Here is a 43,305-nt window from a genome sequence, read left to right as displayed (position 1 = left end):
TGATAAATTGTTAAAGAGCGTACGCTGCGAGAATTAACTCAGCAACGTGGGAGGCAGATAATACTCTTTCTCCCTGAAGAGTCAACCATTTTCTTTTACAAGATGCGGTGTTTTCACCGGGTTGATTCTTCCTGACTGGGCGACTTGGTTCTTGTTAGAGGAGTCGTTGTTCCCGGTCAGTGGAGGCGCATTATAGGGAGTTCTCAGAAGGCCGCAACCCCTAATTTCAAAAAACTTTCTGAATGCTTTCTTTTTGGCCTGAACGTCTATTAAGCCCGCATTATTGCGATTTTTTATACGATATTTGCCCAAAATCTTCAGCGAATTTGGCCACCTGCTGCCAGTCGGTATATTCCACTTCTTTACGGGTATCTGTTTCACCACCTGTCATCCGCATAATCAGTTGGATCATGACCTTATCGAACCAGCGATATCGCGGATAACGTAATGCGCCAGCAAAGACACCGCACATTGCCGGTTCCCACGGGGATGCCAGCAGGAATTTACGTACATAGGCATTAGTCTGTGGCGTACGTTTTTCGGGTTTGCGCGCTGTCAGGTTGACGCCGAAAAAAGCCGACGGCATGTGATTCAAGGTTTCGGCGTGTTTTTTAACGAACTTATCCAGCACCGGGTTAAAGTGACCGTAACGTATAGAAGCGCCGATCATCACCTGGTCATAGCTTTTCAAATCGACATGTTCCGCATGTACCAGATCAACAACATCGCAGTTGCACTTTTCTTTCAGCTCACTTGCTATATAAGAAGCGATAGCATGTGTCTGCCCGTCACGACTTGAATAGAGTATCAACGCTTTCATACTTGTTTTCCTTTCTTAAAACTCATTCCCGCCAGAACGTCGGCGTGAACAGCACTAATAATGTGAAGACTTCCAGACGACCAAACAACATGGTGACGATCAGGATCCATTTCGCCACGGAATTCATCGAAGCAAAGTTATCAGCCACCACCCCCAGCCCCGGGCCAAGGTTATTGAGTGTGGCGGTAACCGCAGCAAAGGCGGAGAAGTTATCCACACCGGTGGCAACAATCGCCAGCATGCTGACAATAAACACCAGTGCGTAAGCAGAGAAGAAACCCCATACCGCTTCTATGATACGTTCAGGCAAAGCTCGGTTACCCAATTTGATGGTGTAAACCGCATTCGGGTGAACCAGCCTTTTCAGCTCGCGTGAACCCTGTAAATAAAGCAGAAGAATACGGATCACTTTAAGACCGCCGCCCGTTGAACCGGCACAACCACCAATAAAAGCAGAGCACAATAATAGAAGCGGCAGGAACAGCGGCCATTTGGAAATACTGTCAGTGGTATAGCCTGCGGTGGTGGCCATTGATACCACCTGGAAGAATGCCTGATTGAGCGTTTCCAGCGGCGAGCCGTAGGTATTGTGGATCCACAGAATCACCGTGCAGATGACGACCAGCGTGAACTGCACGCCGATAAACATGCGAAATTCCGGATCACGCCAGTATACCTTGAGGTTTCGCCCGCTCAGCACCGCAAAGTGCAGGCCGTAGTTACAGCCGGAGATCAACAGGAATACCGCCACAATGGTATTAATCGTTCCGCTATGGAAATAGCCGATGCTGGCATCATGCGTCGAGAAGCCACCGATAGCGATAGTCGAGAAACTGTGGCTGATGGCATCAAAGACCGGCATACCGGCGCCCCATAATGCCAGCGCACAGGCGATGGTCAGCAGCACATAGATAAGCCACAGCGTTTTTGCTGTTTCGGCGATACGCGGGCGCATCTTGTTATCTTTCAGCGGCCCCGGCATTTCGGCGCGATACAACTGCATTCCGCCGACCCCCAATATCGGCAGAATGGCTACCGCGAGCACAATGATCCCCATACCACCAAACCATTGCAGCATCTGCCGGTAGAAGAGAATCGCTTTCGGCAAAGAATCCAGCCCGACCAGCGTGGTCGCGCCCGTCGTCGTCAGGCCGGAGAAAGATTCAAAGAAAGCATCGGTAAGGGAAAGATTCGGCCGCTCGGAGAACAGAAAAGGCAATGCCCCGACGCTGCCCAGCACCGTCCAGAACAGCACCACAATCAGGAAACCTTCCCGTGGCTTCAGCTCACTTTTCTGCTTCCGGTTTGGCAGCCAGAGAAATAACCCAATCGCCAGGGCGACAAAGAAGGTCTGACTGAACGCACGCCCCGCACCATCGCGGTAAATTAAAGCGACCAGACCGGGAATAATCATCGTTCCCGAGAAAAGGATGACGAGCACCCCCACAATGCGTGTTATGGCACGAAAATGCATGCTGGTGCGTTCCTCAGCGAATTAACCATAGAAAAATTTAAGAAACCGGACGCAGGATTAGCGTGCCACGGCTGATATCGAACAAATGGCTGACGGTTGCCGGTGCATCTGCGGCAGGCAACGCCAGAACGAGATCCACCGCCGCGCCGTATTCACTGCGTAAAATATGGCCGCCAACCTGCAAAAGCAGCGTTTCCACCAGCTGTAACTGGCTGTAATCACACTGCACCGCGAACTCCGCCAGCGGAACCTTTTGCTGCACGATAAGTTGTTTTAATGCCTGCTGAACACCGCCGCCGTAGGCTTTCACTAACCCGCCAGTACCCAGCATTATGCCACCGTAATAACGCACCACGACGGCGGTGATCTCCCCGACTCCGCTTCCCATCAGCTGACTTAAGATCGGTTTACCGGCTGTGCCCGCCGGTTCGCCATCATCAGAAAAGCCCAGTTGCTGAGAATCAGCAGGCGCGCCAGCTACAAACGCCCAGCAGTGATGACGCGCTGCCGGATGCTGGTTTCTGACCTCCTGAATAAAAGCCTTTGCCACTTCAACTCCCTCAGTTCTCGCCAGCAGGGTGATGAAGCGACTCTTCTTTATTTCTTCGCTGAAACTGACAGGCTCAGCGGGGACGGGATAAGGCTGCATCAGGCCAGCTTCAGATCACGTGTCATATTTTCGATACGATTATCGTGGATGACAATGTTGTCTTCGATACGAATGCCGCCAAATGACTTCATGGCATTGATGCGATCCCAGGCAAAGTGTTTGCTAAACTGCCCTTCGCGCCACGGTAACAGCAACGAATCGATGAAATACAAACCCGGCTCGATAGTCAGCACCATGCCTGGCTCAATCACACGGGTACAACGCAGGTAGGGATATTGCGAAGGCGCGGCCAGATGCGTGCCGGTATCATCCTGCATAAACCCGGCGACATCGTGAACCTGTAACCCCAGCGGATGCCCCAGACCATGCGGCAGGAAAGGCCCGGTCAGGTTCTGTTCCACCATGGCGTCTTCACTAATATCCACCACCAGCTTATGCGCTTTCAACAATTTGGCGATACGGTGATGCATCTGAACATGATAGTCGGTATAGCGCACACCGGCTTTAATCGTATCAATTAACGCAAGTTCTTCCGTATTGAGATCTTTCACGAGTGCTGCAAAATCACTGTCCGGTTTTGCGGCATAGGTACGCGTCAGATCGGCGGCATAACCGTTATATTCTGCACCGGCATCAAGCAGGAAGCTGTGCATTTCGGCAGGCGGCTGATTATCGAGCGTAGTGTAATGCAGTACGGAAGCGTGTTCATTGAGCGCGACAATGTTGCTGTAAGGCACATCGGTATCACGATGGCCGGTAGCAGTGAGATACGCCAGATTGATATCAAATTCGCTCATGCCGGAAAGGAATGCTTCTTTCGCCGCGCGATGGCCACTGACCGCGACTTTCTGCGCTTCACGCATACAGGCCAGTTCATAGTCTGTTTTGTAAGCGCGATGATAATGCAGGAAATCCAGTACCACTTTCGGATTCACGTTCGCCGCAGGGATACCCATGCTGATCGCACGTTCCTGACTGTAACCGATGTAACCCACACGTTTGAGATCAACCGGCAACTGGCCTTTGATATCGTCAGCGTTGGCCAGCGGCGTCAGGGAAATCTCTTTCGTCCAGAAGGACTCCGGCAGCGGCTCATGGCTGTGCCAGTAATCCACCGGAGAATAGAACCACAGCTTCGGCGCATTCACGCCATCCACCCACAACCAGCAGTTCGGCACTTTGGTGACCGGCACCCAGGCTTTGAACTGCGGATTGACTTTGAAGGGATAACTGTGGTCATCAAGGAAGGTCGTCAGCAACTCACCGGAGTGAATCAGTAACGCATCAAGCTGAGAACGTTGCAGAATTTCACGGGCACGCGTCTGCAGCGTGGCGATATGTTCTTTATAAAGCGTAGTAAGCGATTCCATCCAACTGTCCTTTTTTCACCTGAATGACGATGCAGCATCTTACCACAGCCTCACCGCGACCATAGTCCCGGAAGGTTTGTGATCTTGCCTGCAAATAAAACACATCTCATTTGCAAATTATTAACATAAAAACCACACTCCAAAACATCTGGTCATACCAGATCATCCCAGATGATTCAGGAGAGACACATGCTCTACCAAGGCGAAACACTACACCTGCACTGGCTCGACGGCGGTATCGCGGAGCTGGTGTTTGATGCTCCAGGCTCGGTTAACAAGCTCGACACCCAAACTGTCGCCAGCCTGGGCGAAGCCATTGCAGTACTTGAAAAACAGTCTGACCTGAAAGGTCTGCTGCTCAGTTCGGCCAAACCAGCGTTTATCGTGGGCGCGGATATCACCGAATTTTTATCCCTGTTCAACGCGCCAGCCGAAAAACTGCATGAATGGCTGGATTTCGCCAACAGCATTTTTAACCGGCTGGAAGACCTGCCGGTACCGACACTTTCTGCCATCAGCGGTTATGCGCTGGGCGGCGGTTGCGAATGCGTGCTGGCGACAGATTTTCGTATCAGCACTGCCGATGCCCGGATTGGCCTGCCGGAAACCAGTTTAGGAATTATGCCGGGCTTCGGCGGTTCCGTACGTCTGCCACGTCTGATTGGGACCGATAGTGCGCTGGAAATTATCGCCGCCGGTAAAAATATCAGCGGAAAAGAGGCCCTGAAAGTCGGGCTGGTCGATGCAGTGGTTGAAGCCGATAAACTGCGCGACGCTGGCATCAGCATGCTGAGAAACGCCGTTGACGGCAAACTGGAATGGCATAACCGTCGTGATCCTAAACGTCTGCCGTTGAAACTCAGCCAGATTGAAGCGGCGATGAGCTTCAGCGTCGCCAAAAGTATGGTCATGCAAAATGCCGGTAAACACTATCCGGCGCCCATGAGCGCGGTGAAAACCATAGAAGCCGCGGCCCGTCTGGGTCGTGATGAAGCGTTGCAGCTGGAAACCGCCAGCTTTGTGCCGCTCGCACAATCAAAAGAAGCCCGCGCACTGGTCAGTATTTTCCTTAACGATCAGTTTGTGAAAAGCAAAGCCAAAAAACTGGCGCAAGACAGCGAAAAACCAAAACAGGCCGCCGTATTGGGCGCGGGCATTATGGGCGGCGGGATCGCCTACCAGTCTGCGCTGAAAGGCGTGCCGGTTGTGATGAAAGATATCAACGACCAGTCCCTGACGCTCGGCATGAACGAGGCTGCCAAGTTGCTGAACAAGCAACTGGAGCGCGGTAAACTCGACGGTCTGAAAATGGCTAAAGTGCTGTCGACCATTCATCCGACGCTGGATTACAGCGGCATCGAACGTGCCTCTGTGGTCGTTGAAGCCGTGGTCGAGAATCCTAAAGTGAAGGCCGCGGTGCTGGCGGAAGCGGAATCTCTGCTCGGCACCGATACCGTTCTGGCCTCGAATACCTCGACCATTCCTATCGATCTGTTGGCGTCTTCGCTCAAACGCCCGGAAAACTTCTGTGGTATGCACTTCTTCAACCCGGTGCATCGTATGCCGCTGGTCGAAATCGTGCGTGGTGAGAAAACCTCAGACAAAACGATTTCGCGCATCGTTTCTTACGCACTGGCGATGGGTAAAACGCCTATCGTGGTCAACGACTGCCCGGGATTCTTCGTCAACCGCGTACTGTTCCCGTATTTCTCCGGTTTCAGTCTGTTACTGCGTGATGGCGCTGATTTCCGCCAGATCGACAAAGTGATGGAAAAACAGTTCGGCTGGCCGATGGGTCCGGCTTATCTGCTGGATGTGGTCGGCATCGACACCGCGCATCACGCCCAGGCCGTGATGGCCGCCGGTTTCCCTGAGCGCATGGCACGGGATTACCGTGACGCTGTTGATGTGCTGTTTGATAACCGTCGTTTTGGGCAGAAAAATCAACTCGGTTTCTACCGTTACAGCGAAGACAGCAAAGGCAAGCCGCGCAAGGAAGTTGACGAACAGGCGATCAGTCTGCTGGCCGACAACCTGAAACCAGCACACACTGACTTCTCACCGCAGGACATCATCGCCCGCATGATGATTCCGATGATTAACGAAGTGGTGCGCTGCTTTGAGGAAGGCATTATTGCCAGCCCGGCCGAAGCCGACATGGCGCTGGTCTACGGCATCGGATTCCCTCCTTTCCACGGCGGCCCGTTCCGTTATCTCGATACCCTCGGTACCACTGAGTATCTGAAAATGACTGAACAGTATGCACATCTGGGGCCGATGTATCAGGCACCGGAAGGGCTACGCGCTAAAGCGCAAACCAATGAAAGTTACTATCCGGTTGCCGCTCCGCTGGAAAACTTCAGCACCGGTAATCAGGCATAAGGACCGAAATCATGGAAAACGTAGTCATTGTTGACGCAGTCCGCACGCCAATGGGCCGTTCAAAAGGCGGCGCATTCCGCCATGTCAGGGCTGAAGATCTCTCCGCGCATCTGATGCGTGCCGTACTGGCCCGTAATCCGGCGCTGAACGCCAAAGATATTGATGATATTTACTGGGGCTGCGTCCAGCAGACGCTGGAACAAGGCTTCAACATTGCCCGTAACGCGGCGCTGCTGGCGGAAATACCGCACAGTGTTCCCGCGACTACGGTCAACCGTCTGTGCGGCTCTTCCATGCAGGCACTGCACGACGCGGCCCGCGCCATTATGGTCGGTGACGCACAGGTCAGCCTGATCGGCGGTGTGGAACATATGGGTCATGTGCCGATGAATCACGGTGTGGATTTCCATCCGGGACTGAGCAAAACAGTAGCGAAAGCCGCAGGGATGATGGGACTGACGGCGGAAATGCTGGCAAAAATGCACCAGATCAGCCGTGAAATGCAGGATGAATTTGCCGCACGTTCACATCAGCGTGCTCATGCAGCCACCGTAGACGGGCATTTCGCTAACGAAATTGTGCCGACCGAAGGCCATAACGCCGATGGCGTTCTGATCCGTTATGATTTCGACGAAGTGATCCGCCCGGAAACGACGGTCGCCACACTGGCAGCTTTACGCCCGGCGTTCGATCCGGTGAATGGCACTGTCACGGCGGGAACTTCTTCTGCCCTCTCCGACGGCGCATCGGCAATGTTGCTGATGAGTGAATCCCGTGCCAAATCTTTAGGTCTGAAAGCCCGTGCCCGCATCCGCGCCATGGCGGTGGTGGGCTGCGACCCGTCCATTATGGGTTATGGCCCGGTGCCGGCAACGCGTCTGGCTCTGAAACGCGCCGGACTGAGCGTGCAGGACATCGGTCTGTTCGAACTGAACGAAGCCTTCGCCGCACAAGCCTTGCCGTGTGTGAAAGATTTGGGACTGCTGGAAACTATGGAGGATCGCGTCAACCTGAACGGCGGTGCCATTGCGCTCGGTCACCCGCTCGGCTGCTCCGGCTCACGTATTTCCACCACACTGCTGAACCTGATGGAGCGCCGCGACGTCCAGTTTGGCGTTGCGACCATGTGTATCGGTTTAGGTCAGGGCATTGCGACCGTTTTCGAACGCATCTGATTCTCTCTTTGTGCAAAAGCAAAAAAGCGGGCATTTAGCCCGCTTTCATCAATGTGTTCTGCCTGTTTTAGTTGCCGTTTTCCCGCCTGTCAGGGGCGGGCTTTTTCATTGTTCAATCAGATGAAAGAGAAAGCATCACCAAACAGACGGTCTTCCTGCGCACCGCGCTCGGCGACAAAACGTTCACGGGCGATTTTAGCCATCTCAAAACGACCGGCGATATAAATGTCGTACTCAGCCAGTGAAGAGAAATCCTGTAAAACCGCGCTCAGCACGGTACCGCTTCTGCCCTGCCAGCCCTCTTCCGGCTGTTCAACTACCGGGATCACCTTCAGGTTCGGATGATTAATGCTCATCGCTTCCAGCTCACCAAGATCGTACAGATGCTTCAGTTCACGCCCGCCCCAGTAAATGGAGATATCGCGGTGCGGTTGCTGCTCAAGTGCTGTGATCAGAATGGAACGCACGTAAGAGAAGCCCGTTCCGCCCGCAATCAATACCAGCGGACGCTCGCCATCTTCGCGCAACCAGGCATCGCCGTGCGGAATATCAACGGTGATTGCCTGTTCTTTCAAAATGCGATCCATCACGGCCATCGCGTACAAATTCAGTTCAGACGCGCCGATGTGCAGCTCAATCACATTGTGTTGAGCCGGCGTCGAGGCCAGCGAGAACGGGCGCTTGTCACGCTCATCCATTACCACCATAAGATACTGACCCGCGCGGAACGAGAAAGGCGCTTCCGGAACCAAGCGGACGCGATACACCGTATCCGTTATCGCCTCAACCGAGGTCACTTTACAGCTCAATGTTGTCATGCGTTCCCTCTGTGGGTCATCAAAGCAAAGCGTAGGACAAAGATTCGATTATTTTTTCGCATCGTCTTTATCATTAAGAATAGCGAGTTCATCCCAAATAGCATCGATACGCGCGGTGACTTCCGGATCTTTCACAATCGGACGTCCCCATTCACGCTGCGTTTCACCCGGCCATTTGTTGGTCGCATCCATCCCCATTTTTGAGCCAAGCCCCGAAACCGGAGAGGCAAAATCGAGATAATCAATCGGGGTATTTTCCACCAGAACCGTATCCCGCGCGGGATCCATCCGGGTGGTGATCGCCCAAATAACGTCGTTCCAGTCGCGGGCATTCACATCGTCGTCGCACACAATCACAAACTTGGTGTACATAAACTGACGCAGGAATGACCAGACCCCCATCATCACGCGTTTAGCATGACCGGCGTATTGCTTCTTCATGGTAACGACAGCCAGACGGTAGGAGCAACCCTCAGGCGGCAGATAGAAATCAACAATTTCCGGAAACTGTTTTTTCAGGATTGGCACAAACACTTCATTCAACGCCACACCCAGAACCGCAGGTTCATCCGGCGGACGGCCGGTGTAGGTCGAATGATAGATGGCATCTTTTCGCTGCGTCATGTGCGTAATGGTAAACACCGGGAAGCTATCCACTTCATTATAGTAGCCGGTGTGGTCGCCATAAGGGCCTTCCGGTGCCATTTCACCCGGCTCGATATACCCTTCAAGCACAATCTCGGCGCTGGCAGGCACTTCCAGATCGTTGGAAATACATTTCACCACTTCCGTTTTGTTACCACGCAACAACCCGGCAAAGGCATATTCAGACAGCGTATCGGGCACCGGCGTCACAGCGCCAAGAATCGTTGCCGGATCGGCACCCAGCGCCACGGAAACCGGAAAACGCTGGCCCGGATTCTGCTGGCACCATTCCTGGAAATCGAGCGCGCCGCCCCGATGGGACAACCAGCGCATGATCACTTTATTTTTACCCAACACCTGCTGACGATAAATGCCCAGATTTTGACGCGGCTTGTTCGGGCCACGAGTCACAGTCAGGCCCCAGGTGATGAGCGGCGCGGCATCTTCCGGCCAGCACTGCATCACCGGAATTTTGGTGATATCGACCGCATCACCTTCCCAAATCTGCTGCTGACAAGGTGCCGAATGCAGCATTTTGGTCGGCATGTTCAGCACTTGTTTAAACTTCGGCGCTTTGTCGTATAAATCACGCAAACCGCGTGGCGGCTCAGGTTCTTTCAGAAACGCCAGTAATTCACCGACTTCCCGCAACGCACTGACATCTTCTTTGCCCATGCCCATCGCCACACGCTGAGGTGTGCCGAATAAATTGCACAAAACCGGCATGTCGTAGCCTTTAGGATTTTCGAACAAAAGCGCCGGACCACCTGCACGCAGGGTACGATCGGCAATTTCGGTCATTTCCAGATAAGGGTCAACTGACTGGCTAATGCGTTTCAGTTGGCCTCTCTTTTCGAGTAACGAGAGGAAGTCACGTAAATCACGGTATTTCATGCTGATTCTGAGTCGCCAGGTTGAAGGAGAGCATTATAGAGCCTCTCCGGAGTTGTTGCTGCTTTTTTGTTATCAGCAAGTTTGTTATCAGTAAATTTCTTATTGGTAAGTAAAGTCTGATAACGAAAAAGCAGTATAACCGTCAGGCCGGGTATTTTTGGTCTGACGGTGCGGAAGTTATATCGCGACGACAATCACACGCAGTTAAAAGACACCAGAGGCTGGAGCGCCTGAGTATCCTGATATTCCTGTGTGTCTTGCCCGTGGCGGAAAACCTTAAACCCCTGATTTTTAGCACTGAAGTAACTCAGATCATTGCCGGACACCTGCAACAGGCTGCCTTCACGCAACGCAATCACTGATTCAGACGGGTTAACCGCGCAGAATTCCGCAATGCGCTCATCACGGGTTTCGCCCATATGACCGCTTAAATGGGCATCGATGTAATGCGGATTGATTTGCACCGGGAACAGGCCGAGAGCAGGCAGAACCACAGAGTTGCGAACAGGCATATCATTGGTGGTGCGGATGCTTGGCGTGGCGACATTACAACCCGCACTCCAGCCAACATAAGGCACATTGCGCTCACGCACTGCCCGCTGAATCGGTACGATCAGGCTATGTTCATGCAGCATCTGATTAAGCATCCAGGTATTCCCGCCGCTGATCAAAATGCATTGTGCGCCGGCAATAGCTTCAGCAGGATTTTCTGCATGATGAATGCTACTGACGCGAATGCCCAACGTATCAGAAAGTTCCAAGGCGCGGGCATCGTAATCACTGCGGATCAGGGCGTAGGGGACCAGCACGGCAGAGGTGATATTGTGTGCCTCAAACATAGTCTGGATGCGCGTTTTAGCGTAACCCAGTAACTCAGATTCACCTGAAAGCTTGCCGTTACTCAGTAAAAACAGCTCCATGAGATTTCTCCTGATAAAATAGGATTAATAGAGGGGATAAGAACGCGCTTTTCTCCGATAATAAAAGATAACGGGCCGACAATCAGCAAACGTCTGCATAGACTTGCACTGTCTGTATCTCATGAGCGGCTTTTGGTATGCTGCCCCGCTCAACGCTTTTATGTGGGAAACTATGGAATCCTGGTATTTACTCTATTGCAAACGTGGTCAGCTTCTTCGCGCAAAAGAACATCTTGAACGCCAGAACGTTAACTGCCTGACGCCGATGATCACACTGGAAAAACTGGTGCGCGGACGCCGCACTGCGGTCAGCGAGCCACTGTTTCCAAATTACATGTTCATCGAGTTCGACCCTGAGCGGATCCATACCACGACGATCAACGCAACGCGTGGCGTCAGCCACTTCATCCGCTTTGGTGCGAAACTGGCCACCGTCCAGCCTGATGTCATCAAACAGTTGATGGAGCCACCAACAATTGAAATCCGTGATCCTGATACGCCATATGAAGGCGATCAGGTGGTGATTACCGACGGGATTTTTGCCGGTATCGAAGCGATTTATACTGAACCGGACGGCGAAGCACGTTCACTGCTGATGCTTAACCTCATCAACCAGCCGGTTCGTCAGAGCATCGAAAATACGCACTTCCAAAAAATCTGACCGGCATCTCCGCCCAGTACAAATGATAAAGGCACCGTTAAAGGTGCCTTTATCATTGGGTTCAGCGGCGCGCGGACAATGCAAAAAGTTTACGTGTATTGTCATCCGTGATATCTGCCAGCCACTGAGGATCTTCCCCGCGCCACAGCGCGACCTGTTTAACAATATGCGGCAGGAAAGCCGGTTCATTGCGGCGGTTTTTCGGCTTGTTTTCCATATCACGCGGCAGTAAATACGGTGCATCGGTTTCAAGCATTAACCTGTCCGCAGGGATCAGCGGCAGCATGTCACGTAATTCCAGCCCGCGACGCTCATCGCACACCCAACCGGTAATACCAATCGACAGTCCGAGAGATAAATACAACTCAAGCTCCTGACGGGTGCCGGTGAAACAATGAACCACGCCGCCCGGCAAATCGGATAGCCAGGGTTTCAGCAACGCGGCGAAGCGCTCACCAGCATCGCGACAATGCAGAAACACCGGCAACTGTAATTCTTTCGCCAGCGCCAGCTGTGCCGTGAAAGCCGCTTCCTGTCGATCTGCCGGAGAAAAGTTGCGATTGAAATCCAGCCCGCACTCACCGATAGCCACAACATTGGGTAACACTGCAAGCTCACGGATACCGGCTTCAACCTGCGCATTCCAGTCACTTGCCTGATGCGGATGCACGCCCGCCGTCGACCAGCAAAAATCAGGATGCTCATCCGCCATTTTCTGCGCTTCGACACTTTCCTGCGCTGACGTTCCGGTGATCAACATGCCGCTCAGACCGGCAGTTCTGGCTCTTTCCACTACCTGCAGCCGATCTTTATCAAACTGACTGCTGGTGAGATTTATACCGATTTCAAACATGGGGAGTCCTGAAACAGAAACCGCCCAACAGGGCGGTTTCTATGTATAACGAAAGAAACTTTAAGCAGGCTGATCCGGATCGGTCTCGTTGTCGACGTCCGACCGGCGACGGCCTCCGACATAGAAACGGGCAAAGAACACGCCGATTTCAAACAACAGGTACATTGGAATGGCCAGCAATGTTTGCGAGAACACATCCGGCGGTGTTAACAACATCCCGACCACAAAAGCCCCGACCAGCACATACGGACGTTTCTTTTTCAAGTCTTCGGGTGTCGTTACACCACTCCAGCAAAGCAACACAATCGCGATAGGCACTTCGAAGGAGACGCCAAACGCCATAAACAACGCCATCACGAAATCGAGATAGTTGTTAATGTCGGTGGCTATCTGCACGCCAGCCGGTGCAGTTTTCGCAAAGAAAGCAAACGCCAGCGGAAACACGACGAAATAAGCAAACGCCACACCGAGATAAAATAACGCGGAGCTTGAAAACAGCAGCGGCATCATGAGACGGCGTTCGTGTTTGTAGAGCGCCGGAGCCACAAATGCCCAGACCTGATACAAAATGAACGGTGCAGAGACAAACACCGAGACAATCATGGTCAGTTTGATAGGCGTAAAGAACGGCGACGCGACGTCAGTCGCAATCATGCTCGCGCCCAGCGGCATTTGTTTGATCAGCGGTGAAGCCACCAACTGATAGATGTCATTTGCGAAATAAACCAGCGCTAAAAACACCACAATAATGCAGATAATGGCATTTAACAGGCGCTTACGCAGCTCAATCAGATGACTGATAAGGGGTTGTGTATCTTCAACTGCCATGTTTAACGCTCGCCTGTCGTTTGAGTTGATGAAGCCGGTTTAGCCGGTGCTGCGGGTTCAGCCACAGGGGCTTCAGCAGCAGTTTTCACAACCGGTGAAACGTCAACAGAAGCGTCAGCCGCGTGTTCCGCCGAGGCCGTCAGCTTTTCAGCCGCAACATGCGCCGTTTTATTTGAGGCCAGAGCGGCATCAACAGCACTTTGTGGTGCCGTTGCCGGTGCAGAAACCACATTGTCGGCAGCAGCAGGAGACACACCCGCATCATGGTGCGCTTCAGCTTCATCCAGAACAGGGTTGTGGATGGTGTTGCCTTCCGCTTTGGCTTCTTCCACAGCTTTCTCTGCAGGATTCAATCCTGAATTGATCGACTGCTTCATAGATTCTGCGGCTTCTTTCAACTCGTCCATAGACGCTTTGATTTCTGGCGTGAGATTCTTCAGACCGGCTTCTTCCGCTTTCTTCAGGCTATCCTGCAATTCCTGGAGTTTCAGTTCCTGCGACAATTCGCTTTGAACTGAAGCAGCCATGGCACGAAGCGTACGGATCCAGCCTGCTACTGTTCTGACTGCTACAGGTAAACGCTCGGGCCCGAGGACAACCAGGCCAATCACCAATACCAGCAGCAGTTCACTAAATCCAATATCGAACACGGCTTATACCTGCTCTTTGTTTTGGCTCTTGGTGTCTTCTGCTTTCGCTTCTGGCTTGCTTTCAACAGATTTTGCTACGAAATCAGCATCAGTGGGAGAAACGTCAGCGTCTTTAGTTTTTGACTGGCTGTCGTCGTCACTCATGGCTTTTTTGAAGCCTTTGATGGAAGCACCCAGATCAGACCCCAGACCACGCAGTTTCTTCGTACCGAACAGCAGTACCACAAGAACAACGAGGATCAGGATTTTTGTAATACTAATACCACCCATTATTTTCACCTCAAACAGGAAGGAACGACATTTATTGCCGTCCGCAAACGGCATTCGATTTAAAACAATTTGCTCAGCTGGCGCGCTTCCATCCGATTAACCAGGAAACAACACCGGCTGCCATCAGGCAGGCGGGGTAAACCTTAACGCCACCCAACAGTAAGAGGGTTCCGCTCAGTAACAGCGTCGCACCCATTCCCAACAAATAACGAGACTGCCCCTGACGGGAACTCTGGTTATGGATCTGGGAGGAAAGCTTCTCAATGTTGTATTGCAACAGCTTGTGCTGATGCAGGCTCTGATAAACCAAATCTGGCAGTTCAGGCATTTTCTCAATCCAGAACGGCGCACGCTCTTTCAGTGCGCGGATCATCGCCGGCAGACCCACCTGATCACGAACCCAGCTTTCGAGGAAAGGTTTCGCCGTTGTCCACAAATCCAGTTGAGGATAAAGCTGACGCCCGAGGCCTTCGACATACAACAGTGTCTTTTGCAGCAACACCAACTGAGGCTGGACTTCCATATTAAAACGGCGAGCCGTATTAAACAGATTTAACAATACGTTACCGAAGGAAATATCCGCCAGCGGTTTCTCAAAAATCGGTTCACACACTGTCCGAATTGCAAATTCGAATTCTTCAACGTTGGTATCTCGCGGGACCCAGCCGGAATCGACATGCAATTCAGCTACTTTGCGGTAATCACGGTTAAAGAACGCGATGAAATTCTCCGCCAGATAGCGCTTGTCTTCCTTATTGAGCGAACCAACTATGCCGCAATCAATGCCTATGTAGCAAGGATCTTCAGGCGTTTCGTAGCTCACAAAAATATTGCCCGGATGCATATCCGCATGGAAGAAACTGTCGCGAAAAACCTGAGTGAAGAAGACCTGTACACCGCGCTCCGCCAGCAATTTCATATTGGTGCCCTGTTTTTTCAGCGCCTCAATATCAGAAACAGGGATCCCGTAAATACGTTCCATCACCATCAATTGTTCGCTGCAATAGTCCGGGTACACTTCCGGCACATACAGCATCGGGCTACCTTCAAAGTTACGGCGAAGCTGAATGGCATTCGCGGCTTCACGTAACAGATTCAGTTCATCAAGCAGCGTTTTCTCATACTCACGTACCACTTCACGCGGACGCAAACGGCGACCATCCGGTAACAAAATCGGTAGCCAGCCAGCAAGACGCGACATCAAACGGATATCAGCAACAATGGTCGGTAAAATATCCGGACGGATAACTTTGAGCACCACCGGTTTGCCGTTTTCTTTCAGGATCGCCGTGTGCACCTGAGCAATCGACGCAGACGCCAGCGGCGTCTGATCGAACTCATCAAACCAGGTTTCCAGCGGGCCACCCAGCGCGGCATCAATTTGCTGACGGGCTTTCGCACCATCAAACGGCGGAACATGGTCCTGAAGCAAAGCCAGCTGATCGGCTATGTGCGGGGGGAAAAGATCGCGGCGTGTAGACATCATCTGACCGAACTTGATCCAAACCGGCCCAAGCTGTTCCAGTGCCAGGCGCATGCGCTCACCTAACGGCTTTTCTTTATGACGATTTGGTAACCAGAAAAAAAGATAACGACCAATTCTCAGTGGTAACGTTAAGCGGATTTTAGGGATCAGTTCGTCAAGGCCGTAGATCAGAAACATGCGGATAATCAGATATAAACGTCGCATTTCCCTAGGCGTCACGGTTTGTCCTCCAGTTTTTTGATACGTTTATCCAGCGCATCCAGCTCACACACCAGTGCGGAAACCTCATCACTAAACCAGACAACTTCCAGCGGACCGGGTGCCATTTTCCACTCTTCAGTCAGCGTTTGCGCCACATAGCTCTGCTGGTGTTTCAACCCTTTTTGCAAAAAGCTGAAAACGCCCTGCACGGTCTGACTCAGCCCCTGTGCCGCAATGTCACCGATATAGGGTGCCAGAAATTCCGCAGGCTCAATTTCCGCCATATCCAGCAATGCAGAGAACTGCTGAACCAGGGCGATATCGCCATCAACTACCAGCTCGCCACTGCGCATCATGGGCGACAACTGCTGGCGATCACGTAACTTATGCAGCACTGACAGTTTCGAGGTGACGGTGCAATCTGCCGCGCCGTCCCATTGCCCGAGCACATCAATTTTCTGTTCACTGAACACAAACGTCAGTGGTGTACTCAGTTCCTGCAATTCAACACGCAGAACTTTACCGGCCAGACGTGTCCGCGCCGCCTTCATGCTGCGATCTCTGAAAAGCAGGTAATTAAGCGGCGTCTCGATAGCGGCAGTCAGTAACGGCGTTAACAACATCGGCATACTCATATCAGAATTTGAAACCCCGATGTAACGCCACAATGCCGCCAGTCAGGTTGTGATAAGTCACATTTTCAAAACCTGCGTCCGCCATCATTCCTTTCAGGGTTTCCTGATCCGGATGCATACGGATTGATTCAGCCAGATACCGGTAGCTTTCAGCATCGTGCGCAACCAGCTCACCAATACGCGGTAAAATATGGAAGGAATAGGTGTCGTAAGCTTTGCTCAGCGGCTTCAGCACCGGTTTGGAGAATTCCAGTACCAGCAGACGCCCGCCCGGCTTGAGTACGCGGAACATGGAACGCAGCGCCTTCTCTTTTTCAGTCACGTTACGCAGACCGAAAGAGATGGTGATACAGTCAAAATAGTTGTCCGGGAACGGCAGAGCCTCGGCATTCGCCTGAACGTAGCTGACGTTGCCGACGATGCCAAGATTGCGCAGCTTTTCGCGGCCCATCTTCAGCATGGAATCATTGATATCCGCCAGCACGACTTCGCCTTTCTCACCCACCAGACGGGAGAATTTTGCGGTCAGATCGCCCGTACCACCGGCCAGATCCAGCACACGTTGTCCCTGACGGACACCGCTGCAATCAATAGTGAAGCGTTTCCAGATGCGATGAATACCGAAAGACATCAGATCATTCATCAAATCATATTTTGCCGCAACGGAATGGAAGACTTCTGCCACCATTTCCTGTTTTTCATCTTTGGCTACTGTACGAAAACCAAAATGGGTGGTTTCCGGCGTCTGCTTTTCCATTATTTATGCCTGCTTTTTCAGTCGAACTCTTGGGGAGAAGTGTATCAGAACCCGTTCGAAAGCCCCATCACCGATGGTGATTCAACATATTGCAAAAATTCATGCATTGAATCACAAATACAGTGCAGGCCCTCTGACCCGCTATGTCTGCTGGTGGGGAGTTAACTCACCCGGGTTCAGCGTCTGTTCTTCTTCCGCATCAGAGGTATCGGGCAGAGATGCGGTGTCTTCAGGTTCATTTTCCGCTTTCGCTATTTCAGCCAGAGACGGACTGATAGGCCGTTTAACTTCAACACCCAGCGCGCGGAAACTTTCCACCTGTCCGATAAGATTACCACGGCCTTGCGAGAGTTTATTCATCGCGGATCGATAACTTCCCTGCGCTTTGTCGAGACTTTGTCCCATCGACTCCATGTCATCCACAAACAGCCGCAGTTTGTCGTAAAGACGTGCCGCGCGGTCGGCGATACGTTTGGCGTTCTGACTCTGATGCTCATAGCGCCACAAGTTACTGATCGTTCGCAGCGCCACCAGCAGGGTCGTCGGGCTGACCAGCATAATATTGTGCCGGAGCGCTTCGCTAATCAATTCTGGCTCACGGTCGATAGCCAGCAGAAAAGCGGGCTCAACAGGGATAAACATCAGCACATAATCGAGGCTGCGCAGACCGGGAAGTTGCTGGTAATCTTTGCGCCCGAGCAGGCGGATATGTCCGCGCACCGAGGCAATATGTTCATTGAGTGCCGCTTCCCGCTCGCTGTCATCCTCGCTGTTGAAATAGCGCTCATACGCGACCAGGGTCATTTTGGCATCAATCACTACGTCTTTATTCTGCGGTAACCTGACGACCACATCGGGTTGCATCCGGCTGTTGCTGTCAACCTGCACGCTGACCTGAGTCTGGTACTCATGCCCTTCACGTAAACCGGAAGCCTCGAGCACGCGGCTCAGCACCACTTCCCCCCAGTTGCCCTGCGTTTTGTTGTCACCTTTCAGTGCCTTGGTCAGGTTGACGGCTTCACGGGCCATCTCCACATTCAGTTGCTGCAGATTGCGGATCTCATGCGCCAGCGTATGGCGTTCACGGGCTTCCTGCCCAAAGCTGTCCTGCACCTGACGACGGAAACCATCCAGTTGCTCGCGCAACGGCAACAGTAACTTGTCGAGACTTTGCTTGTTCTGTTCGTCGGCACGGCGGCCATTTTGTTCGAAAATCCGGTTAGCCAGATTTTCAAACTGGCTGCTCAGGCGCTGTTCGCTGTTAATCAGCAGACGCTGCTTTTCTTCAGCCGCCATGCGGGTTTCATCCAGACGGGTTGAAACCTCACGCAACTCTGCTTCCTGCGCGCTGTTGATTTCCCGCTGCGCACGCAGTTCCTGATTCAGTTGCTCACACTCGTTTTGCCAGTGGGCAAGCAGTTGTAATTTTTCCTGACTGGCCGCCTGCAGGCTATGCAGTTTGCGCAGCTCAAGTTCAGCCTCGCGCAGTTGCTGCTGCCCTGATTGCCGCTCGCTTTTGTGCGTATCATTTTCCGCTTTAGCCTGTTCCAGCGATTGTTCCAGCAAACGGCGCTGCGTTTCATACTCCGTCTGCTGTTGCTGTTGGCGCAGGCTGGCGATAAGCCAACCTACGAGTAAGCCCACTAACCCCGCCCCCAGGGCTGTCAGGATGCTGATATCCACGCGATTTCCCTCTTAAAGTCTCTTGCGGCCAAGGTAATGTCAGGCTGTATGGATGTCCAGTCTATTTTCTGTTGCATTGAGCCTTTGCGAGACGTCTTCCAAAAAGGAATTTCTCTGTATTTTCCCCCTTGCGATAGCCAGCCACAGAGAGCAGCATTCAAAACCAGCGGCTCAGCCACTGAATGCCGAAAGCACCTGGCGCCAGGATGCCGAAAGCCCAGATGAGTGCAGACGTCACATTCGCAATCTGGAAATATTTTTGCGGCATACCGCAGATACCGGCAACCAGTGGCACAACGGCACGAAGCGGGCCAAAGAAGCGGCCAATGAAAGCCCCGGGCATGCCCCATTTTTCAAAGAAAGCATGTCCACGAACCAGCATTTGCGGATGGCGGGAGAAAGGCCAGAAATTGCTAACCCGATCCTGATAACGGGCACCAATCCAGTAAGAAAGCCAGTCTCCCAGGAAAGCGCCTGCGGCGGCGGCGGCCCAGATGGGCCAGAACGGAATACCGGTTTCGCCAATCAGCGCGCCGAGTCCCAGCAAGATAAACGTTGCCGGGAGCAGCAGGGAAAGGAATGCCAGAGACTCACCAAAAGCCAGAAAGAAAACGATCGGTGCAGCCCACACCTGATGGGCACGGATGAAGGTGGTTGTGTACTCAAGAAGGTCGTGAACAGTCAAAAATGCAGTTCCTTTTGTCAGAGATCCGGGAGGAGGTTCATCAATTATTCCAGATGGATTACTAACATGACCTTAACAGATCTGCTTAGCAGGGCAAAAAAATGGGCCGCCAGAGGCAGCCCATTGATGTGATGATGTGATGTGGTTGTTTTAGTTTTATAGGGACTAAATAAGCCTGCGGGCTGCTTCTACAACAATCTTCACCGCATGACTTTCAGTCTTTTTCATGGTTTCCGCATTAGGGATTTCCTGCTGCGTGCGGTTCACGATAACACCCGCCACCATCCCCGCGCGCAGACCCTGGCTTGCACACATGGTCAGCAGAGTCGCGGATTCCATTTCGTAGTTCATGACGCCCATTTCCTGCCACTCTTTCATCGATTCTTTGAAGCGACGGACAACACGGCCAGAGTAAGTGTCATAACGTTCCTGACCCGGATAGAAGGTGTCAGAAGAGGCGGTAACGCCAATGTGCGTCGCGGCACCCACGGCTTCTGCCGCCGCAACCAGCGCGGTGGTGCAGGCAAAATCGGCTACTGCAGGGAATTCCATCGGCGCAAAGTGCAGGCTCGCGCCATCAAGGCGAACGGCAGCGGTCGTGACCAGAACGTCACCGACATTGATGTGTGGCTGGATAGCGCCAGTTGTACCGACTCGCAGGAAAGTACGGATCCCCAGTTGTGCCAGTTCTTCAACCGCAATAGAGGTCGAAGGGCCACCAATACCGGTTGAGCAAACAATCACAGATTTGCCATCAAGCTCAGCACGCCATGAGGTAAATTCGCGGTGGGAAGCCAGACGAACCGGGTTCTCCATCAATTTGGCAATTTTTTCCACGCGCTCAGGGTCGCCGGGAACAATCGCCAGCGTCGCGCCGTTTAAATCTTTTTTGGCCAGGCCAAGATGGAAAACTTCAGGCTGAGACATAACAAACTCCTCTGTGTGTAAGGTCATTTATTGGCAGGAGGAACACCCGGCAACTGTACTGAACATTGTGACGTTATTTCGTGACGGTCGTCACTATGATGTAACAACAGGAATTTCACATACATTTATTTTGTGATTCAAGTCACAAAATAAGGAGGGGTGAGGGAATTTTAAACAGGCAATCTCCGCTGCCGGGGATTGCCTGTTTATCAGTTACAGTTAATCAGGCAGGAACGGCATCTGCCGCCGCACTGCGCGACCAGATCCGGTGTTTGAGCATGTCTTTCAGAAACGCCTTCAGCAACGCTCCTTCTGCTTTTTCACCTTCCACAACGCCCTCTTCCGGCACATCATCCGTCAGCCCCAGCAGCGATTTGAAGCGGCGTGCATCGCCACTTAGCCCCACCACTTTCAGGTGTTTGTAGGCTTCGAGCACATAATGCCGTGCATCGCCATTCATCAGCAGTGCGTCGATATGCCCATGCGGAACAATCACTGCATCAACGGTGATGGAAGGCGATCCGGCAAACGTAGCATCAACCGGCAACGTAGAACCATCATCGGCAGTCACACTCCCTAAGTGACTGGCCAGCAGCTTAGGGTGAACGCCAGCGGCCTGAAGTGCCTGTAAGGTTTCCAGAACATCCGCCGCATTCACACCTTCACCCAGCAATATCGCCACCTGCCGCCCTTTGATCGTGCCTTTACCGCTGGCATACAAACTCAGCGACGGATCATTTTTCAGCCCATTCACGGGCTTCGGCGGCTTGATCTTCAGGGTGTCAGCGGAAAGGGTAATACCCAGATTTTTCGCCACTTTCTGCGCCAGCGTCTGATCAACATGCGCTAACAGATCCACGACCCGCTCGCGGATATACGGCCGCGCCACCTTCGATAATTCAAATGAGAAAGCGCCGATAATATGATCCTGCTCCGCTGTTGTCTGGCTCAGCCAGAACAGGCGCGGATGGGCATAATATTCGGCAAATGACGGACTGCGCTGACGGATTTTTTCTGCATCAACCCGTTCAGGATAACTTTCAAAGCCACCACCGGACGCTGCCGGAGGTGTTTCCCTCGGCCAGTTATTGTTGATGGAATTCGGCTCGTAGTTCGCCGGATTCGTATCAATGTCCTGACGGTGCATGCCGTCACGCTGGAAGTTATGGAAAGGGCACGTCGGCCGGTTAATCGGAATTTCATGGAAATTAGGCCCGCCCAGACGACTGATTTGCGTGTCGGTGTAAGAGAACAGTCGCCCCTGCAACAGCGGATCATTGGTGAAATCTATGCCCGGCACAATGTGCCCCGGGTGGAACGCGGCTTGCTCGGTTTCAGCAAAGAAATTATCGGGGTTACGGTTGAGCACCATTTTGCCGATCAGTTCTACCGGCACCAGTTTTTCAGGGATGAGTTTGGTCGGGTCGAGCAGGTCGAAATCAAATTTGAATTCATCTTCTTCAGGGATCAACTGCACACCCAGTTCGTATTCCGGATAATCTCCGGCTTCGATGGCTTCCCACAAATCACGGCGGTGGAAATCGGCATCTTTCCCGGCCAGTTTCTGCGCTTCATCCCATAACAAAGAGGCTTTTCCGGCCAGCGGTTTCCAGTGGAAACGCACAAAAGTGGCTTTGCCTTTCGCATTCACGAAACGGAAAGTATGGATGCCAAAACCTTCCATCGTGCGGTAACTGCGCGGAATGCCCCGGTCAGACATCGCCCAGAACACGTTATGCAGGGTTTCCGGTTGCAGGGACACGTAATCCCAGAAGGAATCGTGCGCACTCGCCCCCTGCGGGATTTCGTTATGCGGTTCGGGTTTTACCGCATGCACAAAATCAGGGAATTTATGGGCATCCTGAATAAAGAACACCGGTGTATTGTTACCGACCAGGTCGTAAATGCCTTCATCGGTATAAAACTTGGTCGCCCAGCCGCGGATATCACGTACGGTATCTGCCGAACCGCGGGAACCCTGAACGGTAGAGAAACGCACAAATACCGGCGTTTTCTTTTTAGGATCAGAGAGGAAGCTGGCTTTGGTCACTGCCTTCATACTGCGATAGGGCTGGAAATAACCGTGCGCCGCAGCGCCCCGCGCATGAACGATACGTTCGGGAATCCGCTCATGGTCGAAGTGAGTAATTTTTTCACGGAGAATGAAATCTTCAAGCAGTGTCGGGCCACGGTTTCCGGCTTTCAGCGAGTTCTGATCATCAGAGATTTTGGTGCCCTGATTGGTGGTCAGCGGCTGTTTTTCACCATTTTTGCGGTGGCGTTCTAATGCATCGAGTTTGGCATTGGTATTTTTCGGACTCTTCGCACTGCCGGACGCTGTCGGTTCTTTTCCTGGCGGTGTCGGTTGTGGTGAAGGCTGATAAATACGATCGCCGGGCGCAAGATCCCCCAGGCGTGGCTGTGAAGATTCAATGCCCGTGGCGGGGGCGCGGCTTACCGATTTTGACTCGCTTTTCTTGGTCACTTTAGAGGGTGATTTTGACATTGAACATAGCTCCTCGACAAAGGTTTCGGGTGTTCTGTGGACGTTCTGTAAATCTTCCATGATGACTTTCCTGATTAACTTTTAACTATAGAACATCTCTTGCGCCTTGCTGTTCATGCTTTCCGGCTATAGTTTTAATCCATAGCCACAGATTTTCGTATGGACACTTGCCTGGAGACCCCAATGAAAAAAGAAGAATTGCTTACCCTGAAACAGGCTCCGACCAGCTTTGCCCCTGCCGTCACTCCCGTCGCCAGCACCACTATCCATACCGATACCGACGGGCTGCACGCAGGCCAGACCACCATACCCTCGCAGGGCGAAGATATGCCCGCCTACCTCGCCCGTCCGGAACAGTTCACCGGTAAATTGCCGATCGTGCTGGTGGTGCAGGAAATTTTTGGTGTACACGAACACATTCAGGATATCTGCCGCCGTCTGGCGAAACAGGGTAATATGGCCATCGCGCCGGAGTTGTATTTCCGGCAGGGTGACCCGCGTGACTACACTGAAATCAGTGAGCTTTTTGCTAAACTGGTCAGTAAAGTGCCGGATCAGCAGGTGCTTGCAGATCTCGATCACACTGCACACTGGGCATCACAACATGGCGGGGACATTTCTAAATTAGGCATCACAGGTTTCTGCTGGGGCGGGCGCATCACCTGGCTGTACGCGGCGCACAATCCGCAGCTGAAAGCGGGCGTGGCGTGGTACGGCAAACTGGTCGGCGATAAAACGCTGACCAGCCCGTCAAATCCGGTTGACCGCGCCGCCGCGCTGGATGCACCGGTTCTGGGTTTATACGGCGCAGAAGATTCCAGCATTCCTCTGGATACCATTGAAACCATGCGTCAGGCCATTCGCGCAGCCAATGCTACGGCGGAAATCGTGGTATATCCGGAAGCGGGCCACGCGTTTAACGCCGATTATCGCCCGAGTTACCACGCTGAAGCCGCCGCCGACGGCTGGCAACGGATGCTGGATTTCTTTGCGCAGTATGGGGTTAAGTAATAAAAAGTATGGTGTGCAGTAAAAGGACACCGACCAGAATGACAAAAGCCCGACAGGTTTTTCCTGCCGGGCTTTTTACGGGAAGTTAACCCGTTACAGCGACAACTGCCCAAAGGCACCCTGCCAGTCTTGTTCAAATTTATCGACAGCCGCCTGTACCGCAGGCGCACTGATAAATTGCTCCGCTACGTCCACCGGGATAGTGACCGACTGACAACCTGCCAGCAGACAGGCCAGAACCTGACGCGGCGTTTTAAAACTGGCGGCCAGCACTTTGGCATGCGGCGCATGCAGGGACAGCAATTGCTGCAACTCCGTCACCATCGCAATGCCATCTCCCCCCTGGGCATCCAGCCGGTTAACATACGGCGCGACATATTCTGCTCCGGCCAGCGCCGACAGGAGTCCCTGCCCGGCACCATACACCGCGGTTCCCAGCGTTGGAATTTTGCGGGTACGTAAGATCTTAATCGCTGCCAGACCGGCGGCGGTGACCGGCACTTTGACCACCAGCCCCGGCACGCGGGAATGCAGCAGTTCAGCTTCTTCCACTATCTGTTCGGTCTGATTCGCCAGCACTTGTGCAAACAGTTTCCCTTCACCACCTAATGCATCACGAAGCGCGGGCAAAACCTCCCACACGGAAGTCTGCGATTTAGCCACAATGCTCGGATTGGTGGTCACACCCTGTAACGGTAAAATCCGCGATAAACGTTTTACTGCACTGATATCAGCCGTATCCAGATAAAGTTCCATATTCTCTCCTGTCAGAGTTCCAGTTCTTGTTTAAGCAGCGCTTCAATCTGTGCTGCGGTGGTGGAATGCATCAGCGCATCACGAAAACTGTCATGCATAATCCGTCGCGCCAGCTTTGAGAAAATCCGCATATGCTGATCGCCTGCAGCGTGTTTATTGAGAGTCAGCATGATGACAAACTGCGCTTCTTCATCGCCCCACCGCACCGGTTGCGGGAGTTTCGCGACGCTGATAGTCGATTGCTCAATGTGTTCTGATTTGGTGTGCGGTATCGCAAAGCCAAACCCGAGGCCGGTGGAAAATACGGCTTCGCGCGCCCAGACATCGGCGGCGAGTTTGCGTGGATAACGGCAACGCCCTGCCAGCATCAGGTTATCCACCATGCCTTTAATCACTTCTTCTTTACTGCGCCAGTCAGCATTAAGCGCCACACATTCCGCCGTAATCAACGGGGCATCGTTGACCGCCATCCTGAACTGCGCCAGCAGGTGTTCGACTTCCAGCGACGTGCGACACTGCATGGCGCGGTTCAGCAGCAGGCGACATTCGCGGCTGTCGAGTTTGGCCAGCCGTGCTTTGGTCACAGGAACCGACGGTGCACTCATGCTGATTTCATCAAGCCCCAGCCCAACCAGCAGCGGCAATACCGAGCCTTTCGCGCCAAGTTCACCGCATAAACCAATCCATTTACCGTGGCGATGCACTTCGCGCACAACGTGGTCGAGGCCGCGCAGGAAGGCCGGATTCAGGCTGTTGTAATGGCGTGTCACTTTCGCGTTATCACGGTCGACCGCCAGCAGATACTGCGTCAGGTCATTACTGCCGATGCTAAAGAAATCAATCTCTTCGCAACACTGATCGATGATGAACATCACCGACGGCACTTCCAGCATGATCCCAAGCTGAATTTTTTCATCAAACGGCACTTGCTCACTGCGCAACGACTGCCTGACTTCAGCCAGTTGATCTTTCACCCATAAGATCTCTTCCATAGAGGAGATCATCGGGATCATGATTTCAGCGATCCGTGCGCCGAGGCGCGCAGGATCGCGCGCAACTGCGTATGGAATAACGGCAGGTATTCCTGATAAATACGCACGGCGCGATAACCGAGGAACGGGTTGTTTTCGGCAGGAATGTTCAGATAATGAACTGGTTTATCGCCACCGATATCCATGGTGCGGACAATGATGGTTTTGCCGTTGGCCGCATCCGTAGCCTGACAATAAATGTTGTACAACTCATCTTCGGAAGGAGCGCTGGCGCGATCCATATACAGCATTTCTGTACGGAACAGTCCGACAGCTTCTGCCCCATTGCCAAACGCCGCGCTGGCTTCGACCGAGTGGGCAATATTGGCCGCCACTTCAAGGCGCACACCGTCAGCGGTATACCCCGGTTTATTGAGATATTCACTTTGCTGTTCACGCAGCGCCTGATGCACCGCCTGTTCCTGACGATAATAACGGCGCACCGGTTCGCTGAGCGCACAGACAATCAGCCCGAGATCGCCGTCGATCTGCACATTCTGCTGCAAATAAGCCTGAAGTGGCTGTGGATCAACGCCAACGAGTGCAGGAATATTGAACGATCGGGCAAGGATCACGGTATGCGACGTACTGCCTCCGCTGCCGAGCAACAGCCCCTTCAGATGTGTTTTATCCAGTTCGAGAAATTGACTTGGCGTCAGTTCATCTGCCAGACAAATACTGGCTTCGCTCAGTGCCTGCTGGGAAGGAAAACGCTCCTCGCCATAGATTTGCTGCAAAAGCTGGAAGCTGACATCACGAATATCCAGCTCGCGTTCACGCAAATAGGCGCTGGACGATTGTGCGAGCTGCAAGCTGAAATGCGCGGCGGTGTCGACAATGCTTTGCGCACAGCTCCGGCCTTGCGCCACGCGGCTCAGCAAGGCTTCCCGCAGGCTGTTATCACGCAGCAAAGAACGGTGCGCTTCCAGCACTGCCGTGATCGTCCCGTTGTCCGCCATCGGCTGTAATTCGAGTGATTTTTCAAGCTGTGCCAGTCCGGTGGAAAGCAGACTTTGTTCTTTATCTTTACCCTGAGATTCCGGTAAATCCCTGAGTGTCGCCAGATTCACATTCGACAGGCTGACCAGTTTCCCCAGCGCACAGCCTTCACTGACTGAACGGGCACGGAAAACCAGCGGAGAAAGATGCATCAGGGATTCAGGAAGCGGCTCAAATTCAGCGTTTTCATCATGCTCAGGCAGGGCTTCATCGCAATGAGGCAACTGATGTTTAATGAAATGTGCCAGCGCAGCATGCGCGGCATCTTCGTCATTCCCTTCAATGGTCACGTGACATTCATCGTTAAACAGAATATCGGCACCAATCAGTGAAAGGACACTTTTACCATCTGCAATGCGGTCAGTACGCCCATTGTGCCACTTAAATACAGACCCGAAACTGTTGCACAGCGTTTCAATATGGCTGGCCGGGCGGGCGTGAACACCATTTACCAACATGCAGGTGAAGCTCAACTTCTTGGCCATTTCTGAATCCTCATCCCAAATTCCGGTGTAATGCACCGGCTCCTTGCAGCATAAGAGTCAGGCGGATCCGATAGCTACCAGACAAAAATGACAAACACTGGATAAATGTAATGTGTATCGTTTTTTGCGAGCCAGCTCACGCGCCACTACCGTCACTAAACCGCGTATTTTCTCGGGTTATTTGAACCGGCTCGCATTTTTGTGAGGACATTACAAAAGTCCAGTAAAACACAAATTTGTCCACTATGAGCGCCACAGCCAGCAGCCTATTGTTGAGGTCGATAGCCTTTCTGTATCTGCGGTTTTTGAAATGAAACCCTGATATTTGCGATTTTCAGCCCGACACCGGTTTTCGTGGAGTTCATCATGAAAGACTTACTCAATATTCTAAAAAATACCCGCCAGCATCTGATGACTGGCGTGTCTCATATGATCCCCTTTGTGGTCGCGGGTGGCATTTTGCTGGCGGTCTCGGTGATGCTGTATGGCAAAGGTGCCGTACCGGACGCGGCAACCGATCCGAACCTGAAAAAGTTATTTGATATCGGCGTCGCCGGTTTAACCCTGATGGTGCCTTTTCTGGCGGCTTATATCGGTTATTCCATCTCTGACCGTTCCGCGCTCGCCCCTTCGGCAATCGGCGCCTGGGTCGGCGCCTCATTCGGCGCAGGATTTTTTGGCGCGATCATCGCCGGTTTGCTGGGCGGCATTATCGTTTTCTATCTTAAGAAGATCCGCGTACCGAAGATCCTGCGCTCGGTGATGCCGATCTTCGTGATCCCGATTATCGGCACCCTGCTGACTGCGGGCGTCATGATGTGGGGACTGGGCGAACCGGTTGGTTTGTTGACCACCTCCCTGACTCACTGGCTACAAGGCATGCAGCAGGGCAGCATTATTGTGCTCGCCATCATCATGGGGCTGATGCTGGCCTTCGACATGGGCGGACCTGTTAATAAAGTGGCCTACGCTTTCATGCTGATTTGCGTGGCACAGGGCGTGTATACCGTGGTGGCGATTGCCGCCGTGGCTATCGCGACACCGCCGCTGGGGCTGGGCTTTGCCACGCTGATTGGCCGTAAATACTATTCCACCGAAGAGCGCGAAGCGGGCAAAGCCGCCATGCTGATGGGCTGTGTCGGTATCACCGAAGGCGCCATACCTTTTGCCGCCGCTGATCCGTTGCGTGTCATTCCTTCCATCATGTTCGGTTCTGCTTGTGCGGCGGTGACTGCCGCCCTGGTTGGCGCGCAATGCTATGCCGGCTGGGGCGGGCTGATTGTACTGCCGGTCGTGCAGGGAAAACTGGGGTATATCGGCGCGCTGCTGGTCGGCATGGTTGTCACTGCACTGTGCGTCAACACGCTGAAATATCTGGCCGCCAAAAAGCAGTCGGCAAAAACGCGTCAGGAATCTGACCTTGATCTGGACTTCGAAATTAACTGAACCCAAAGGAAAACATCATGACTCACATTATTGCTGTCACCGCGTGCCCGTCCGGTGTTGCTCATACTTATATGGCGGCTGAAGCGATTGAACGTGCGGCAAAAGCTAAAGGCTGGGAATGCAAAGTTGAAACGCAGGGTTCAATCGGTCTGGAAAACGAACTGACGCCGGAAGATGTGGCGGCCGCCGACATCGTGATCCTGACCAAAGACATCGGTATCAAACAGGAAGAGCGTTTCAAAGGCAAAGTGACGGTGCGCGTGGCCATCAGCGATGCCGTAAAACGCGCAGATGCCATCATGGAAAAAATCGCAGCGCATCTCGCCAAAGCTGCTGTCACGGATTGATCCCAAGGAGAACGAGATGACTTCCCGCACAGAACGTCTTAAAGCCGCACTTTTCGCCAGCCCGCGTGAAATCTCGCTGGAACGTGCCCTGCTGTATACCGAAAGTCACCGCAGCACAGAAGGCGAACCCACGCTTTTGCGCCGCGCGAAAGCCACGGCATACATTCTGGATAACATTGAGATTGCCTTGCGTGAAGACGAGCTGATTGTCGGTAACCGTACGGTCAAACCACGTGCGGGGATCATCTCCCCTGAAATGGACCCCTGCTGGCTGCTGAAAGAGCTGGACACGTTTCCCACCCGTCCGCAGGACCGTTTCAACATTTCTGAGCAGGATAAACAGATTTACCGCAGGCAGCTTTTCCCTTACTGGGAATCGCATTCGATGAAGGATTTCATTAACAGCCAGATGCCGGAAGAAGTGAAAGCGGCCACTCAGACGCAGATTTTTAGTATCAACCAGACTGACAAAGGTCAGGGGCACATCATTATCGATTATCCCCGTCTGCTGAATTCGGGCCTGGATAACTTAGTTTCAGAACTTCAGCAACACGTTGCCGGCGCGCCGGATAATGCCTTTTATCAGGCAGCGCTGATTACACTGCAGGCAGCACAGCGGCATATTTTGCGCTACGCCGCGCTGGCAGAAGAGTTAGCAGAAGCCTGTCAGGACAACTCAAGAAAACAAGAACTGGCGCGTATTGCCCGCATTTCGCGATATATTTCCGGCCATAAGCCACAGGATTTCTATCAGGCCTGCCAGCTGTTCTGGTATATGAATATCATTTTGCAATACGAATCCAATGCCAGTTCGCTGTCCCTCGGGCGCTTCGATCAGTACATGCTGCCGTTCTATCAGCACTCGCTGTCCCACGGCGAATCCCCGGCGTTTCTTAAAGAACTGCTGGAAAGCCTGTGGGTGAAATGCAACGACATCGTGCTGCTGCGTTCGTCGTCCAGCGCACGTTACTTCGCCGGATTCCCGACGGGTTACACCATTTTACTCGGCGGTCTGACCGACACCGGACGCAGCGCCGTCAATGTGTTGTCGTTCCTGTGCCTGGATGCCTATCAGAGTATTTGTCTGCCACAGCCTAACCTTGGCGTGAGAGTCAATGAACTGATCGACCGCCCGTTCCTGCTGAAAACCGCCGAAACAATCCGCCTCGGCACCGGCATTCCACAAATCTTTAATGATGAAGTGGTGGTTCCGGCATTTCTCAATCGTGGCGTGCGCCTTGAGGATGCGCGGGATTATGCGGTAGTAGGCTGCGTGGAATTATCCATCCCTGGCAAAACCTACGGGCTGCATGATATTGCCATGTTTAACCTGTTGAAAGTCATGGAACTGACGCTGCATGAAAATGAAGGAAACACCGCGATTACTTATCCTGAGCTGGTGGAACAGATCCGCCGGAAAATCAGCCATTACGTCAGGCTGATGGCGCAGGGCAGCAATATCTGTGATATCGGCCACCGCGACTGGGCACCGGTTCCGCTGCTGTCCTCCTTTATTACAGGTTGTCTGGACAGCGGCAAAGACATTACCGCTGGCGGCGCACGTTATAATTTTTCCGGTGTTCAGGGTATCGGCATCGCCAACCTCAGCGATTCCCTGTATGCGCTGAAAGGCATGGTGTTTGATCAGCAACGCCTGACCTTTGATGAATTACTGGCTTCGCTGAAAGAGAATTTTGCCAGCGAGGAAGGCCGCGCCATTCGCGCCCGCCTGATCAACCGCTTTGAGAAGTATGGCAACGACATTGATGAAGTCGATTTGATCAGTGCAGATTTGCTGCGTTTTTACTGTAAGGAAGTCGAGCAGTATCGTAATCCACGCGGTGGTCAGTTTACGCCGGGTTCTTATACCGTTTCCGCACACGTACCTTTAGGTGCGGTAGTCGGTGCAACGCCGGATGGCCGTTTTGCCGGTGAACAACTGGCAGATGGCGGACTTTCGCCAATGTTGGGCCAGGATCATCAGGGACCAACGGCGGTATTGAAATCCGTCAGTAAACTCGACAATACACTGCTCTCCAACGGTACGCTGCTGAATGTGAAGTTCACGCCATCAACGCTTGAAGGCCAGCAGGGGCTGAATAAACTGGCCGATTTCCTCGGCGCGTTCACCCGTCTGAAGTTGCAGCATGTGCAGTTCAACGTGGTGAATGCTGAGCAGCTTCGTGAAGCGCAAAAACGTCCACAGGATTTTGCGGGGCTGGTCGTCAGGGTGGCGGGATACAGCGCGTTCTTTGTTGAGCTGTCAAAGGAGATCCAGGATGACATTATCGGCCGCACCGCGCACCAGCTCTGACCTGCGGATCCCTGTTATGGAAGCAACGGAAAGACGCGGGCGCATCTTCAACATTCAGCGTTTTTCACTCAATGATGGCCAGGGTATCCGTACCCTGGTTTTCTTCAAAGGTTGCCCCCACCGCTGTCCGTGGTGCGCCAACCCTGAATCGATGTCACCACGCATTCAGGTCATCAAAAGGCAGGCAAAATGCCTGAACTGCCGCACCTGTTTGCAGGATCCGAACGAATGTCCGAGTGGTGCAATGGAGTATGTCGGCGAAGATATTACGCTGCCGGACTTAATGACGCGCCTGCTCAAGGATGAGATTTTTTTCCGCTCGTCGGGCGGTGGTGTCACGCTTTCCGGCGGCGAAGTGCTGATGCAATACACATTTGCCGGTGAGTTGCTCAGGGAATTGCAGGCCTTAGGCATTCCGACAGCGATCGAAACGGCGGGCGATGCACCGCTGGGCCACCTGTTGGCGCTCGCCGATCACTGCGATCAGGTATTGTATGACTTCAAGATAATGGATCCCGCTCAGGCACGAGCAGTGCTCAATATGGATCAGCCGCGTGTGTTGCAGAATTTCACGGCGCTGGCACGACGCGGCGTTAAGCTGCTGCCCCGCCTGCCGTTGATCCCCGGTTTCACGTTAACACTTGAAAATATGCAACAAATTCTGGATTTCCTGCAGCCCTTCAATTTAACTGAAATCCATCTGCTGCCCTTTCACAAATACGGCGAAGCGAAGTATCCGTTACTGGATAAAGCGTATTCAATGTATAAGACGACGGCACCGGATGCCGCAGCTATTGCGCCGTTTTATGCGATGGCCGAAAAATACGGTTATACCGTGACGCTCGGTGGATAAATTTTCTTAATCAGGGGAAACACTATGTCGCTCAAACTGGTCGCAGTAACCGCCTGTATCAGCGGTGTGGCGCATACTTATATGGCGGCAGAAAAGCTGGAAAAACTGTGTCAGCACGAAAAATGGCCGGTAAAAGTTGAAACTCAGGGTGCGCTGGGCCTCGAAAATGCACTGTCAGAAACCGACATTGCTCAGGCCGATGTTGTGCTTTTAGTCACTGAAATTCAACTGGAAAACGGTGAGCGATTTGCGCACAGCCGTTGCGTCCAAACCGGCATCCACACCTTTTTACGCACGCCGGAGAAAGTGATGGCTGCCGTAAAGAAACTCGCCACCTCGCCTCAGGGAACGAAAATCGTTCTGCCCTGACGATTACGACGTCCTATTTTCCAACTGGCTACGGTATTGCCGCCGGTATTCTGACGGAGAACGCTCAGTGCTTTTCCTGAACTGGCGGCAAAAATAGTTACTGTCGACAAAGCCACAGGCGTGCGCCACTTCCCTCACTTTCATGTCGTAGCCTTTCAACAAGTTCTTCGCCTGTTCAAGGCGGACATAATTCAGGTATTCGTTCAGCCCGATACCGCCGCTTTTCTGGAATAAATGCGACAGGTAATTTGGCGAAATATAGAAAGCCTTAGCGACAGAATCGCGGGTCAGCGGCTCGCGGTAATGTTCTTCGATATACTGGCGAACGGCCTCAAAAAGCGCCTGACTGCGCGAGGCAGTTTTCACAAAGGAACTGAACAAGTCCAGCGCGTGGCTCAACAACCCTTTCACCAGAAACTGCGCCGTAGTCTGATCGCTGCGGTGCCAGGCCAGTTCGTTTAATGCCTGCAACATAAACGCCCCCACGCGCGGCCCGCGCCTGCCCACATTGCCTTTTTCGCCGGACGTAAACTGCGCGCCATCCCAGTTCAGCAGACTAAAGCCCAGTTGCTGCTTGCCAAATAACAGAGTCAGCGTGCGTACCGGTTCCTGCCATTGCGGGCTGTTCCAGCCTTTAGCGGGAACGAACAACACATCGCCCGCCAGCATGCGGACATCCTGATTGTTCCCCTGTTCGTCCTCGCATTTCATCATCTGCTCCCCTTCCAGAATCAGTTCCAGCCGGGGGAAATCGACCTGATAGGACAGTTCAGGCACGGAATGCTGAGCACCGGCAAAATACACCTGGCGGATACCGTGCGGATGTTCAAGTACTGGCGTTAAAAGGGGACAAAGCAGATGGGTCATGGTCAGGCTACCTTTCAGCAGAATCACACCATGATAGCGAATCTGCGCCGGAGAAAGAAAAACAAGACCAAAATTTGCGGAAGAAGATGGAAATTCCGCCCCGCCAGGCGTTGCACATCCGGTGCAGCCTTCAGGCGGAAGGGTTCCACCTGTAAAGCGTCACGGGCATGTGTCACTTTCAGAGGGCGGACTGATGCGGCAATGGCACGGGGACGCAAAAAACTCAAATAAAAAGGGGGCACCGGAGTGCCCCAAACGTTTCAGCAACAACACAACGTAAATCTAGAGAGCGTTCACTCAGGCTTTCTCAGCACGCAGACGCCTGGCGGCTTTCACCATGTTTTCCAGCGACTCGCGGGTTTCCGGCCAGCCACGGGTTTTCAGGCCGCAGTCCGGGTTGACCCACAGGCGTTCTGCCGGAATACGATCTGCAGCTTTACGCAGCAGGTCTTCAATCCATTCCACACTGGGCACATTTGGCGAGTGAATGTCGTAAACGCCCGGCCCGATTTCGTTCGGGTATTCGAAGTCTTTAAACGATTCCAGCAAGTCCATATCGGAACGTGAGGTTTCGATAGTGATCACGTCAGCATCCAGTGCGGCAATGGAATCCATGATGTCGTTGAACTCGCAGTAACACATATGGGTATGGATCTGCGTGTCGTCACGGGCAATTGCGGCATTCAGTTTGAACGCATCCACCGCCCAGCGCAGGTACGCATTCCATTCAGACTGGCGCAATGGCAGGCCTTCCCGCAGTGCCGGTTCGTCAATCTGGATGATGCCGATACCGGCTTTTTCCAGATCTTCGACTTCATCACGCAGTGCCAGCGCGATTTGTTTGGCGATCGTTTCGCGGCTGACATCTTCACGCGGGAACGACCAGCACAGGATCGTAAGCGGGCCGGTCAGCATGCCTTTCACCGGTTTTTCGGTCAGAGACTGCGCGTACTTCGCCCACTCTACGGTGATCGCTTGCGGGCGGCTGATGTCGCCGATAATGACCGGAGGTTTCACACAACGTGAACCGTAGCTCTGTACCCAGCCGTTTTGCGTGAACACAAAACCGTCCAGATGTTCACCGAAGTATTCCACCATGTCATTACGTTCAGCTTCGCCGTGAACCAGCACGTCGATACCCAGACGTTCCTGTTCTTTGATGGCTTGCTTAATATGCTCACTGATACCGGTACGGTATTTAGTGTTATCCAGACGGCCTTGTTTAAAGTCCAGACGCAGGCCGCGGATTTCAGTGGTTTGCGGGAATGAACCGATGGTTGTGGTCGGCCATGCCGGCAGGTTGAAACGGGCACGCTGCGCTTTGGCGCGTTCGGTGTAAACATGCTGACGCTCAATATCCGCAGCAGTAATCGCGGCAACACGTTTACCGACGGCCGCATTGTTTACTCGGGTGGATTCACGACGGGCGCGGATTGGCGCGCTGTATTCCGCCAGTTTTTGCTGCGCTTCGGCGGTGGGATTGTTCAGGGCAGCGGTCAGCAACGCCAGTTCGGCACATTTTTGCAGGGCGAAGGCGAACCAGCTTTTCACTTCTTCATCCAGACGGCTTTCGACGCTTAAGTCGATCGGGCTGTGCAGCAGTGAACAGGAGCTGCCGATCCAGATTTTACGGTCTTCAACCAGTGGCTTCAGACGGTCAAACCAGGTACTGAGATCCGCGCGCCAGACGTTACGGCCATTGATGACCCCCAGAGAAATCAGCCAGTCTTTTGGCAGCGCGTTGATGACGGTTTGCAGATCGTCACGACCGGCGACGGCATCAATATGCAGACCCTGAACCGGTAACTGGCGAATGGTGTCGAGGTTGTGCCCGACGCTGTCGAAATAAGTGGTCAGCAGCAGTTTAGTTTTACTCTGTTCCAGCGCGGTGTAAGCCGGTTTGTACGCATCCAGCCATTCCTGCGGCAGTTCCAGAACCAGAGCCGGTTCGTCAATCTGCACCCATTCGATATCGCGTTTTGCCAGTTCAGCCAGAACCTGCTGATAAACAGGCAGAATATCGTTGAGCAGGGAAAGACGGTCAAACTGTTCGCCCTTCACTTTGCCGAGCCACAGATAGGTCAGCGGCCCCAGCAGAACAGGTTTCACTTTGTGGCCGAGCGCCAGTGCTTCGTCCACTTCTTCCAGCAGTTGTGTCCAGGCCAGTTTGAATTTCTGACCTTTCACGAACTCCGGCACCATGTAGTGATAGTTGGTGTTAAACCATTTGGTCATTTCCGCCGCGGCAGCCGGTTTACCGGTCGGCGCACGGCCACGGCCAAGGCGGAATAAAGTATCGAGATCAACAGAGCCGTCGGCATTATGGTGACGTGCCGGCACGTTGCCCAGCAACAGGCTGGTGGTCAGTACGTGATCGTACCAGGCGAAATCGCCCACCGGCACCAAATCCACGCCTGCTTCAGCTTGTTGCTTCCAGTGACGGGCGCGAAGTTCACGTCCGGTTGCCAGCAGTTCTTCCTGAGTGGAATTGCCTGCCCAGTAGCTTTCTTGTGCTTTTTTAAGTTCACGACGCAGACCAACGCGTGGAAAACCCAGAGTGTGATTCAGTATCGTCATCTTTTAAATTCCTGTTTAGCCATCCAGATGTTTACACATCCATAATCCGCAGGTAGTGTATATTCCACAAGCGCAAATTATTCATGACACAGTGAAGGACTCTCATGATCGAACTGAAACACCTGCGAACGTTGCAAGCACTGCGCAACACCGGGTCACTGGCCGCAGCCGCCTCGCAGCTTCATCAGACCCAATCGGCCCTGTCGCACCAGTTCAGTGACCTTGAGCAACGCCTCGGTTTCAGGTTGTTCGTGCGAAAAAGCCAGCCTCTGCGTTTTACCCCGCAGGGCGAAATCATGCTGAATCTGGCAGAACAGGTGCTGCCGCAAATTCAACAGGCATTGCAGGCATGCAATGAGCCGCACCAGACTTCACTGCGTATCGCGATTGAATGCCACAGTTGTATTCAGTGGCTGACGCCTGCACTGGATAACTTCCATCAGAACTGGCCGCAGGTGTTAATGGATTTCAAATCCGGCGTGACGTTCGACCCGCAGCCCGCCCTGCAACAGGGCGAGCTGGACATCGTATTAACCTCTGACATCCTGCCGCGCAGCGGTTTGCACTATTCCCCGATGTTCGATTTTGAAGTGCGTCTGGTGCTGGCACCGGATCATCCGCTGGCGACCAAAACGGTGATCACGCCGGAAGATCTCAGCACTGAAACGCTGATGATTTATCCGGTGCAACGCCAGCGTCTGGATATCTGGCGTCATTTCCTGCAACCGGCAGGCGTCAGCCCGTCACTGAAAAGTGTCGATAACACGTTGTTATTAATTCAGATGGTGTCGGCGAGAATGGGAATTGCAGCGTTACCGCACTGGGTAGTAGAGAGTTTTGAGCGCCAGGGTCTGGTGGTGACCAAAACCCTGGGCGATGGCTTATGGAGCCGCCTGTACGCCGCCGTACGTGACGGCGAACAGCGCCAGCCGGTGACGGAAGCCTTTATTCGTTCGGCGCGGCAGCACGCGTGCGATCATCTGCCGTTTGTGCGCGACGCGGCACGACCCAACGCCGGTGTACCCACAGTGAGGACATAATCACAGCGGCACCGATAATAAAGCTCGGCCAGTGCGGCTGCTGTTGCCAGATGGCCAGGTTAACCAGCAGCCCGGCCGGGACGTGAAAGTTGTTCATAATCCCCAGCGTTCCCGCATCGACCTGCGTCGCACCGTAGTTCCACATGAAATATCCCAGCCCTGAAGCGCCGATCCCCAGCCACACCAGAATGCCCCATTGCAGGTCAGTGGTCGGCAGTTTTTGCGGATTGCCCCACAGGAACCACGCCACCACCGCGCAAAGCAACGCGCCGATATAGAACCAGGAAAACGCCGTGTGCTGTGGCATCGGCCGGGTTTCCATCAGGCGTTTATAGCCCACCTGTCCGATGGCAAAACAGATATTCGCCGCCTGCACCAGTAATAAGCCAATAATGAAATGTTCGCTGATGTGGTCGTAACGGATAATCGCTGCACCCGCCACCGCCAGTAACGCACTGAGCGCATAACCGATGCGGATTTTGCGGCCACTGATCAGGTCATAAATCAGCGTGACGTACAGCGGCGTCATGACCGTAAACAGCAGGAATTCCGGCACAGACAGATACAGGTACGCCTCGAAGCTGATGAGATACATGATCCCGAGCTGCATTGCCCCCACCGCCATATACAACAGAATGGTCGTAAGCTGATGGCCTTTCCAGCGCAGAAACGGCAGGAAAACCAGCGCCGCCAGCCCTAAACGGACTAACACGGAAAATACGCTGTCGACCTGTCCGGCCAGATACACGCCAATCAGGCTGAAGGAAAAAGCCCACAAAATAGTGGTGATTATGAGTAAAGGCACGGCAATTGAGCCCTGTTGTCAGTGATAAGTGTGAAAGATGCACGATTGTAACGGAATGGGGAAAACCACGAAGTGTGAAGGTGGTTTACATCTGTTCAATTATAGAGCAAACGAGAGCAATACCACGCTTTGAGGGAAACGTGCGCTCAAATACCCCGTCCGGGGGCATGATGGCATACACTTAACGTATGACTGGAAACGGAGGATGAACTGATGAAATGTTTATATGGAATGCTCGCCGCGCTGCCGCTGCTGTTTGCGGTTCAGACCGCCAGTGCAGTCGAAAAGGTGCCGAACCCTAACGATCCGTTGCTGACCAATCCGTCGCAACAGCGCATGCAACAACAACAGCAAAACAATCAGCAAATGCAGAAACGTCAGCAGGAGCAGGATTTACGCACCAGCCAGCAACAACAGCAGCTCAAGCTGAAGTCGCAAATCCAGAGCAATCAGCAACGATTGCAGATCCAGCAGAATAATCAAACGCTGGGGCAGAAGCTGAATCAGACACCTTAATATTCCGGGAGGCACTCAGTGCCTCTTAAATTCCTCATCGCCGTAATGCTGTACTGACTATTTACCTCCGGTAATATCACCACCAGAAACAATAAAAATATCCCTCCCCTTGCATTTATTATTAATGCTTTTATTATTCCCGACCGATAAGAATAAAGTCTTTCTGCCCCTGAATCAGCGCGGCTAATAAAACAGGATCCGCATCTGAAGACGCATTAATAGTGTTTTATAAAATTAAAAGGGAAATTATTGCATGAAAGTTTCAACAGGGATTACCGTAGTTGCTGCCAGTTTATTATTATCCGCCTGTGCGACGACCCAATCTGAAAAGATCTCTGCCGCCAATGGCAGCACTATTGGCCTGTACTCAGGCTTTGCCTCGGCAGATATGAATAATAACCGCTCGCCTGATGTGTATTTGCGTGAAGTCACGCCCTCTTACACCGCTGCGGGCGTTGGACTTAATGTCCTGACTTCTGTGCTTGCCGGCGGTATCGCCGTGAATACCTTCAGTAAGGAAAACCTGAAAGGGTCTGAAATCAAAACCCTGCCTGAACCGACGAAAAACTATCTGACACCCCGGGCCAGGCCGCTCATCACAAACTGGCTGCAAAAAAATGGCAACGGCTATCAGTATAAAAACAATCTGAATATTGTGGCTGCACAGTGGTTACTGGTTTATAAAGACCTCTCCAGCGCCAACTCGGACTACGAGTTGCGTTACACCATTAAATTCTATAAAAAGCCTGAAGATGCGAATATGTTCTCCGCATGGGTTATTGCAGAATGTACGCCAACTGTCGTGACCGCCCCGCTTGCTGACTGGCAGGCAAATAACTATGCGCTGGTCACCAAAACCACAGAGAAATATATGGATTCCTGCCTGCTGGAACTGGATAACCAACTCCCGCGCCTGCTCAAACACTGAGTATTCTCAGCGGTAAAATAATTAAGGCGCGGGATCCGCGCCTTATTCCTGTCAGATAAAATCCGGCCCGATCACATCAATCTTATCGGTACAAATACAGTCCACGCCCCAGCCCAGCAATTCGCGGGCACGCGCCGGATTATTCACCGTGTACACCAGAATATGCAGCCCGGCGTCTTTGATGGCTTTAACGCGTTCTTCGTTGAGCAATTTGTGATTAAGATGCAGGGAAACGCATTCCAGTTCGTCAGTCAGCGCTTTCCAGTTTTCGTGCCATTCATCGATCAGCAAGCCACGCGGTAATTCCGGTGCGGCTTTTTTGGCGGCAACCAGCGCGTCGAATTCAAACGAGGAAAGCAACGGCGGAACGGCCTGATCTTTCCACAACTCCCGGGCGGCCAGCGCGACGTCGGTGCCGGTTTTCTCATCGGTTCCGGTGGTGGGTTTGATCTCAATATTCACCATCATGTGATGGCGCGCACAGCGTTCGGCTACCTGCGCCAGCAGCGGTAATTTCTCGCCTTTAAAAGCGGCGCTGTACCAGTTACCGGCATCGAGCTTTTCGAGTTTTTCCCACGGCAATTCACCGGCCACGCCCCAGCCGTTGCTGGTGCGGTTCAGGGTATCGTCATGCAACAGGAAGATTTCCCCGCCTTGCGCCAGTTTGGCGTCAAATTCGATCATGGTGTGACCGTATCTGGCGCCCGTGTCGATGGCCGCCAGTGTATTTTCCGGTGCCAGTGCGCCGCCACCACGGTGTGCCACAATGCGAGGATATGGCCAGGCTTTCATGTTTATTCCATCCGTAATCCGCTGTGAGTATCGAAAAAGTGTAACGCTTTCGCCGGGAAATCCAAGCGCAACAGCGAGCCTGCTGTCGGGAACACTTCATGGGATAAACGCACCACGACACCGCTGTCCGCCAGTTTGCCGTGCGCCAGATTATCCGCGCCCAGCAGTTCCAGCGTATTCAGCACCATCGGGATCCCCTTCTGCGAATCATCAGTCAGATGAATATGTTCAGGACGGATGCCCACTGTCAGTTCGCGGCCTCCCCATTCCGGGCGTGGAACCGGCAGCGGCAGTTCGAATCCGTCTTCCATTACCAGCGATGTACCGTCAGTGGTCAGCTGGCCCGGCAACAAATTCATGGCCGGAGAACCGATAAAGCTGGCGACAAACAGACTTGCCGGACGGCGGTAAACTTCAGACGGCGTACCGATTTGTTCGGCAATGCCTTTGTTCATCACGATCACGCGTTCCGCCAGCGTCATGGCTTCGACCTGATCGTGCGTGACGTACAAACTGGTGGTACGCAAACGGCGGTGAAGCTGTTGCAGTTCGAGGCGCATCTGCACACGCAGTTTAGCGTCAAGATTGGACAGCGGTTCATCAAACAGGAATACCGCCGGTTCACGCACGATAGCGCGTCCCATTGCCACACGCTGACGCTGCCCGCCGGAAAGCTCACGCGGTTTGCGTTTCAGCAACGGGCCGAGTTCAAGAATACGGGCCGCTTCCTCGACGCGGGCGAGGATCTGCGCTTTACCGAAGCCGCGAATTTTCAGGCCATATGCCATGTTGTCGAACACGCTCATATGCGGATACAGCGCATAGTTCTGGAACACCATCGCAATACCGCGATCTTTCGGTTCCAGTTCGGTGACGCGCTGGTCGTTGATATAGATATCACCGGAGGTAGTGCGCTCCAGCCCGGCCACCATACGCAGCAGGGTGGATTTCCGCAGCCCGACGGCCCGACCATCACGATGAATTCGCCGTCGGCGACATCCAGATCAATACTCTGGATAATCTGGTTTTTGCCGTCGTAGGATTTGGTCACTGCCTGTAATTTCAAATTTGCCATTTCAGTTTACTTCTCACTGTCTACCAGACCGCGCACAAACCAGCGCTGCATCAGGAGCACCACCGCCAGCGGTGGCAATAAGGTCAGGATCATGGCCGCCATCACCTGATTCCATTGGGTCGAGCCGTCGCCGGAGGAAATCATGCTTTTAATCCCCGCCACCGCCGTGCCCATCGAGACATCGCTGGTGATCAGGATCGGCCACAAATATTGGTTCCAGCCATAGATGAAGGTAATGACGAACAGTGCCGCAAGATTGGTTTTCGACAGCGGCAGCACAATGTCCCAGAAGAAGCGCATCGCGCCCGCGCCGTCGATACGCGCCGCCTCCAGCAGCTCATCCGGTAAGGTCATAAAGAACTGGCGGAACAGGAAGGTGGCGGTCGCCGAGGCCATCAGCGGCAACGTCAGGCCGGTGTAACTGTCGAGCATATGCAGATTGGCGATCACCTGGACGGTCGGGAAAATACGCACTTCCACCGGCAGCATCAGCGTCATGAAAATCAGCCAGAAGAACAGGTTACGCAGCGGAAAGCGGAAGTAGACAATGGCGTAAGCCGAGAGCATCGACACCGAAATTTTACCGACGGTGATGACCATCGCCATGATGAAGCTGTTGATCAGCATCCGTCCGAATGCCGGACTGCTGTTACCCGCCCCCTGCGTCCAGATCGTGGTGATGTTTTCCCACAAGTGCGTGCCCGGGATCAGCGTCATCGGCACGTCAAAAATCTGTTTGTTGTCCAGCGACGCTGCCACAAACGCGACGTACAGCGGAAAGAGGATCACCAGCACGCCGAGCAGCAGCATGATGTGGCTGAAGATATCCAGCCCTCTGCGGTTTTCAATCATTGATAACGCACCTTACGCTCGACAAAGCGAAACTGAATGAACGTCAGGCCGCAAACCAGCAGCATCAGAATCACGGACTGGGCGGCAGAACTGGACAAGTCCAGACCGGAGAAACCTTCGCGATACACTTTGTAAATCAGGGTGGTGGTCGCCTGCATCGGGCCACCGGCCGTCGCAGCATCAATCACCGGGAAAGTATCGAAGAAGGCGTACACCAGATTGACCACCAGCAGGAAGAAACTGACCGGCGAAATCAGCGGCAATACCAGATTGAAGAAACGGCGAACCGGGCCTGCGCCATCGATAGCCGCCGCTTCCACCAGCGATTTAGGAATCGACTGCAACGCCGCCAGGAAGAACAGGAAGTTGTAACTGACTTGCTTCCAGACCGATGCCAGTACCACCAGGAACATCGCCTGACCGCTGTTTTGCGCGTGGTTCCAGTTGTAGCCTATCGAGCCGAGGAAATGAGTAATCAGGCCCAGACCGGGGCTGAACAAGAACATCCACAAGACGGCGGCCACCGCAGGCGCAACGGCGTATGGCAGGATCATCAGCGTCTGATAAATCCGGCTGCCGCGCACAACGTGATCGACCAGCGCCGCGAAAAACAGCGAAACGGCCAGCCCGATAAATGCCACCATAAAACTGAATTTCAGCGTGGTGTAGAAAGAATCGAGATAGTACGAGTCCTGAAAAAGCTGCACGAAGTTAGTCAGACCGGCAAAGGTACTGGATAAGCCGAACGGATCCAGCGTCTGCACCGAATACCACAGCGCCTGACCGGCAGGCCACAGGAAGAATATCGCGGTGATTAACAGCTGCGGCAAAACCAGCGCGTAGGGCAACCAGCTGCAACCAAAACCGGGACGGTGTGAACTCATGATGGTTTACTCGTTGATATAAAAGACTCCCCGAAAGGGAGCAAACCAGGTTGGTTTTGAATTTGGCTTTTGGCTCCTCCCCCTGCGAAGGGGGAGGTTGGGAGGGGG

At 53.2% G+C, this 43,305-nt stretch carries 37 protein-coding genes and 2 pseudogenes; 12 read left to right on the top strand and 27 right to left on the bottom strand.

Annotated elements, in window-relative coordinates; all coding sequences use genetic code 11:
* Positions 1-280: 280 nt before the first annotated feature.
* From hemG to pepQ, 4 genes are read right to left on the bottom strand one after another with little or no spacing between them, the layout of a single operon-like run.
* Positions 281-820, bottom strand: coding sequence for a menaquinone-dependent protoporphyrinogen IX dehydrogenase (gene hemG, locus UC14_RS09835; protein ID WP_112197625.1), 540 nt, complete (start codon positions 818-820; stop codon positions 281-283).
* A 22-nt stretch (positions 821-842) separates the two neighbouring features.
* Complete coding sequence (gene trkH, locus UC14_RS09830) at positions 843-2,294, bottom strand: Trk system potassium transporter TrkH (protein ID WP_013577421.1); 1,452 nt, start codon at positions 2,292-2,294, stop codon at positions 843-845.
* 37 nt (positions 2,295-2,331) lie between these two features.
* A complete protein-coding gene (locus tag UC14_RS09825; RefSeq protein WP_013577422.1) occupies positions 2,332-2,943 on the bottom strand; it encodes an IMPACT family protein in 612 nt (203 codons plus the stop codon).
* Entirely contained in the window at positions 2,943-4,274 is a 1,332-nt protein-coding gene (gene pepQ / locus UC14_RS09820; protein WP_013577423.1) for a Xaa-Pro dipeptidase, read from the bottom strand. The genes UC14_RS09825 and pepQ overlap by 1 nt, the downstream gene beginning before the upstream one ends.
* Positions 4,275-4,463: 189 nt before the next feature.
* Here pepQ and fadB point away from each other — a divergent pair, with 189 nt between their 5' ends.
* The gene (fadB, locus tag UC14_RS09815) at positions 4,464-6,656 is read left to right on the top strand and encodes a fatty acid oxidation complex subunit alpha FadB (protein ID WP_013577424.1); all 2,193 of its coding nucleotides are present in this window, start codon (positions 4,464-4,466) and stop codon (positions 6,654-6,656) included.
* Between the two features lie 11 nt (positions 6,657-6,667).
* On the top strand, positions 6,668-7,831 hold the full coding sequence (gene fadA / locus UC14_RS09810) for an acetyl-CoA C-acyltransferase FadA (protein ID WP_013577425.1): 1,164 nt from the start codon (positions 6,668-6,670) through the stop codon (positions 7,829-7,831).
* Between the two features lie 116 nt (positions 7,832-7,947).
* Here the strand turns inward: fadA and fre are convergent, their stop codons facing one another.
* The 3 genes from fre to pepE all read right to left on the bottom strand — a co-directional run bounded on the left by fre (position 7,948) and on the right by pepE (position 11,108).
* Complete coding sequence (gene fre / locus UC14_RS09805; protein WP_013577426.1) at positions 7,948-8,649, bottom strand: NAD(P)H-flavin reductase; 702 nt, start codon at positions 8,647-8,649, stop codon at positions 7,948-7,950.
* 48 nt (positions 8,650-8,697) lie between these two features.
* Positions 8,698-10,188, bottom strand: a complete 1,491-nt coding sequence (gene ubiD / locus UC14_RS09800) for a 4-hydroxy-3-polyprenylbenzoate decarboxylase (protein WP_112197624.1) — start codon at positions 10,186-10,188, stop codon at positions 8,698-8,700.
* A gap of 194 nt (positions 10,189-10,382) precedes the next feature.
* Entirely contained in the window at positions 10,383-11,108 is a 726-nt protein-coding gene (gene pepE / locus UC14_RS09795; protein ID WP_013577428.1) for a dipeptidase PepE, read from the bottom strand.
* A gap of 172 nt (positions 11,109-11,280) precedes the next feature.
* Here pepE and rfaH point away from each other — a divergent pair, with 172 nt between their 5' ends.
* The gene (gene rfaH, locus UC14_RS09790) at positions 11,281-11,769 is read left to right on the top strand and encodes a transcription/translation regulatory transformer protein RfaH (protein WP_015690568.1); all 489 of its coding nucleotides are present in this window, start codon (positions 11,281-11,283) and stop codon (positions 11,767-11,769) included.
* A 61-nt stretch (positions 11,770-11,830) separates the two neighbouring features.
* Here rfaH and tatD read toward each other — a convergent pair whose 3' ends face one another.
* From tatD to katE, 11 genes are all read right to left on the bottom strand, one after another.
* Positions 11,831-12,622, bottom strand: coding sequence for a 3'-5' ssDNA/RNA exonuclease TatD (tatD, locus tag UC14_RS09785; protein WP_112197623.1), 792 nt, complete (start codon positions 12,620-12,622; stop codon positions 11,831-11,833).
* A 60-nt stretch (positions 12,623-12,682) separates the two neighbouring features.
* Positions 12,683-13,450, bottom strand: a complete 768-nt coding sequence (tatC, locus tag UC14_RS09780) for a Sec-independent protein translocase subunit TatC (protein ID WP_013577431.1) — start codon at positions 13,448-13,450, stop codon at positions 12,683-12,685.
* A 2-nt stretch (positions 13,451-13,452) separates the two neighbouring features.
* The gene (gene tatB / locus UC14_RS09775; protein ID WP_013577432.1) at positions 13,453-14,100 is read right to left on the bottom strand and encodes a Sec-independent protein translocase protein TatB; all 648 of its coding nucleotides are present in this window, start codon (positions 14,098-14,100) and stop codon (positions 13,453-13,455) included.
* 3 nt (positions 14,101-14,103) lie between these two features.
* Complete coding sequence (tatE, locus tag UC14_RS09770) at positions 14,104-14,370, bottom strand: twin-arginine translocase subunit TatE (RefSeq protein WP_013577433.1); 267 nt, start codon at positions 14,368-14,370, stop codon at positions 14,104-14,106.
* Positions 14,371-14,443: 73 nt separating this feature from the next.
* Positions 14,444-16,075 (bottom strand): ubiquinone biosynthesis regulatory protein kinase UbiB, encoded by a 1,632-nt coding sequence (gene ubiB / locus UC14_RS09765; protein ID WP_013577434.1) that lies wholly within the window; start codon positions 16,073-16,075, stop codon positions 14,444-14,446.
* On the bottom strand, positions 16,072-16,680 hold the full coding sequence (locus UC14_RS09760) for an SCP2 domain-containing protein (protein ID WP_013577435.1): 609 nt from the start codon (positions 16,678-16,680) through the stop codon (positions 16,072-16,074). Before UC14_RS09760 ends, ubiB begins: the two co-directional genes overlap by 4 nt.
* Before the next feature lie 13 nt (positions 16,681-16,693).
* Entirely contained in the window at positions 16,694-17,449 is a 756-nt protein-coding gene (gene ubiE, locus UC14_RS09755; protein WP_013577436.1) for a bifunctional demethylmenaquinone methyltransferase/2-methoxy-6-polyprenyl-1,4-benzoquinol methylase UbiE, read from the bottom strand.
* Positions 17,450-17,590: 141 nt separating this feature from the next.
* Positions 17,591-19,132 (bottom strand): DNA recombination protein RmuC, encoded by a 1,542-nt coding sequence (gene rmuC / locus UC14_RS09750; RefSeq protein WP_013577437.1) that lies wholly within the window; start codon positions 19,130-19,132, stop codon positions 17,591-17,593.
* A gap of 157 nt (positions 19,133-19,289) precedes the next feature.
* Complete coding sequence (locus tag UC14_RS09745; protein WP_112197622.1) at positions 19,290-19,817, bottom strand: DedA family protein; 528 nt, start codon at positions 19,815-19,817, stop codon at positions 19,290-19,292.
* Positions 19,818-19,982: 165 nt separating this feature from the next.
* The gene (udp, locus tag UC14_RS09740; protein ID WP_013577439.1) at positions 19,983-20,744 is read right to left on the bottom strand and encodes a uridine phosphorylase; all 762 of its coding nucleotides are present in this window, start codon (positions 20,742-20,744) and stop codon (positions 19,983-19,985) included.
* Between the two features lie 223 nt (positions 20,745-20,967).
* A complete protein-coding gene (gene katE / locus UC14_RS09735; protein ID WP_198670062.1) occupies positions 20,968-23,250 on the bottom strand; it encodes a catalase HPII in 2,283 nt (760 codons plus the stop codon).
* 183 nt (positions 23,251-23,433) lie between these two features.
* Between katE and UC14_RS09730 the strand changes: the two genes are divergently transcribed.
* The gene (locus tag UC14_RS09730; protein WP_112197621.1) at positions 23,434-24,261 is read left to right on the top strand and encodes a dienelactone hydrolase family protein; all 828 of its coding nucleotides are present in this window, start codon (positions 23,434-23,436) and stop codon (positions 24,259-24,261) included.
* 93 nt (positions 24,262-24,354) lie between these two features.
* Here UC14_RS09730 and fsa read toward each other — a convergent pair whose 3' ends face one another.
* Positions 24,355-25,017 carry a fructose-6-phosphate aldolase gene (gene fsa / locus UC14_RS09725; RefSeq protein ID WP_112197620.1) on the bottom strand — a complete coding sequence of 221 codons (663 nt, stop codon included), beginning with the start codon at positions 25,015-25,017 and terminating at the stop codon, positions 24,355-24,357.
* A gap of 11 nt (positions 25,018-25,028) precedes the next feature.
* A pseudogene (gene ptsP / locus UC14_RS09720) lies at positions 25,029-27,532 on the bottom strand (phosphoenolpyruvate--protein phosphotransferase).
* 366 nt (positions 27,533-27,898) lie between these two features.
* Here ptsP and UC14_RS09715 point away from each other — a divergent pair.
* Genes UC14_RS09715 through UC14_RS09695 form a run of 5 tightly spaced genes read left to right on the top strand, consistent with a single transcriptional unit; the run spans position 27,899 to position 32,861 of the window.
* Positions 27,899-28,978, top strand: coding sequence for a PTS fructose transporter subunit EIIC (locus UC14_RS09715; RefSeq protein WP_013577444.1), 1,080 nt, complete (start codon positions 27,899-27,901; stop codon positions 28,976-28,978).
* Positions 28,979-28,995: 17 nt separating this feature from the next.
* Positions 28,996-29,325, top strand: coding sequence for a PTS fructose-like transporter subunit IIB (locus UC14_RS09710; protein ID WP_013577445.1), 330 nt, complete (start codon positions 28,996-28,998; stop codon positions 29,323-29,325).
* 16 nt (positions 29,326-29,341) lie between these two features.
* Positions 29,342-31,639 carry a formate C-acetyltransferase gene (locus tag UC14_RS09705; RefSeq protein ID WP_112197619.1) on the top strand — a complete coding sequence of 766 codons (2,298 nt, stop codon included), beginning with the start codon at positions 29,342-29,344 and terminating at the stop codon, positions 31,637-31,639.
* Positions 31,605-32,492 carry a [formate-C-acetyltransferase]-activating enzyme gene (locus UC14_RS09700; protein ID WP_037035395.1) on the top strand — a complete coding sequence of 296 codons (888 nt, stop codon included), beginning with the start codon at positions 31,605-31,607 and terminating at the stop codon, positions 32,490-32,492. The genes UC14_RS09705 and UC14_RS09700 overlap by 35 nt, the downstream gene beginning before the upstream one ends.
* A 24-nt stretch (positions 32,493-32,516) precedes the next feature.
* The gene (locus UC14_RS09695; protein WP_013577448.1) at positions 32,517-32,861 is read left to right on the top strand and encodes a PTS fructose-like transporter subunit IIB; all 345 of its coding nucleotides are present in this window, start codon (positions 32,517-32,519) and stop codon (positions 32,859-32,861) included.
* A 3-nt stretch (positions 32,862-32,864) separates the two neighbouring features.
* Here UC14_RS09695 and UC14_RS09690 read toward each other — a convergent pair whose 3' ends face one another.
* Together UC14_RS09690 and metE are read right to left on the bottom strand one after the other, a co-directional pair.
* The gene (locus UC14_RS09690) at positions 32,865-33,728 is read right to left on the bottom strand and encodes an AraC family transcriptional regulator (protein ID WP_112197626.1); all 864 of its coding nucleotides are present in this window, start codon (positions 33,726-33,728) and stop codon (positions 32,865-32,867) included.
* A gap of 297 nt (positions 33,729-34,025) precedes the next feature.
* Complete coding sequence (gene metE, locus UC14_RS09680) at positions 34,026-36,305, bottom strand: 5-methyltetrahydropteroyltriglutamate--homocysteine S-methyltransferase (protein WP_112197618.1); 2,280 nt, start codon at positions 36,303-36,305, stop codon at positions 34,026-34,028.
* A 104-nt stretch (positions 36,306-36,409) separates the two neighbouring features.
* Between metE and metR the strand changes: the two genes are divergently transcribed.
* Positions 36,410-37,345 carry an HTH-type transcriptional regulator MetR gene (gene metR / locus UC14_RS09675; RefSeq protein WP_013577451.1) on the top strand — a complete coding sequence of 312 codons (936 nt, stop codon included), beginning with the start codon at positions 36,410-36,412 and terminating at the stop codon, positions 37,343-37,345.
* Here the strand turns inward: metR and UC14_RS09670 are convergent.
* Entirely contained in the window at positions 37,251-38,150 is a 900-nt protein-coding gene (locus UC14_RS09670) for a carboxylate/amino acid/amine transporter (RefSeq protein ID WP_013577452.1), read from the bottom strand. The two genes, metR and UC14_RS09670, sit on opposite strands and share 95 nt — an antisense overlap.
* A gap of 213 nt (positions 38,151-38,363) precedes the next feature.
* Here UC14_RS09670 and UC14_RS09665 point away from each other — a divergent pair, with 213 nt between their 5' ends.
* Positions 38,364-38,666 carry a DUF2756 domain-containing protein gene (locus tag UC14_RS09665; protein WP_013577453.1) on the top strand — a complete coding sequence of 101 codons (303 nt, stop codon included), beginning with the start codon at positions 38,364-38,366 and terminating at the stop codon, positions 38,664-38,666.
* 253 nt (positions 38,667-38,919) lie between these two features.
* Entirely contained in the window at positions 38,920-39,594 is a 675-nt protein-coding gene (locus UC14_RS09660) for a hypothetical protein (RefSeq protein ID WP_013577454.1), read from the top strand.
* A 51-nt stretch (positions 39,595-39,645) separates the two neighbouring features.
* On the opposite strand, the gene ugpQ is transcribed toward UC14_RS09660, so the two are convergent.
* The 4 genes and pseudogenes from ugpQ to ugpA all read right to left on the bottom strand — a co-directional run bounded on the left by ugpQ (position 39,646) and on the right by ugpA (position 43,197).
* Positions 39,646-40,386: a glycerophosphodiester phosphodiesterase gene (ugpQ, locus tag UC14_RS09655; protein WP_013577455.1), complete on the bottom strand. Its 741-nt coding sequence runs from the start codon at positions 40,384-40,386 to the stop codon at positions 39,646-39,648.
* Positions 40,387-40,388: 2 nt separating this feature from the next.
* Positions 40,389-41,461, bottom strand: a pseudogene (locus UC14_RS09650) (sn-glycerol-3-phosphate import ATP-binding protein UgpC).
* A gap of 6 nt (positions 41,462-41,467) precedes the next feature.
* Positions 41,468-42,313 carry a sn-glycerol-3-phosphate ABC transporter permease UgpE gene (gene ugpE / locus UC14_RS09645; protein WP_013577457.1) on the bottom strand — a complete coding sequence of 282 codons (846 nt, stop codon included), beginning with the start codon at positions 42,311-42,313 and terminating at the stop codon, positions 41,468-41,470.
* Positions 42,310-43,197: a sn-glycerol-3-phosphate ABC transporter permease UgpA gene (gene ugpA / locus UC14_RS09640; protein WP_013577458.1), complete on the bottom strand. Its 888-nt coding sequence runs from the start codon at positions 43,195-43,197 to the stop codon at positions 42,310-42,312. Before ugpA ends, ugpE begins: the two co-directional genes overlap by 4 nt.
* Between the last annotated feature and the right edge of the window lie 108 nt (positions 43,198-43,305).

The organism is Rahnella sp. NRRL B-41462, from assembly GCF_003263525.1.
GTDB lineage: Bacteria > Pseudomonadota > Gammaproteobacteria > Enterobacterales > Enterobacteriaceae > Rahnella > Rahnella aceris.
This window is presented reverse-complemented; position numbering and strand designations above follow the sequence as displayed.

Coding starts and splice junctions, on each gene's coding strand:
- hemG (WP_112197625.1), bottom strand. CDS start 820: ATGAAAGCGTTGATACTCTATTCAAGTCGTGACGGGCAGACACATGCT.
- trkH (WP_013577421.1), bottom strand. CDS start 2,294: ATGCATTTTCGTGCCATAACACGCATTGTGGGGGTGCTCGTCATCCTT.
- UC14_RS09825 (WP_013577422.1), bottom strand. CDS start 2,943: ATGCAGCCTTATCCCGTCCCCGCTGAGCCTGTCAGTTTCAGCGAAGAA.
- pepQ (WP_013577423.1), bottom strand. CDS start 4,274: ATGGAATCGCTTACTACGCTTTATAAAGAACATATCGCCACGCTGCAG.
- fadB (WP_013577424.1), top strand. CDS start 4,464: ATGCTCTACCAAGGCGAAACACTACACCTGCACTGGCTCGACGGCGGT.
- fadA (WP_013577425.1), top strand. CDS start 6,668: ATGGAAAACGTAGTCATTGTTGACGCAGTCCGCACGCCAATGGGCCGT.
- fre (WP_013577426.1), bottom strand. CDS start 8,649: ATGACAACATTGAGCTGTAAAGTGACCTCGGTTGAGGCGATAACGGAT.
- ubiD (WP_112197624.1), bottom strand. CDS start 10,188: ATGAAATACCGTGATTTACGTGACTTCCTCTCGTTACTCGAAAAGAGA.
- pepE (WP_013577428.1), bottom strand. CDS start 11,108: ATGGAGCTGTTTTTACTGAGTAACGGCAAGCTTTCAGGTGAATCTGAG.
- rfaH (WP_015690568.1), top strand. CDS start 11,281: ATGGAATCCTGGTATTTACTCTATTGCAAACGTGGTCAGCTTCTTCGC.
- tatD (WP_112197623.1), bottom strand. CDS start 12,622: ATGTTTGAAATCGGTATAAATCTCACCAGCAGTCAGTTTGATAAAGAT.
- tatC (WP_013577431.1), bottom strand. CDS start 13,450: ATGGCAGTTGAAGATACACAACCCCTTATCAGTCATCTGATTGAGCTG.
- tatE (WP_013577433.1), bottom strand. CDS start 14,370: ATGGGTGGTATTAGTATTACAAAAATCCTGATCCTCGTTGTTCTTGTG.
- UC14_RS09760 (WP_013577435.1), bottom strand. CDS start 16,680: ATGTTGTTAACGCCGTTACTGACTGCCGCTATCGAGACGCCGCTTAAT.
- ubiE (WP_013577436.1), bottom strand. CDS start 17,449: ATGGAAAAGCAGACGCCGGAAACCACCCATTTTGGTTTTCGTACAGTA.
- udp (WP_013577439.1), bottom strand. CDS start 20,744: ATGTCTCAGCCTGAAGTTTTCCATCTTGGCCTGGCCAAAAAAGATTTA.
- katE (WP_198670062.1), bottom strand. CDS start 23,250: ATGTCAAAATCACCCTCTAAAGTGACCAAGAAAAGCGAGTCAAAATCG.
- UC14_RS09730 (WP_112197621.1), top strand. CDS start 23,434: ATGAAAAAAGAAGAATTGCTTACCCTGAAACAGGCTCCGACCAGCTTT.
- fsa (WP_112197620.1), bottom strand. CDS start 25,017: ATGGAACTTTATCTGGATACGGCTGATATCAGTGCAGTAAAACGTTTA.
- UC14_RS09715 (WP_013577444.1), top strand. CDS start 27,899: ATGAAAGACTTACTCAATATTCTAAAAAATACCCGCCAGCATCTGATG.
- UC14_RS09710 (WP_013577445.1), top strand. CDS start 28,996: ATGACTCACATTATTGCTGTCACCGCGTGCCCGTCCGGTGTTGCTCAT.
- UC14_RS09705 (WP_112197619.1), top strand. CDS start 29,342: ATGACTTCCCGCACAGAACGTCTTAAAGCCGCACTTTTCGCCAGCCCG.
- UC14_RS09700 (WP_037035395.1), top strand. CDS start 31,605: ATGACATTATCGGCCGCACCGCGCACCAGCTCTGACCTGCGGATCCCT.
- UC14_RS09695 (WP_013577448.1), top strand. CDS start 32,517: ATGTCGCTCAAACTGGTCGCAGTAACCGCCTGTATCAGCGGTGTGGCG.
- UC14_RS09690 (WP_112197626.1), bottom strand. CDS start 33,728: ATGACCCATCTGCTTTGTCCCCTTTTAACGCCAGTACTTGAACATCCG.
- metE (WP_112197618.1), bottom strand. CDS start 36,305: ATGACGATACTGAATCACACTCTGGGTTTTCCACGCGTTGGTCTGCGT.
- metR (WP_013577451.1), top strand. CDS start 36,410: ATGATCGAACTGAAACACCTGCGAACGTTGCAAGCACTGCGCAACACC.
- UC14_RS09665 (WP_013577453.1), top strand. CDS start 38,364: ATGAAATGTTTATATGGAATGCTCGCCGCGCTGCCGCTGCTGTTTGCG.
- UC14_RS09660 (WP_013577454.1), top strand. CDS start 38,920: ATGAAAGTTTCAACAGGGATTACCGTAGTTGCTGCCAGTTTATTATTA.
- ugpQ (WP_013577455.1), bottom strand. CDS start 40,386: ATGAAAGCCTGGCCATATCCTCGCATTGTGGCACACCGTGGTGGCGGC.
- ugpE (WP_013577457.1), bottom strand. CDS start 42,313: ATGATTGAAAACCGCAGAGGGCTGGATATCTTCAGCCACATCATGCTG.
- ugpA (WP_013577458.1), bottom strand. CDS start 43,197: ATGAGTTCACACCGTCCCGGTTTTGGTTGCAGCTGGTTGCCCTACGCG.